Below are 56,666 nucleotides of genomic sequence, written 5' to 3' on the forward strand. Positions count from 1 at the left end.
TGGACGCCGGACGTCTACCAGGGCGCGCCGACGCCGGTGACCGGCTTCATGGCGGCGGCCACCAAGGTCGCCGCGTTCGGCGCGCTGCTGCGGCTGCTGTACGTGGTCCTGCCGGGGCTGCGCTGGGACTGGCGGCCGGTCATGTGGGGCGTCGCGATCGTCACCATGCTGGGCGGCGCGATCGTCGCGATCACCCAGACCGACATCAAGCGCCTGCTGGCGTACAGCTCCATCGCGCACGCCGGGTTCATCCTGGCCGGTGTGATCGCCGCCGACCAGGACGGCATCTCGTCCGTGCTGTTCTACCTGGCGGCGTACTCCTTCGTGACGCTCGGCGCGTTCGCGGTGGTCACGCTCGTGCGGGACGCGGGCGGCGAGGCGACGCACCTGTCGAAGTGGGCGGGGCTGGGCCGGCGCTCGCCGCTGACCGCGGCGGTCTTCGCGGTCTTCCTGCTGGCCTTCGCCGGCATCCCGCTGACCTCGGGCTTCGCCGGGAAGTTCGCGGTGTTCAAGGCGGCGGCGGAGAGCGGCGCCGGCTGGCTGGTCGTGGTCGGTGTGATCTCGTCCGCCATCGCCGCGTTCTTCTACATCCGGGTCATCGTGCTGATGTTCTTCGACGAGCCGAAGGCGGACGGTCCGACGGTGGCGGTGCCCAGCCCGCTGACCATGACGGCCATCGCGGTCGGTGTCGCGGTCACGCTGGTGCTGGGCCTGGCTCCGCAGTACTTCCTCGACCTGGCGGGTCAGGCGGGGGTGTTCGTGCGCTGAGCGGCGCCGCCGGCGTACGGCACACGCTCCACGGCCGCCGTCCGGTACCCCTTCGGGGGTGCCGGACGGCGGCCGTTGCGCCACTCGGGCGAAGGAGACCGGCGCGGCCTGGAGCAACGTGCGAGGAGGGCCGGCCGGAGTGTGAAAAGCGCAGCTCAGCGCGGGGCTGGGCCGGCTCAGCGGGAGAACAGCACCGAGCGGACCAGGACCCTCTTGGGAGCGTCCTTGCCGGGCGGGACGACGAAGAAGGTGTCGCTGCTGCAGTCGTCGTCGGCGAAGAGGGTGGCGGTGGCGTTGGTGTGGTTGCGCGCGGCGTAGGCGAAGTCGGCACCGTCCGGCAGGTCGAGGGTGACGCACTCCTTGCCCGGCGGGTTGAGCAGGGCCGCGCGCTGGTCCAGCTTGTTGCCGGTGTTGAAACCGTAGGAGAAGACGCCGACGGCGGCGTAGGCGGAGGTGGGGGTGGTCAGGGCGAGTACGGCCGCTCCGAAAGCGGCGGCGACGGAGGTGCGCAGGCGCATCTCGTGACTCCTCGTGGTTGTCGGTGACGAGCAACTACTCGGAGTGAATATTGGCTCAGCTTATGGTGTCTTTCCCGGCGCCGCCCCGGAAACACCCCTGGTGGCGTAGCGGCCCTCAGCCGTTCGCGGCGGCCCTGAGCCGTTCGCGCCGGTCAGGGCCCCGGCGTCGGCCGGGGCCTGATCGGCCGTCAGGAGTGCGGTACGCCCGCGGGCAGGCTCGGCATCCCGGGCAGCTTCAGCTTCCCCTCGGCCTTGGTGAACTCGTCGGTGGGCCCGTCCTTCCAGCGCACCTTCAGCGTCTTGCCGTCGGCACCCGGCGTGACGGTGCCCATGGTGCGGGTGGTGTGGCCGCCCATGCACTTCAGAGCGATCACCGTGGCGCCCATCGTCTCGACCTTGCCCTGGCAGGCCGTCCCGGTGTCCGCGCCGAGGCCCATCGACGCGATGCCCCGGTAGAGCACGAGGGTCAGGTGCGAGTCGCCGGTCGTGGCCGTCCAGGCACCGTCGAGGCTGCCGGCGCCGTCGGCGGGTGTGGCGTCGGCGGTCTGCGACGGGGTGGCGGCCGGGGTCTTGCCGGCCTCCGCGTCGCTCTTGCCGCCTCCGCCTCCGCCGCTGCCGCAGCCGCTGAGCAGCAGTGCGGCCACGGCGGCCGTCCCGGCGATCTGCGCTGCCTTGCGCACGTACGTCTCCTCCGTTGTGGGACAGGGAGACGAGAGGCTAGCAACGCGGGGCGCGGCCCGGCCCCGTAACGGGTGGGGCCGCCGGGATTGCGGCAGCGTCGGTACGAAGTCGGGGCACTGCCGTGACCTTCCGGCGGCCGGCGGGCCACCGCCGAGGCCGGCCACCGCTGCTCCGGGGCCCTCAGGCGCCTGCCGCGGCCTCGTCCTGGAAGACCGCCGCCGCCACCGCCCGGGCGATCCAGTTCTCCCGGACCAGCGCTTTCAGGTCACGCCGTACGGCGCGCCGGTCCCGGCCCAGCTCCAGCTTGCGGTCCAGGTGGGTGGCCGAGACGAGAGCGGCCAGCACCCGGTCGCGCGGGTCCGCGAAGCCGGTGGCCAGGGCGCCCTTGAAACGGGCGCGGGCCGGTCCGGCGAGGTCCGCCGGACCGGCCGCCAGCCGCTCGTAACGGAACACGCCCAGCGCGCGGCGGGACTCCCGGCGGATCGCGCCGCGCTGTTCCAGCCGCTGCCGGCACACCTCGTCGATGCCCCGCGCCGCGCTCCGCACCCACCGCCGGACCTTGACGTCAGCACCCGTGCCGGCGGCGGGCAGGGTGCCCAGCGCGGTGTCCAGCACCAGGTCACCGAGGGGCAGCGGGCTGCCGACGAGGATCCGGCCGCCGCGCCCCTCGGTGATCCGCCCGGTCCGCTCCAGCTCCGCGAGGGCGGCGCCGGCCAGGCCGTACCGCAGGTGGGACGCGTCGTTCAGCGGTTTGCCGCGCACCGGGTCCAGGGCGAGGAGCAGCAGTTCCTCGGGCAGCGTGGGCCCGAGGCCCGGGCCGTCCGCGCCGCCGCCGTACGGGCCGTCCGGCGCGCCGCCGCCCGCACCGCCGTGTCCGTTCCCCGCCCCGTGCCCGGTCATGACGTACGCGCGGGCCGGATACGTCCGGTGACCTCGCCCAGCCCGATCCGGGAGCCCTCCGGGCCCGGTGCCCAGGCGGTCAGCGTGACCTCGTCGCCGTCCTCCAGGAAGGGGCCCTTGCCCTGGGTCAGTTCGAGCAGGCAGCCGAGCTGGTCGGGCTCCGGCCCGGAGACCGTGCCGGAGGCGTAGAGGTCGCCGGTGCGCAGCGAGGCGCCGTTGACCGTCATGTGGGTGAGCTGCTGGGCGGCCGTCCAGTACATGGCGGAGAAGGGCGGGCGGGCGACCGTCTCGCCGTTGATGTCCACCTGGATGCGCAGGTCGATGCCGCCCGGCTCGGCGTCCGTGTCGTCCAGATAGGGGAGTACGGGCACGTCCCGGGCGGGCGGCGCCGTACGGGCGTGGTCCAGCGCGTCCAGCGGCGTGATCCACGCGGAGACGGAGGTCGCGAAGGACTTGCCGAGGAAGGGGCCGAGCGGCACGTACTCCCACGCCTGGATGTCGCGCGCCGACCAGTCGTTGACCAGGCAGACGCCGAAGACGTGGTCGCGGAAGCCGGCCAGACCGACCGGCTCGCCGAGCGCGGAGGGCGTGCCGACGACGAACCCGACCTCCGCCTCGATGTCCAGCCGCCGGGACGGCCCGAAGGTGGGCGCCGCGTCGGCCGGTGCCTTGCGCTGGCCGCTGGGCCGGACGACCGGGGTGCCGGAGACCACGACCGTGCCGGACCGGCCGTGGTAACCGATCGGCAGGTGCTTCCAGTTGGGGGTGAGCGCGTCGGCGTTCGGGCGGAAGATCCGGCCGACGTTGGTGGCGTGGTGCTCGCTGGCGTAGAAGTCGACGTAGTCCGCGACCTCGAACGGCAGGTGCAGCGTCACCGCGGTCAGCGGGGTCAGCAGCGCCGCGGTGGTGTCGCGGTGCGCGGGGTCGGTGACCGCCGCGCGCACGGCCTCGCGTACCGCCTGCCAGGTCTCACGGCCCGCGGCGAGCAGCGGGTTCAGCGTGGGCGCGGTGAGCAGGGCGGCGTGCGGCGACCCGGAGGTGGTGGCGAGCGCGTTCAGGTCCAGTACGTGGTCGCCGTAGCGCACGCCGATGCGGTGCCGGTCCGGCTCCGCCGCCGTACTGAAGACGCCGTAGGGGAGGGTGTGCGGCCCGAAGGGGTGGTCCTCGGGCAGGTCGAGCGGGTGGTGCTCGGGCATGTACGGCTCCTCGCGTGGTCTCTCGCGTGCGTCACCTGTGGCCGCGGACCCGGCCGGCGGGCCGGTGGGCCCGTCGATCAGATTACGGCCCAACGGGCCCTGTGGGGATGGCCGGCCGGAGAGTGCTGCCGCTGCCGGGGCCATGGGGCGGGGGTGGCGTGAAGCGGCGCGGTGACAGAAGAGAAACGGAACCGAGCGGAATGTGTTGGCAAAGCACCCTAAAAGAGTTCGCAATGTCCTGAAAGGCGGTGCCGGAGCGCTCAGTTCGGCTCTACCTTCCTTGCGGGGCGTGGCCGGGGCGGGACGCGCGCCGTTGGGGGGTCAGGTGGCTCGGAGCAGCACGGCATGCGCGGTGGACCGGACCGTTCCGGCGCTCATCGTGAAGATCGGGGACTATCCGCTGCACCACGGCGGGGTGGGCGCGATCCGCAGTCTCGGACGCCTCGGCGTCCCCATGTACGCGATCACCGAAGACCGGTTCACACCTGCCGCCACCTCGCGCTATCTGCACGGCCGCTGTGTCTGGCCGACCACCGGGCGGGAGGACCCGCAGCAGCTCGCCGAGGTGCTGGTGCGCATCGGCAAGCGCATCGGCCGGCCGGCGGTGCTGATACCGACCGACGAAGAGGCCGCCGTCCTGATCAGTGAATACGCCGATCTCCTGCGCGGCCATTTCCTGTTCCCGCGTACCGAAGCGGGTTTACCGCGCCGCCTGGCCAGCAAAAAGGGGCTGTACGAACTCTGCGTCGAGCACGGCGTACCGACCCCGGCAGCCGTCTTTCCGGAGTCGCTCGCCGACATCGAGCACTTCGCCGCGCAGGCGCGTTTCCCGATCGTGGCCAAGAACCGGGAGGCGTTCCAGCGGCGGCGGCACCCCACGGTCGCCGGCACCACCCGGATCACCGGCCCCGACCAGCTGACCGGCCTGGCCCGGGACTGGGGGCCGCGGCCGGACGTGATCCTCCAGGAGTACCTGCCGCGGGAGGAGGCCGAGGACTGGATCGTGCACGCGTACTTCGACGCGGACAGCGCCGCACTGAGCCTGTTCACCGGCGTCAAGGTGCGTTCCTGGCCGCCGCACGCGGGCATGACGGCCTGCGCTTACGTCGTGGACAACCCCGAACTGGCCGAGCTGACCGCCCAGTTCGTCAAGCGCATCGGCTTCAGCGGCATCGTGGACCTGGACTGGCGCTACGACCGGCGGGACGGTGACTACAAGCTGCTGGACTTCAACCCGCGGATGGGCGCCCAGTTCCGGCTGTTCGAGAACGAGGCGGGCGTCGATGTCGTACGGGCCCAGCACCTGGACCTGACCGGACGCGCGGTCCCGGAGGCGGAGCAGCGCGCCGGGCAGCGGTTCGTCGTGGAGAACATCGACCTGCCGGCCCTGGTCGCGTACCGGCGCAGCGGCTACACGACGCCGCACGCGCCGCGCCGCGCCACCGGCACCGAACTCGCGTGGCTGGCCACCGACGACCTCAAGCCGTTCTTCACGATGCTGGCCCGGTTCGTCGGGCCGGGGGCCCGGCACCTGGTCGAGCTGCGGCGCGCGAGCAGGCGCGCGCGGACGGCGGCGGTCGGCGGGGCGCTCGGAAAGGCCCGGCCGTAGCGGCGTGCGGCGCTGAGCAGCGGCGCAGCGGTCAGGGGAGCAGCGGGGGAGGAGCGGGGAGCACGGGGGAGCCGTGGGGTGCCGTGGGGCAGCCGTGCGGCAGTTCCCCGCCAGGGCAGTGGAAAGCACTGCCGGACAGCAACACCCTGGGGAGGGGAACGCACGTGAACACTCCGGTAGCGGTCATCGGAGCCGGTCCGTACGGCCTGTCGACGGCGGCACACCTGCGGGCGCGGGGCGTGCCCGTACGCGTCTTCGGCCGGCCGATGGTGAGCTGGCGCGAGCACATGCCCGCCGGAATGCTGCTCAAGTCGACACCGGCGGCGTCCAGCATCGACGCCCCGCAGCCCGGGCACACACTTCAGGACTTCTGCGGCGTGACCGGCGGGCGGCGCTACGAGTCCGACTGGGACATCATCCCCGTCGAGACCTTCGTGCGGTACGGCGAGTGGTTCCAGGAACGGCTGGTTCCCGACCTGGAGCAGGTACGGGTCGTCTCGGTCGACCGGCGGTCGGGCGGAACCGGGCGGAGTTCCGGCCACTTCGAGCTGAAACTGGACAGCGGCGAACAGTTCCGGGCGCGGGCCGTCGTCGTGGCCACCGGGCTGACCGGCTTCGCCCGGCTGCCGCGTGAACTGGCCGCTGCCGTGCCGGACGGGCCGTCCCCCACCGGGCCCGTCTCGCACAGCTGCCAGCACCGCGACCTGTCGGGCTTCGCGGGCCGCGACGTGGTGGTGGTCGGCGCCGGCCAGTCGGCGCTGGAGAGCGCGGTACTGCTCGCCGAGTCCGGCGCCCGGTCCGTGCGGGTCGTGGCCCGCGGTCGTACGGCGGTGGGCTTCGGCGCGCCACCGGACCAGCAGCCCCGGCTGCGCCCGGAGTCACCGTTCGGCAACGCGTGGTCGCTGTACGCGTTCACGTACTACGCGGGCGGTTTCCGCCACCTGCCCGCACCGGCCCGGCGCTACCTGGTGCGCCGGGTGCTGGGGCCGCTGGGCGCCTGGTGGCTGCGGGACCGCTTCGTGGGGCGCGTCCAGGTCACGGCCGGGCAGCGGATCGTACGGGCGCGGGTCGAGGACGGCCGCCCGGTCCTGACGCTGCGCGGACCCGACGGCCGGACCGGCGAACTCGCCGCCGACCACGTCCTGGCCGCCACCGGGTACCGGGTCGACCTGGCCGCGATGGACTTCCTCGGCCAGGGCCTGCGCACCGGCATCACGGTGAGCGGGGGCGGCCCCCGGCTGGACGCGGGCTTCGGCTCCTCGGTCCCCGGACTGCACTTCACGGGCCTGCCGGCGGCGGCGTCCTTCGGGCCCGTCATGCGCTTCGTCTGCGGTACGGAGTTCGCGTCCCGGCGGGTGGCGGGGGCGGTGGCCGGATCTCGCTGATCCGCGTGCCCTGGCCGGTGGCCGGAACGCACTGACATCGGATGCCCTGGCCGGGACGGCCGGGAGGAGCACCCTGCCGTCAACGGCGGGGTGCTCGCGCGCTCTTTCCGCTCTCATTCTGCTGCGACAAAACCGCATTATTGGTGGATCACGGGCATACCGGGCGGCCGGCTGCCGCGCTCGCGCGGGACACGGACGGCCCGCACACCGTTGAGTGCCCCGGAGGGGGCGGGCGCTCACGGTGATCCAACAGCGACCGGATACGCTGGCCAATGGTGGAGACAGCGACAGATCGACAATCCGTTTGATCGTCAGCAGACAGGAGTACCCCTCGTGACCGTCGTCGGGCCCTTCGGGCTGAGCGTGCGGGACCAGGCTCTTGAGGCCGATGTCCAGGCCGGGTTGGCGGCTGTCGAGGAAGGCCTGCTGGAGGCCACCAAAAGCGACGTGCCGTTCATCACCGAGGCCGCGCAGCACCTCGTCCGCGCAGGTGGCAAGCGGTTCCGGCCGCTGCTGGTGATGCTCGCCGCGCAGTTCGGCGACCCGCACACGCCGGGCGTCGTCCCCTCGGCCGTCGTCGTGGAGCTGACGCACCTGGCGACGCTGTACCACGACGACGTCATGGACGAGGCGGACGTACGCCGCGGCGTGGCCAGCGCCAACGCCCGCTGGGGCAACTCCGTGGCCGTACTGACCGGCGACTTCCTCTTCGCGCGTGCCTCGCACATACTGGCCGACCTCGGCCCGGAGGCCGTCCGCATCCAGGCCGAGGCGTTCGAGCGCCTGGTGACCGGCCAGATCCTGGAGACCGCGGGACCGCGGGACGGCCGCGACCCGATCGAGCACTACCTGGACGTCATCGCGGGCAAGACCGGCTCGCTGATCGCGGTCGCGGGCCGCTTCGGCGCGATGATGTCCGGCGCCGACGAGACCACCGTCAACATCCTGACCCAGTACGGCGAACGCCTCGGCACCGCCTTCCAGCTCGCCGACGACGTCCTGGACATCGCCAGCGACTCCCACGAGTCCGGCAAGACGCCCGGCACCGACCTGCGCGAGGGCATCCCGACCCTGCCGGTCCTGCACCTGCGCGCCCTGGCCGACGGCGAGCACGGCACCGACAAGGACCGTGAGCTGCGCGACCTGCTGGCCGGTGACCTGACCGACGACGCCCGGCACGCCGAGGCGCTGGCCGGCCTGCGCGCCCACCCGGCACTGGAGCAGGCCCGCCGCGACACGGTGCGCTACGCGGAGGAGGCACGGGCCACGCTGGCGCCGCTGCCGCAGTGCATGGCGAAGGCCGCCCTGGAGGGGCTGTGCGACTCGGTGGTGCACCGGGCAGGGTGACGGGCCGCACGCCGCGGGGCACCCCGGACAGGGTGACCTCCGGTAACCCTCAGGGCCCCGTCTGCCTTTGGTCATACTGGTTCCACCCCGCGGCCGTGCGAGGTCATCCCACCGGAGTACGAGGAGTTGACCCCCGGGGCTGACGCGCAGGGCTGGCCGGTTTGGTGGGATGGGGAGCACCACGCCACGGCGGAACGGGTCACAATGAGCCCGGGAGTGGGACGAGTGCGTCGCGTAGCAGGCCGCCGCTTACGACGGAGGTAAGGCACATGCCACGGAACCGACCGACACAGGTCACCGACGAATGGGACGGGGACGGGGGGCGCTCCGCGAAGCGCCGCAGGACGATGCGGTACGCGATCCCGGCCGCCGTCGTGGGCGTCACGGCGGCCTCGATCGGGCTGGTCCCGGCGTTCGCCGGCTCCGGCTCCCCCGACCTGCCGAAGATCTCCGCCCAGGACCTGATAGCCAAGGTCGCCGCCTCGGACGTGCAGCAGCTGTCCGGCACCGTCCGCACGAGCACCGACCTGGGGCTGCCGGCCCTGTCGGGCGCCTCCGCCGGTACCTTCGGCGGTGGCTCCTCGGGCCAGAGCGGCAAGGGCACGGGGGACAAGGACGGCGGCGCGAGCTCCTCCGCGAGCCCGCAGAACCAGCTGAAGGACCTGGCGTCCGGGTCGCACACGCTGCGCGTCGCCGCCGACGGGCCGGACAAGCAGCGGGTCTCGGTCGTCGGCAAGGCCGCCGAGTACAACCTGGTGCACAACGGCCGGGACATCTGGGGCTACGACAGCAAGAGCAACACCGCGTACCACAGCACGGTCCCGGCCGAGGCGGGCAAGGACCGGAAACACGGTACGGACGGCTCCGGCACCTCCGGTGACCTGAAGAACGCCACCCCGCAGGAGCTGGCCAAGAAGGCGCTCGACGCGGTCGGCGACAGCACCTCGGTGACCGTCGACGGCACCGCCAAGGTGGCCGGCCGGGACGCGTACCAGCTCTCGGTCAAGCCCAAGCAGGCCGGCTCCACGGTCGACTCGATCCGCATCTCGGTGGACGCCGAGACCGGCGTGCCGCTGAAGTTCACGCTCACGCCCAAGGGCGGCGGCGCCGCCGCGGTCGACGTGGGCTTCACCTCCGTCGACTTCGCCAAGCCCGCAGCCGGCACCTTCGACTTCAAGCCGCCGAAGGGCGCCAAGGTCGTGGACGGCGACAAGGCCCGCGCGCAGCAGCGTGCCGAGGGACGGCGGACGGCCGAGGACCTGAAGGGCATCCTGGGGCAGTACGGCCTGGACGGCAAGAACGCCGGCAAGGGCAAGGGCGTCGACGTCATCGGCTCCGGCTGGACCTCGATCGCCCACCTCAAGGGCGCCGGTTCCGGCATCTCCGCGGCCACCGGCAAGGGCGCGACCGGAGAGGCGGCCAAGCTGCTGGACAGCCTGGGCGAGCGGGTGAACGGGAAGTTCGGCTCCGGCCGCCTGTTCAGCACCCGCCTGGTCAACGCCCTGGTGACGGACGACGGCTCGGTCTTCGCCGGGGCCGTGGACAAGGAGTCCCTGATCAAGGCGGCCGAGTCCGCGCAGTGACGCCGAACGGCGCGGGGCGGGCCCACCGGCCGCCCCGCGCCTCCTGACCGCCGGCGCGTGCGGCCGCGGTCACAGGCGCGACCACATGGGGGAGCCGATGACGCAGCCGCCCGCCGGGGACCTGGTGATCGAGACCCGGGGCCTGACCAAGACCTACCGCGGCGGACAACTCGCCGTCGACCGTCTCGACCTCGCCGTACCGCGCGGCAGCGTCTTCGGCTTCCTCGGACCCAACGGTTCGGGCAAGACCACCACCATCCGGATGCTGCTCGGCCTGATCGAGCCGTCCGCCGGCGGGGCCCGGCTGCTCGGCGAGCCGATGCCGCGGGCGGCCCGCAGGGTGCTGCCCAGGGTCGGTGCCCTCATCGAGGGACCGGCCCTGTACGGCTTCCTCAGCGGGCGCGACAACCTCGTCCGGTACGACGCGGCCGACCCGGGCACCGATCCGCGTACGCGGGCGCGACGGGTGGACGGGGCGCTGGACCGGGTCGGTCTGGCCGCCGCCGCCCGCAAGAAGGCCCGCGCCTACTCGCTGGGCATGAAGCAGCGGCTGGGGCTGGCCGCGGCCCTGCTCCACCCCCGTGAGCTGCTGGTACTGGACGAGCCGACCAACGGCCTGGACCCGCAGGGGATGCGGGAGATCCGTACGCTCGTCCGGGAGCTGGCGGGCGACGGCACCACCGTCTTCCTCTCCTCGCACCTCCTCGACGAGATCGAGCAGGTCTGCACGCACGCCGCCGTGATGACCCGCGGCCGGCTCGTCACCCAGGGCACCGTCGCCGCGCTGGCCGCGGGCACCCGTGGGCGGCTGGTGGTCGGCACGCCCGACACCGCGGACGCCGTACGGGTGCTCAAGGAGCACGGGGTGACCGACCTGGTGGTGACGGAGGAGCGGGTGAGCGGGGACGTACCGGCGCCGGCCGGCGGGCCGCCCGACCTGGCGGAGCTGAACGCCGCGCTCGTAGGGGCCGGGGTACGCGTACGGGCCTTCGGCGCGGAACGGGCTTCCCTGGAGGACGTCTTCGTGCAGCTGACCGGGGAGGGCTTCGATGTCGCGGGGTGAGATGGCCGGGGGCACGGGCGTGGATCTCGCGGGGGACGGGGGTGCGGCCGTACGCCGTGCGCCGCGGCCGCTGTGGTCGCTCGGCCTGCTGCGGAACGAGATCGGTACCACCTTCCGGCGCTGGCGCACCCTCGCGCTGCTCGCCGTGCTCGCCGCCGTACCCGTCCTGATCGGTGTCGCCATCAAGATCGAGACCGGTGGTGACGGCGGCGGACGGGAGGCCTCCGGTGGCGCGGCGTTCGTCTCCCAGATCACCAACAACGGCCTCTTCCTGGTCTTCACCGCGCTGGCCGTCACCCTGCCGGTCTTCCTGCCGCTGGCGGTCGGCGTGGTCGCGGGGGACGCGATCGCCGGGGAGGCGCACGCCGGGACGCTGCGCTATCTGCTCGTCGCGCCCGCCGGGCGGACCCGGCTGCTGCTGGTCAAGTACGCGACGACGCTGACGTTCTGCCTGGTGGCCACGCTGGTCGTGGCGGTGTCGGCGCTGGTGACCGGCGCGCTGCTGTTCCCGGTCGGCGAGGTGACGCTGCTGTCCGGGACGACCGTGCCGTTCGGCGAGGGGCTGCTGCGGGCGCTGGCCGTCGCGTGCGTCGTGGCCCTGTCCCTGGTCGGGGTCGCGGCCATCGGCCTGTTCGTCTCGACGCTCACCAACAGCGGCATCGCGGCGATGGCCACCACCGTCGGCCTGCTGATCGTGGTGCAGATCCTGGACACCATCCCGCAGCTGCACGCGATCCAGCCGTACCTCTTCTCGCACCACTGGCTGTCCTTCGCCGACGTGCTGCGCGACCCGGTCTACTGGGACCAGCTCCAGAAGAACTTCGGTCTCCAGGCGCTGTACGCGGCGGTCTTCGGCTCGGCCGCCTGGGCGCGCTTCACGGCGCGGGACGTCACGGCGTGATGCCGCGACGCCCCGCGCCGGCCGCCCGGAGGCCGCGCGGCTGATCCATCAGCTGATGGATCAACCGATGGATCAGCCGGTTGATCAGCTGGGTGATCGCCAGTGGATCAGAAGGTGAGCTTCCAGCTGTCGATGTAGCCGGTGTCCTGCGGACCGAGGTCCTGCACCCGCAGCTGCCAGGTGCCGTCGGCCGTCTCGGCGGACGCGTCGACCGTGTACGTGGTGATCACGTTCGGCGCCGAGTCCGAGCCGCTGGAGTTCTTCAGCCGGTACGTCCGGCCGCTCGGCCCCACCAGGTCGATGACCAGGTCACCGCGGTAACTGTGCTTGATGTCCACCCCGACCGCCAGGGCGGCCGGCGCGTTGCCCGTACGGCCGGAGACCGTCACCGACGAGGTGACCGCGGCCCCCGCGTCCGGGATCCGGACGTCGTCGGTGTTCTCGAAGACGGTGCCGCCCGGCGGGGTGGTCGTGCCGACCCCCAGGGTCCACACCGCGTGCGCGACGGCGTCGCTGTTGCGGTCCAGGGCGGTGTCGTCGATGTTCGCCGACGTGTCGCAGGAGCGGTGGTAGCAGCGGTCGAAGGGCTGGCCGGCCGTACCGCCCCACTTCTGCGCCTGGGCGGCCGTCTTGGTGTAATCGGCGCCCGAGAACAGGCCGCCCACGCGGATGCCGACGTTCTTGAACGGCGCGTGGTCGCTGCGGCCGTCGCCCTCGGTCTCGATCTCCGTGGGGACGTTCAGCGAGGCGAAGTAGTCCTTGAAGACGCTCTCGATGGCACGGTCGTCGTCGTAGACGAAGTAGCCGGGGTTGGGCGAGCCGACCATGTCGAAGTTCAGGTACCCGCTGAACTTCGACCGTTCCGTCGCGGCCAGCCGGCTCACGTAATACTGCGAGCCGCGCATCCCCAGCTCCTCGGCGCCCCACCAGCCGAACCGCAGGTGCTTGGCGGGCTTGGCGCCCGAACGGGCGACGGCCAGCGCGGTCTCCAGGACGGCGGCCGAGCCGGAGCCGTTGTCGTTGATGCCGGGGCCCGCGCCGACGGAGTCCAGGTGCGCGCCGGCCATCAGGATCTGGTTCGGGTCGCCGCCGGGCCAGTCGGCGATCAGGTTGTAGCCGGTGGCGCCGCTCGCGCTGAACTGCTGCACGGTGGTCGTGAAGCCCGCGGCGTCCAGCTTGCTTTTGATGTAGTCCAGCGAGGCCCGGTAGCCGGGCCGGCCGTGGGCCCGGTTGCCGCCGTTGGCGGTGGCGATCGACTGGAGCTGGCTCAGGTGCGCTTTGACGTCGGCCACCGGTATGTCGGGGGCGGCGACGGTGCCGGTGGGGGCGGCGACGGGGGCGGTGGAGCGGGCGGCGGCGGGCGCGGCGGTGGCCGCACCGGCCGCCCCGGGTATCGCAACGATCAGGCCGAGTACGGCACCGGCGGCGGTGAGCCCGAGGCGGCCGGGACCGCTGCCGCCGCTCCGGTCAGATCTTCGAAAACGCCTGGTCGTGCCGGGTCTTGGGGCATTCCATGACATGAGGGGTCTCCGGATTCCGAACGATGAGTGAACGGACCGTGCATGGCGCGAAGCTGATGGTGGGCGCGTCATGGCCCGCTGACAAGGCGGAATCCGGACACCCCGACCCGCATATCGCTCGCGCGGCGGGCCGGAGCCTGGCGGTGCTCGTCAGGGGGCGGACTTCTGGGGCGCCTGGGGCTCCTGGCGTGCCGAGGCGGAGGCGGTAGCGGTGGCGGGTCGTGGCGTGGCTGAGGCGGGCCGCGTGGCGGGGGCGGCTTCCGGGGCGGCCTGGGGCACGGCCGCGGCCGTCTCCCCGACCGCCTTGCGGGCCGCCCTGCGGGCCGTGGCCAGCGCCGCGCGCCCGTTCCGGGCGGTGCGGATCGCGTCGTACGTCAGCACCGCCAGCGCCAGCCAGACGAGGCCGAAGCCCGCCCAGCGCTCCACCGGCATCTCCTCGTGGAAGACCAGCAGGCCCAGCGCGAACTGGAAGGTGGGCGCCAGGTACTGGAGCATGCCGAGCACGGTCAGCGGCAGCCGTACCGCCGACGCCCCGAAGGCGATCAGCGGCAGCGCGGTGGCCACGCCGCAGCCCATGAGCAGCAGCATCTGTCCCACCCCGCCGGACACGAAGCCCACCTCGCCGCGCGCGCCGAGGAGGACCAGGATGCCCAGCGCGGGCAGGAACTGCATCGCCGTCTCGGCGCTGAAGCCCTCGATGCCGTCCAGCTTCACGCCCTTCTTGACCAGTCCGTACGTGGCGAACGTGAACGCCAGCGTGAGGGAGATCCAGGGCACCTTGCCGTACGCCACGGCCATCACGGCCACGGCCGCCGTACCGACACCCACGGCCGTCCACTGCAACGGCCGCAGCCGCTCGCGCAGCACCAGGACGCCGAAGGCGATGCTGACCAGCGGGTTGATGAAGTAGCCCAGGCTCGCTTCGAGCACGTGCCCGGCGTTGACGGCCCAGATGTACAGGAACCAGTTGACGGAGATGACCGCGGCGCAGACCAGGATCAGGCCGAGCCGCCCGGGCTGCCGCAGTAGCTGCCCCACCCAGGACCAGCGGCGCATCGCCACCAGGATGACGAGGGCGACCGGCAGCGACCACGCCATCCGGTGGGCCAGGATCTCGGCGGGGGCCAGGTCGCCCAGCAGATGCCAGTACAGCGGGAGCAGGCCCCACACCACGTATGCGGCCGTGCCGTAGACGAGTCCAGTGCGCTGGTCGGACTGGGGTGGCAAGGGGACCTCCGGAAAAACGCTGCTCCATCTGCGCCGGCGGTGGTGCGGGTCGCGCTCCGAAGGTAACGCCGGACGGCCCAGCTGTCATGCCCGTACCGGGATACGGTCATGACAGGCGCGTCCGTAAATGAACGGTGCCCGTACGGCGCGTCCGAAGACGCTCCGTACGGGCACCGGAAGGCCCGCGGCCGGCTGCTAGCCGACCACCGTCCAGGTGTCGTTGCCGGCGAGCAGGGAGGCCAGGTCGCCCTTGCCCTTCTGCTCGATGGCGGTGTCCAGCTGGTCGCCCATGAGCGTGTCGTAGACCGGGCGGTCCACGTTGCGCAGCACACCGATGGGGGTGTGGTGCAGCGTGTCCGGGTCGGCCAGGCGGGACAGGGCGAAGGCGGTGGTGGGCGAGGAGGCGTGCGCGTCGTGGACGAGCACCGCGTCCGCGCCCTCGGCCGTCACGTCGATGACCTTGAGGTCGCCGGTGGCCGGATCCCGTACCACGCCCTTGGAGCCGAGGCCGTCCTCGGCGGGTGCGCCGAAGCGGATCGGCTGGCCGTGCTCCAGGCGGATGACGGCTTCCTCGGCCTGCTGCTTGTCCTTGAGGACCTCGAAGGCGCCGTCGTTGAAGATGTTGCAGTTCTGGTAGATCTCCACCAGCGCGGTGCCCGGGTGGGCGGCGGCCGCGCGCAGCACGCTGGTCAGGTGCTTGCGGTCGGAGTCGACGGTGCGGGCGACGAAGGACGCCTCGGCGCCGATGGCCAGCGAGACCGGGTTGAAGGGCGCGTCCAGGGAGCCCATCGGCGTCGACTTCGTGATCTTGCCGACCTCGGAGGTGGGGCTGTACTGGCCCTTGGTCAGGCCGTAGATCCGGTTGTTGAACAGCAGGATCTTGAGGTTGACGTTGCGGCGCAGCGCGTGGATGAGGTGATTGCCGCCGATGGACAGCGCGTCGCCGTCACCGGTGACCACCCATACCGACAGGTCACGGCGCGAGGAGGCCAGGCCGGAGGCGATGGCCGGGGCGCGGCCGTGGATGGAGTGCATCCCGTAGGTGTTCATGTAGTACGGGAAGCGGGACGAGCAGCCGATGCCCGAGACGAAGACGATGTTCTCCTTGGCCAGGCCGAGCTCGGGCATGAAGCCCTGCACGGCGGCGAGAACCGCGTAATCCCCGCAGCCGGGGCACCAGCGCACTTCCTGATCGGACTTGAAGTCCTTCATGGACTGCTTGGCCTCGGCCTTGGGCACCAGGGAAAGCGCCTCGATCGTCGAGGTCCCCTCCGCGATCGTCTCAGTCATTGATGGCCTCCTTAAAGACCTCCGCAAGCTGCTCGGCCTTGAACGGCATCCCGCTGACCTGGGTGTAGGAGCGGGCGTCGACGAGGTACTTCGCCCGCAGCAGGGTGGCGAGCTGGCCGAGGTTCATCTCCGGTACGACCACCTTGTCGTAACGCGCCAGCACCGCGCCGAGATTCCGCGGGAAGGGGTTGAGATGGCGCAGATGGGCCTGCGCGACACGCCCGCCCTCACGCCGGACCCGGCGGACGGCGGCGGTGATCGGCCCGTACGTCGAGCCCCAGCCCAGCACCAGGGTGTCGGCGCCCTGCGCGGCGGCCGCGCCCTGGCCGTCGCGGACGGCGGCGTCCACCGTCGGGTCGTCGACCTCCAGGTCCGGCACCTCGATGCCGTCGACCTTCGCCTGGCGGGTGCGGACCATGAAGTCGTGGTTGGCCGGGTCGTAGGAGATGTTGCCCGTGCCGTCCTGCTTCTCGATACCGCCGATGCGGTGCTCCAGGCCCGGCGTGCCGGGCACCGCCCACGGGCGGGCCAGGGTCTGCTCGTCGCGCTTGTAGGGCCAGAACACCTCGGTGCCGTCGGCCAGCGTGTGGTTGGGGCCGGAGGCGAACTGCACCCGCAGATCGGGCAGTTCGTCGACCTCCGGGATGCGCCACGGCTCGGAGCCGTTGGCCAGGTAACCGTCGGACAGCAGGAAGACCGGCGTCCGGTAGGTCAGCGCGATACGGGCCGCGTCCAGCGCCGCGTCGAAGCAGTCGGCCGGCGTCTTCGGCGCCACGATCGGCACCGGCGCCTCGCCGTTGCGCCCGTACATCGCCTGCAGCAGGTCGGCCTGCTCGGTCTTGGTGGGCAGCCCCGTCGACGGGCCGCCGCGCTGGATGTCCACGATCACCAGCGGCAGCTCCAGGGAGACCGCGAGGCCGATGGTCTCCGACTTCAGCGCCACACCGGGGCCCGAGGTGGTGGTCACCGCCAGCGCACCGCCGAAGGCGGCGCCCAGTGCCGCGCCGATACCGGCGATCTCGTCCTCGGCCTGGAAGGTGCGCACGCCGAAGTTCTTGTGCTTGCTCAGCTCGTGCAGGATGTCCGAGGCCGGCGTGATCGGGTACGAGCCCAGGTACAGCGGCAGGTCCGCCTGCTGCCCGGCGGCGATCAGGCCGTACGACAGCGCCAGGTTGCCGGAGATGTTGCGGTACGTCCCCGTCGGGAACGCCTGGGTGGCCGGCGCGACCTCGTAGGAGACCGCGAAGTCCTCGGTGGTCTCACCGAAGTTCCAGCCCGCGCGGAAGGCGGCGACGTTGGCCTCGGCGATGTCCGGCTTCTTGGCGAACTTCTGCCGCAGAAACGCTTCGGTGCCGTCGGTCGGCCGGTGGTACATCCACGACAGCAGCCCCAGCGCGAACATGTTCTTCGAGCGCTCGGCCTCCTTGCGGGAGAGCCCGAAGTCCTTGAGCGCCTCGATCGTCAGCGTCGTCAGCGGCACCGGATGCACGTTGTACGCCTGCAGCGACCCGTCCTCCAGCGGACTGACCTCATAGCCCACCTTGGCCATCGGGCGCTTGGTGAACTCGTCCGTGTTGACGATGATCTCCGCGCCGCGCGGCACATCCGCCAGGTTCGCCTTCAGCGCCGCCGGATTCATCGCCACCAGCACGTTCGGCGCGTCGCCGGGCGTGAGGATGTCGTGGTCCGCGAAGTGCAGCTGGAAACTGGAGACACCCGGCAGAGTGCCGGCGGGGGCCCGGATCTCGGCGGGGAAGTTCGGCAGCGTCGAGAGGTCGTTGCCGAACGTCGCCGTCTCGGAGGTGAACCGGTCACCCGTGAGCTGCATGCCGTCACCGGAGTCGCCCGCGAACCGGATGATCACCCGGTCCAGGCGACGTACCTCTTTACCGCCGTTCTTCCCGCCGTCGACTCCGGCGCCGGTCCCGGGAGCCTGCGGCTCCCCGGTGAGCGCTCCGTCGGCCTGCTCGGCTTGGCTGCTGACCTGGCTGGTCACTGCTTCGGACCTCCCTCGGGGCGGTGGCTCGGGACTCGTCGTGCCGACCGGTCGTCCCACGAACATCGTACGTGGGTAAGGGTCGCCTTCCCTGGGCCGATCACATGATGGACGTGGACGTGAGACAGCGTTCTGTCAGGAATTGTCATGGAACAACCGCCCCCCGGCCCCCTTCTCCAAGACGCGCGCGCCTCGGCCATTGGTTCTACGTCTCAGGTCCCGGACGGCCCCCGGGGCCGCCCGCAACCTGCGCGACTGACAGCGTGTCGGTTGCTCAGGAATTGAGATACGTGAGGACGGCAAGCACCCGGCGGTGATCCCCGTCACTCGGGGACAGGCCCAGCTTGAGGAAGATGTTGCTGACGTGCTTCTCCACCGCACCGTCGCTCACCACCAGCTGCCGCGCGATCGCGGAGTTCGTCCGCCCCTCGGCCATCAGCCCCAGGACCTCCCGCTCCCGTGGCGTGAGGTTCTCCAGCACGTCCTGCTTACGGCTGCGGCCCAGGAGCTGCGCGACCACTTCGGGGTCCAGCGCGGTGCCTCCCCCGGCGACCCGCACCACCGCGTCGACGAACTCCCGCACTTCGGCTACCCGGTCCTTGAGGAGATAGCCGACGCCGTGACTGGATCCCGCGAGCAATTCCGTCGCGTACTGCTCCTCCACGTACTGCGACAGCACCAGCACCCCCAGCCCCGGATGCTCACGCCGCAGCCGCACCGCGGCCCGCACCCCTTCGTCCGTGTGCGTCGGCGGCATCCGTACGTCCGCCACCACCACGTCCGGCAGCTCGCCGTCGGCGGCCAGCTCCCCGACGACCTTGATCAACGCCGCGGCGTCGCCCACCCCCGCCACGACGTCGTGCCCACGGTCGGTCAGCAACCGGGTCAGGCCCTCCCGAAGCAGCACCGAATCCTCGGCGATGACCACCCGCACCCTGTCCTCCACGGCTCTTCCAGCCCCCACGTTCCGTAATTTCCCACCCCTGCGCCCCCAGCATCCCAGCATCCGATCCCGCCCGCCCCCACCTGCCGCCAAACGACGGGGGACACTCCGGACAGGGTGGGGGTGGGGTGGCGTTCGGTTCGGTGGGGGTGGGTGGGCGTGGGGCGTGGGGCGGGGCGTTGCCGGACGGGTGTGTCAGCCGCGCCAGGGGAGGTCTGCCGTGATGACGGTCGGGCCGCCGGCCGGGGAGTCGATGACGAGGAGGCCGTCGACCGCGCTGAGCCGTTCGGCCAGGCCCGCGAGGCCGCTGCCCGTTTCCGTACGCGCGCCTCCCTGCCCGTCGTCCTCGACCAGCACCATGATCCGGTCCGCCACCCGCCACACGTCGACGCGGGCGCTGCTCGCCCGGGCGTGCTTGGAGACGTTCTGGAGCAGCTCCGAGACGGTGAAGTAGGCGATGCCCTCGATGGCCGCGGCCGGACGCTGGCCCAGGTCCACGGAGACCTTGACCGGCACCGTGCAGCGGGCGGCGAGCGCCGACAGGGCCGCGCCCAGCCCGCGGTCGGTGAGGATCGCCGGATGGATGCCGCGCGCCAGGTCCCGCAGCTCCTGCAAGGCCACCTTCACCTCGCCGTGCGCCTCGTCCACCATCTTCGCGGCGGCCGCCGGGTCCTCGGCCAGCTTCTCCTTCGCCAGGCCCAGATCCATGGCCAGCGACACCAGCCGGGCCTGCGCGCCGTCGTGCAGATCGCGCTCGATGCGCCGCAGGTCGGCGGCGGCGGTGTCCACGACCACCCCGCGGTCCGTCTCCAGCTCCGAGACGCGCGTGGCGAGCGGGGAGGGGCCCAGCAGCCCGTGCACCAGGAGCCGGTCCACGTGTGTCAGCCCGCGTATCACCCACGGCCCGGCCAGGACCGTCAGCAGGCCGATCAGGCTGGCTATCGCCATGCCGGGAGGGGAGTCCAGGTAGAGGCCGTCCCCCCGGCCGTTGCCCCACAGCTGGATGCCCGGCTGGTCGAGGTAGGCGGGGAACACCCACTGCCACAGCGGGTAGAACAGCAGGGACCAGCCCACCGTCCAGAACGTCACCGAGAAGACGAAGGCGAAGAGCGCCCAGGGGAAGTGGAGTATCGAGTACAGGAGGTGGCGCCAGGAGGCGCCGCTCTTGAGGACCGCGCCGACCCAGCTCATCATGCCCGGCTTGGCGGCACGCACCGGCTCGGGGCGGCCTACGTCCAGGTCCAGCAGAGCGCGCGCCCGCAGACGCTCCAGCGCCCCGAGCCCCCGGCAGCCGATGAGCCCGCCCGCGAGCACCGGTATGCCCAGGAACGTGATCAGCAGGCCGGCACCGAGGGAGAGCATGGTGACGGCGTAGCAGAACATCGCGCAGGACACCGGGAAGCTCACGATGAGGTAGAGGAACTCCCGCCACGTACGGCCCGAGAGCGGGGCGCGCAGCGCTGTCGGTACGCGAGAGGCCGGCGGGTGGGGGCGTCCGTAGGCGGTGTCCATGGTCTCGTCGTCCGTTCTGTCAGGTCCGGGTCGGCCGGCCGGAAGTGCGTCGCACACCTTCGGCGATGTCCAGCTGCTGCCGCCGTCAGACCCGCTGCGTCCGGCTCTGCCGACTGCATCCAGAATCCGCGCTCGGCGCCGCCCGCACCATGAGGGAAAGCGCAGTCTTCACCCTGGGGTTTTCCCCACCCCCCGGCACGCGTCCGCGACGGCCGCTCGCTGCCCTCCGCGTACGGCGGCAGTCGCCACCCCGCCTTCGCGTCCTGAGACGCCTGACGCCTGCCGGTCAGCCGCCGGTGCTCGTGTCCCTTACCGCCGAGACGCCCGTTCCCCCTTGTCCCGCCTGCGCGCCTTCCCGCCGGGCGCTGACGTACCCAGCCCCGGCCTGGTCGCCGTACCGGTCCCCGCACCCGCATCCGGCCCCGCGCCCTTCGCGGCTGTCTGGCGGCCGCCCGCTTCCCCCGACCGGTCCCGCCACGGCAGCTCGGCCGTGACCCGCGTCGGCCCGCCGGGCGGTGAGTCGAGGACGAACATCCCGTCCACCGATTCCAGCCGCTCCGCGAGCCCGGCCATCCCGCTGCCGCCCTCCAGCCGCGCGCCGCCGCGCCCGTCGTCCTGCACCTGGATCAGCAGCCGGTCCTGGGCGCGCCACAGTTCGACCCGTGCCGCCCGCGCGCCACTGTGCTTGGAGATGTTCTGCAGCAGCTCCGAGACGGTGAAGTACACGATGCTCTCGATCGCCGGCGCGGGCCGCTCCGCCACGTCCACCTGCACCGTGACCGGGACCGTGCACCGCCCCGCCAGGGAGGTGAGGGCCGGGCCCAGCCCGCGGTCGGTGAGGATCGCCGGGTGGATGCCGCGTGCGAGGTCGCGCAGCTCCTGGAGGGCGAGTTTCACCTCGCCGTGCGCCTCGTCGACCATCCGCGCCGCCGCGTCCGGGTCCTCCAGCAGCTTCTCCTTGGCCAGGCCGAGCCCCATCGCCAGCGCGACGAGGCGGGCCTGCGCCCCGTCGTGCAGATCGCGTTCGATGCGGCGCAGGTCGGCGGCGGCGGTGTCGGAGACCGTCGCGCGGTCCGTCTTCAGCTCGGCGATCCGCCGTTCGAGCTCGTCCGAGGGCGACAGCAGGCTGCGCACCATCATCCGGTCGGCGTTGGTCAGTACGCGCGTGATCCAGGGCAGGGCCGGCCAGAGGAGGAAGAACGAGGCGATCGTCAGCGGGAAGGTCAGGATCGACCACGGCAGCCGGATGAACGCGTACAGCGCGTGCCGCCACCCGACCGGGTCCTTCAGGCGCAGCCACAGCCAGGGGAAGAAGCCGCTCCCCGCCGTGTGCAGCGGGGTGGGTTCGTCCACCCGTACGCCCAGCAGGCGCCGCGCGCGGGCGCGTTCCAGCTTGCCGTACTGACGGCACACCAGGAGCCCCACCGCGAGCAGCGGCAGCCCGACGACGGTGACGGACAGCCCGATCCCCGTCAGCAGCCAGACGGTCACCACGGTGAAGGCCAGGACGCCCAGCGGCAGGTTGGTCAGCAGATGGACGGTCTCCCGCCAGGTCGCGGGGGCGAGCGCGGCCCGCGGCGGCGGCAGGGGCGCACCGTCGCCGTGGCCGGAGCCGGCGCCCGGCGCCGGTACGGCTCCTCCGGAGCGGTGCTCGTGGCGTCCGTCGTGAGCGGAACGTGCGGTCATAGGCCCTAGCTTGCCCGTCACCGCTGGTAGTGACCATGGGGGACGTCGGTGACCGGGGGTGGGGTTTTCCTCACCCCGCCGGCTCGCTCGCGCGGGCCGTGGCGGGCGCGGCTTGTGCGAAGGCGGACACGGCAGCTTGGATCTGCGACATGAGTGAGTACCAGCAGGGGCCGTACGGACAGCAGAATCCGTACGGAGAACAGAATCCGTACGGACAACAAGGACAACAAGGGGCGTACGGCCAGCAGCAGCCTCCGCACGGACAGCAGGCACCGTACGGGCAGCAGCCGCCCTACGGGGCGTACGGGACCGGACAGGCGCCCGGATACGGAATGCCGGGACAGCAGGGGTACTCCCCGTACGGGGCGCCGCAGGCGGGCGGCCCGCCCATAGCCATGCTGGCCAGTCAGGGCGCGCGGCTCGGGGCGCGGGCGCTGGACGTGCTCTTCCAGTTCGTCGCCGTCTTCATCGTCATCGCGGTGGTCGGCCTCGTCCAGGCCGTGCTGCCGCGCGGTCCCGGGGTGGGCATCCCGACGGCCCTCCTCGGGATCGCCCTGGTCATCGGGGTGCTGCTCTACGAGCCGTTCATGAACTGGAAGTACGGCGGCACGTTCGGCAAGCGGATCTGCGGAATGCGGATCGCCCGGCTGAACGACGGGACGGGGCTCTCCTTCGGGCAGGCGCTCGGCCGTTGGGCCGTGGTGTTCCCGATGGGCTTCGTGCCGTTCCTGGGGCTGCTCAACGTGCTGTGGTGCTGCTGGGACGAACCGTTCCGCCAGTGCTTGCACGACAAGGTGGCCGGCACCGTGGTGGTCAAGCGCGTGTAGGCGCCAGGTTCCGGGGCGGGAGGGGCGGGTCGTATCGTGTCGCGGTGCGGTGCGGTGGGGTGGGTTCCGGTTCTAGTACGGGGGCGTGGTCGGCGTAGTGAAGGCTGAGGCCGGGCAGCGGATGACGCTGCGGCGGGTGGTACTGGCGGGCGAACGGCGGCGGGTCGACCTGGTGTTGCCCGCGCACGAGCCGGTCGGCGCGCTGCTGCCCGAGATCCTGCGGGCGATCGGCGACCGGGCGGAGCACGCGCCGCTGACGTGCCGTCTGGTGACGGCGGGCGGAGCCGGGCTCGCGCTCAGCGAGACGCTTGCTTCTGCGAATGTGATGGACGGGTCCGTCCTGCGGCTGGTGCGGGAACGAGGTGCGCCGGAGGTCCCGACCGCCTACGGGAACGGTGACGACCGCAGCGGGTACGGCGATGACCGCAGCGGGTACGGCGCGGACTCCGGGTGGGGGGACGGGCGTACCGGGCTGCCCTGGCGGTGGGACGAGCGGAGCCGGACGTGGGCGGCGGTCGTCGCCGCCGTGCTGCTCGCCGCCGTCACCGGAGTGCTCGCCGGCGACCGGTACGGCCTCGACCGGGCCGGACTGTGGCTCGCCCTCGCCGCGCTGGTCGCGGCCGGAGCCGGTGCGGCAGCTGCTTCGCTGCTCGCCAGGAGGGCGCTGGGTACCGCGCTGCTCCTGGCAGGCGGAACGCTCGGCGTGTTCGCCTCCTGGGGCGTGGTGCCGGACGGCACCGCCCGTCCGGCCACTGCCGGGCTGACGGTGGCGGCCGTCCTCGCACTGCTCGGGCTCTGTACGGGCCTGGGGCGCGGCGGGCTCGTCGGGGCGGCGGCCGTCGCGGCCGCGGTCGGCGTGTGGGAAGCGGTGGCCGCGGTCGCCGACCCGGCGCGTACCGGTGTCGCGGTGGGCGTCGTCTCGGTCCTCGTCCTGGGCTACCTGCCACGGCTCGCCCTGGCGTCGGCCGGTCTGACGCGCCTGGACGACCGCCACCCCGGTGGTGCGCCGGTCGGCACGCAGCGTGCCGCGGCGGCGCTGGGCGCCACGCACCGCGGGCTCACCCTGGCCGCCGTCACGACGGCCGTGTCGGCCGGAGCGGCCGGTGTGCTGGCCGCCGGCGGCGCCGGGGACGCGTCCGGCGCGGCGGACGGCTGGTCGGTGGCGGCCGCGGTGCTGCTGTGCGTCGTGCTGTTCTCGCGGGCGCGGGCCTACCCGCTGGTCCTGGAGGTCGTGGCGCTGCTGCTGGCCGGCACGGCGGTCTGCGTACGGCTCGTCCTGCTGTGGGCCACCGACGGCGCGAATCCGGCGGGTGCGCTGGCCGCGCTGGGCCTGCTGGCCGTACTGCCGCTCGCGGCTCTCGCGGTACGGCCGCCTGAGCACGTACGGACGCGGGCGCGGCACCTGATGAACCTGGTCGAGTCGGTGAGCGTGGTGGCGCTGATTCCGGTCGCCGCCGGGGCGTTCGGCGCGTACGGCGGGCTGCTGGACATGTTCTGACCAGTCGGCCGGCCGGAAAGGGCCGGCCCAGTCGACGAAAATGATCGGCCGCGACGGTCGACCGGAGCGATCAGTTCGACCAGAAGGGGCGGCGGAAGGTTGATGTCGGGACAGGCGGGGCAGCCCGGGCGGACGGGACACCCCGGGCGATCGGGAAAGCCCGGACAGGAAGGGCAGTCGGGACAGGTGGGGGTGCCCGGGCAGGTGGGGCAGTCCGGGCAGACGGGGTGGCCAGAGCAGGTGGGGCAGTCCGAGCGGGTGGGGCAACCCGAGCGGGTGGGTGAGGCGGGGCGGGTGGTGGAGCCGGGGTCTCAGGCGGGTATGGGCTCGGTGGGGTCGGTGGGTCCGGTGGGGTCAGTGGGGCCGGTGGTGCCGCCGATGCCCGGGTACGCGCCGGGGGCGGGCGGTGGCGGTGGCGGTGCGGTGCCGATGACGCCTGGGACGATGCCGGTGGCCCCGCCCGTACCCACGCCGGTCCCGCCTCCGGTCATCCCGGCCGTATCGACCGGCCCGGCCGTATCGACGAGTCCGGCCGTATCGACCGGCCCGGCCGTACCGGTCATCCCGGCTGCACCGACCGGCCCGGCCGTACCGGTCATCCCAGCTGTACCGACCGACCCGGCTGCCGCCCCGACAGCGAATGCGCAACCGCAAACGCAGCAGCCGTACCGCCCGGCCTCCGCCCTCGCTCCCACCCCCGTCTCCGTCCCCGTCCTGCCGCCCGAGCTGGACGGTGTGCAGGCCAAGCCCCGGCACGGTGAGACCGTCGCCCGGCGGGCGGGGCGGGCGCTGCGGCGGGTGTTCGCCTCGTCCGCGGCGGCCGAGACCGAGGCCGTCACGCGTGCCGCGCACGCCATCCAGCAGCCCGTGACCACCGGCCGCCAGCTGGCCGTCTCCAGCATCCGCGGCGGCGCGGGCAAGTCCACGGTCGCCGCCCTGCTGGCCCTCACGTACGCGCACTACCGCTCTGACCCGGTGCTCGCGGTGGAGGCCGACCCGGCGCTGGGCACGCTGCCGCACCGGCTGGGCGCGCGCGAGGTGCGCTGGTCGAGCACCGACCTGGCGCAGATCGTCGACCCGTCCATGCTGATCACCGACCTGACCGGTTACCTCCTGCCGTTCACGGGCGGCGGCTGGCTGCTGCCCGGCAGCCAGGGCGCGATCGGCACCCGGCTGGACATCGACACGTACCGCATCGTCATGACCTCCCTGCGCCGCCACTTCGCGACCACGGTCGTGGACTGCGAGACGCTGCCGGCCGAGGTGGCGCGTACGGCGCTGGTCACCACGCAGGCACGGGTGCTGGTCACGCCCGCGACCGTCGAGGGCGTCCTGGCGACCAAGTCCGTACTGGAGTGGATGGGCGGGGTGCACCGCGGGCTGCTGCCCACCACCGTCGTCGTGCTCAACCACACCTCGCCCGACGGAGGCATCGACGTACGCAAGGCCGTCGAGCACCTGGGGACCGGCGGCGCCGCGGTGCTTCCGCTGCCGTACGACCGGCATCTGGCCGGCGGGGGTGCCGTCCGTACGGAGCTGCTGGGCGAACGGACGCGGGAGGCGGCGGCGCGGCTCGCCGCCGAGGTGATGGACCGCGCCGTCTCGCGCGGGCCGGGCCGGCAGCGCGAAGGCTGACGGCGCGGCTCCTCGAAGAAGGGGCCAGGTGGGGCGAAGACGGGCCATAGCTGCCCGCCATGTGACGCGACTGCTCACCTGGGGCGGGCCAGGGCCTAGACTCCCGTGCGTACAGATCGTCGAAGTCGTTGAACAAGAGCAGTCAGGGAGCGAGGGCGGACGTGCCGGACGCGACCGTACGCACCAGCCTTGCCGCGGACTATTTCCAGGGGTACTCGGTCGTCGGGCTCATCGCCGTGATCGGTGTGCTCTTCGTGGCCGTGGCCTTCGGTGCCGGGCGGCTGCTGCGGCCCGTGGTGCCCACCCCGGAGAAACTGCTCACCTATGAATGCGGCGTGGACCCCGTGGGCGAGGGCTGGGCACACACCCAGGTCCGCTACTACGTCTACGCCTTCCTGTACGTGATCTTCGCCGTCGACTCGATCTTCCTGTTCCCCTGGGCGACGGTCTTCGCCGCCCCCGGTTTCGGCGGCGCCACGCTGGTGGAGATGTTCATCTTCCTCGGCTTCCTCGCCGTCGGCCTGCTCTACGCATGGAAGAAGGGCGTCCTGGAATGGACGTGACGAACGCGAAGCCGGCCACCGCGACGGGCACCGAACTGCCTGTCGTGTCCGCCGGCGGCACCGTCGAACGACGCCGGCTCGGCCCGCTCGCCCGCCTGGCTCCCGAACCCATGAAGGTGGTCCTCAACTGGGGCCGCCGCTACAGCCTGTGGGTCTTCAACTTCGGGCTCGCCTGCTGCGCGATCGAGTTCATCGCCGCGTCGATGGCGCGGCACGACTTCATCCGGCTGGGCGTGATCCCCTTCGCGCCGGGCCCCCGGCAGGCGGACCTCATGATCGTCTCCGGCACGGTGACGGACAAGATGGCGCCCGCGGTCAAACGGCTCTACGAACAGATGCCGGAACCGAAGTACGTGATCTCCTTTGGCGCCTGCTCGAACTGCGGAGGCCCTTACTGGGACTCGTACGCGGTCACCAAGGGCGTCGACCAGATCATCCCGGTCGACGTGTACGTACCGGGCTGCCCGCCCCGGCCCGAGGCGCTGCTCCAGGGCATCCTCAAGCTCCAGGAGAAGATCGCCCGCGAGTCGCTGGGGGAGCGGTACGCGGATGCCGCGGACAGCGCGGTCAACGGCAACGGCGCCGCGCCCTCGGGGCCGTCGGCCGCCGCGCTGCGCAGCGGGCTGGTGACGCCGCCGGTGCCTGGGGCTCCGGGTGGAGGCGGGGCCGGTCCTGATGCCGCTGCGGCTGCCGGTACCAGCGCTGCTGCACATGCCAGCGCCGCTCCCGATACCAGCGCTGTTACTGACTCCGGTGGCGCTGCTGACGCGGGTGACGCAGGTGATGCCGGTGGCGCGGGTGAGGCTGCTGGCGTGGATGGCGCGGGTGGCGTGGGTGATGCTGCTGACGCGGGTGACGCGGGGAAGCCGAAGGGAGCGGGGGACCAGTGAGCGACGAACAGCCCCCGGCCCCGCAGGCCGAGCCGCCCGCCGAGAAGTCGCCGGCTGCCGCGCCCGCGGAAGCGCCTGCCGACGCGCCGCCCGCGCCCCCCGTCGGCTGGCTGCCCGGTCCCGCCACCGAGCTCTTCGGTCCCGGTGCGACCGCCGAAGAGGCGTACGACCTGCTGACCGTCGACGTACCCGCCGACGCCTGGATCCCGGCGCTGACCGCCGCCCGCGACGACCTCGGGTGCAGCTACTTCGACTGGCTGAGCGCCGTCGACGAGCCCGGTACCGGCTTCCGCGTCTGCGCCCACCTCGCCGACATCGCCCGGCCCGGGCGCGTACGGCGCCTGGTGCTGCGCACCACCGTCCCGCACGAGGCGGCCGTCCTCCCCACCGCCACCGGCGTGTACGCGGGCGCGGGCTGGCACGAGCGCGAGACGCACGAGATGTTCGGCGTGGACTTCACCGGCCACCCGTACCTGGAGCCCCTGCTGCTCCCGGAGAACTTCGAGGGCCACCCGCTGCGCAAGGACTTCGTGCTGGCCGCACGGGTCGCCAAGGCGTGGCCGGGGGCCAAGGAACCGGGCGAGTCCGAGCACGGCGGTCCCAAGCGCCGCCAGATGCTGCCGCCCGGTGTGCCCGACCCGAACGAGTGGGGCCCGCTGAAGGGCCAGCTGCCGCCTGCCCCGGCCCGGCCCGCCCGTGGCGCCCGTGCGGCCGGTGGGGCGGCCGGGGAGCGGCCTGCCCGCCGTACGCGTACGGCGAGCGCGGGCTCGGCGAGCCAGCAGAGCGCCGCGGACAGCACGCCGACGCCGGCCGCGGATGCGCAGGTCACGGACGCGCAGGCCAAGGAAGCGCGGGCCGCGGACGCGCCGGCCGTCAGCGAGGCCCCGGCCCCCCGGCCGGAACGTCCCGCCCGCCGGATGCGCAGCGCGAGCCAGGGCTCGGCGAGCCAGCAGCCGACCGGGCAGCCGTCCGGGGAGGCGAAGCCGTCCGGGGACGCGAAGCCGTCCGCCACGACCGGTTCCTCCGACGCCCCGTGGCACCACGCCCGCCCCGCCTTCGAGGACGCCCCGAAGCCGGAGCCCGAGCCGGAGGCCGCTCCCGAACCCGAGCCGGAGGCCGCCCCGAAGCCGGAGCCGAAGCCCGAGCCGCAACCCGCCCCCGAACCCGAACCCGACACCGACCAGACCCCGGCCCAGACCCCCGACCAACCCCCCGGCACCACAGCGGAAGAAGGCGGGACCAGACCAGAAGGCGGGACCAGACCATGAGCGACGCTCTCGACATCGCCCTGCGCCTGATCGCCGTCTTCGTCGCCTTCCTGGTCTTTCCGCTGGTCATCGGCCAGACCGAGCACAAGGTCATGGCCCATATGCAGGGCCGCCTCGGGCCGATGTACGCGGGTGGCTTCCACGGCTGGGCGCAGCTGGTCGCCGACGGGGTGAAGTTCGCGCAGAAGGAGGACGTCGTACCGGCCGGTGCCGACCGGCGGATCTTCCAGCTGGCGCCTGCCGTCGCGCTGCTGCCGTACCTGCTGGTGCTGGTCGCCATTCCGCTCGGCCCGGACAACGCGGTCGGGCAGTCGCTGGACGCGGGTGTCTTCTTCGTCCTCGCCGTCATGGGCGTCGGCGTGCTGGGCTCGCTGATGGCGGGCTGGGCCTCGGCCAACAAGTTCTCGCTGCTCGGCGGGTTGCGTACGGCTGCCCAGCTGCTCGCGTACGAGCTGCCGATGCTGCTCACCGCCGCTTCCGTCGCGATGGCCGCCGGGACGCTCTCGCTGCCCGGCATCCTGGACGCCTTCCACTGGTGGTGGGTGCCGTGGCAGATCGTCGGCGGCCTGGTCTTCTTCACGGCGGGGCTGGCCGAACTGCAGCGGCCGCCGTTCGACATGCCGGTCGCCGACTCCGAGATCATCTTCGGCGCCTACACCGAGTACACCGGGCTGCGCTTCGCGCTGTTCCTGCTCGCCGAGTACGCGGGCATCCTCGTCCTGTGCGCCCTGACCTCCGTCCTCTTCCTCGGCGGCTGGCACGGTCCGTTCGGCGCCGACGGGCTCGGCTGGCTGTGGACGCTGCTGAAGACCGCGGTCCTGGCCTTCGGTGTGATCTGGCTGCGCGTCAGCTATCCGCGGCTGCGTGAGGACCAGCTGCAGAAGCTGGCCTGGACGGTGCTGATCCCGCTGGCCCTCGCCCAGATCGCCCTCACCGGCGTCGTCAAGGTGGTGATCTCGTAATGGCCGCGGAGAACCCGGCGAAGAAGTCCGGCTGGCCCGGCAGCGGTCTGGCCAAGGGCCTGGCCGTGACCCTGCGCACGATGACGAAGCGTTCGGTCACCGAGCAGTACCCGGAGGTCCAGCCCGAACTGGCACCGCGTACCCGCGGCGTGATCGGGCTGTTCGAGGAGAACTGCACGGTCTGCATGCTGTGCGCGCGCGAGTGCCCGGACTGGTGCATCTACATCGACTCCCACAAGGAGACGGTGCCGCCCGCCGCCCCCGGCGGCCGCGAGCGCAGCCGGAACGTCCTGGACCGCTTCGCCATCGACTTCTCCCTGTGCATGTACTGCGGTATCTGCATCGAGGTGTGTCCGTTCGACGCGCTGTTCTGGTCGCCGGAGTTCGAGTACGCCGAGACCGACATCCACAACCTCACCCATGAGCGGGACAAACTCCGCGAATGGATGTGGACGGTGCCGGAACCGCCCGCCCTCGACCCCGCGGCCGAGGAGCCCAAGGAGATCGCCGCCGCCCGCAAGGCCGCCGACAAGCTCGCCGCGCAGGAAGCCGCCGAGCGGCAGGCAGCGCAGGAAGCCGCCGGGAACACCGCGCAGGAACAGCAGGGGGAAGCGTGACGCTCGCCGCCGCAAGCCATGGCTTCCTCTCCCCGACCGGGGTGGAGATCGCCTTCCTCCTGGTCGGCCTCGTCACCCTCGGCTCGGCCGTGGTCACCGTCACCACCAAACAGCTGGTGCACGCCGCCCTGTGGCTGGTGGTCGCCCTCGGCGGCATCGCCGTCGAGTACCTGCTGCTGACCGCGGAGTTCATCGCCTGGGTACAGGTCCTGATCTACGTCGGGTCCGTCGTCGTCCTCCTCCTGTTCGGGCTGATGCTCACCAAGGCGCCCATCGGCCGCTCCGAGAACGCCGACTCCGGCAACCGCTGGGCCGCGCTCACCGTGGCCGCCGCCTCCGCCGCCGCGCTCGTCTGGGTCGTCGCGGACGCGTTCCGTACGACCTGGATCGACCTGGACGGCGCGGTCCAGGGCTCCACCGAAGCCTCCGGGCGCAGCCTGTTCCAGTACTGGGTGCTGCCGTTCGAAGCGCTCTCCGTCCTCCTCCTCGCCGCCCTCGTCGGCGCGATCGTGCTCTCCCGCAAACACGGCGACCGCGCACAGGCCGACCGCGGCAACCAGCCTGGGCTGCGCAAACAGCCCGCCGACCGCGCACGTCTCAGAGAGGACCAAGGCTGATGCATCTCGCCTGTCCCGCCGTCCTCGCCGTCCTCCTGTTCTGCGTCGGCCTGTACGGCGTCCTCGCCCGCCGCAACGCGATCCTGGTCCTGATGTCCGTCGAGCTGATGCTCAACGCCGTCAACCTCAACCTCGTGGCGTTCGACGTCTGGCTGCGCGACAAGCTGCACGCCGGCCAGGCGCTCACCCTCTTCACCATCGCCGTGGCCGCCGCCGAGATCGGCATCGGCCTGGCGATCGTCCTGCTCGTCTACCGCAACCGCGGCAGCTCGGACGTGGACCGCCTCCGCGACCTCGCCGAAGACCCGGACGGCACGGACCCGAACGATGACCTCACCGGCGGCCCGGACGGCGCCGCCGGCCGGCCGCGGCCGGACCACCGGGCGGAGGCCGCCGCGTGACGACCACGACCACCGCCGTACTCGTACCCCTCCTCCCCTTCCTCGGCGCTCTCGCGGGCCTCTTCCTCGGCCGCCGTGCGCCCGGGTTCGTGCGCCCGCTGGCCATCCTGCCGACCCTCGCCGCGGCCGTCCTGGCCGTCGTCGTGGCCGTCTCCCAGGATGGCGGCGCCGGCGCGGGGAAGACCCCGGTGGACGCCGCGACCCGGCTCACCCCCACCGGCTCGGTCCCCGTCGACCTCGCCCTGCACATCGACGGCTTCGCCGCCCTCGTCGCCGTACTCGTGGCCGTCGTCGCCTGCTGCGTGCAGATCTACTCGACCGGCTACCTGCGCGACGACCCGCGCTACCCCTCCTACTCCGCCCTGGTCTCCCTCTTCACCGCCGCGATGCTGCTGGTCGTCTACTCCGGCGACCTGATGGTGCTGCTGGTGGGCTGGGAGATCATGGGCATCTGCTCGTACTTCCTGGTCGGCCACTACTGGGAGACCGAAGCCGCCCGCTCCGCCTCCCTCAAGGCGTTCCTCGTCACCAAGCTGGGCGACGTCCCCTTCCTCTTCGGCCTCTTCGCGCTGGCCGCGGACGCCGGTACGTTCCGCATCACCGGCATCCTCAAGACCGTCGCGGTCGGCGGCCTGGACCACCCCACGCTCATCGCGCTGCTGCTCCTGGCCGGTGTCGCGGGCAAGTCGGCCCAGTTCCCGCTGCACACCTGGCTGCCCGACGCGATGGCCGGCCCGACCCCGGTCTCGGCCCTCATCCACGCGGCCACCATGGTCGCCGCCGGTGTCTACTTCGTCGCCCGTCTCCTCCCCGTCTTCGCGGCCTCCGCCACCGCGATGATCGTGCTCGCCGTCATGGCCGCGGTCACCATGGTCGGCTCCGGACTCGCCGCCCTCGCCCAGGACGACATCAAGCGCGTCCTGGCCTATTCGACGGTCGGCCAGCTCGGCTACATGACCGGCGCGCTGGCCGTCGGCGACCGCGGCGCCGCCGTCTTCCACCTCCTGTCGCACGGCGCGTTCAAGGCCCTGCTCTTCCTCGCCGCCGGCGTGGTCATCCACGCCGCCGGCACCAACTCGCTCGCCGCCATGTCACGGATGCGCGGCCTGGCCCGGCGCATCCCCGACGCCTACTGGACGATGACGGTCGCGCTGCTCGCCCTGGCCGCCATCCCCCCGTTCGCCGGCTTCTTCTCCAAGGAAGCCGTCCTGGGCGCCGCCGAACACGCCGCCACCAGCCACGCGACGGCCTCCGGCACGCTCGCCGCCGTCCCCGCCGCGGCCGGCTGGACCGTGCTGATCGCCGGACTGCTCACCGCCCTCCTCACCGCCGGGTACGCGACCCGGCTGTGGCTGCTGGCCTTCCACGGCAAGGGCCCGGAAACCGCCCCCGACCACGGCAAGCAGCCGATCGTCATGAACGCCGTGCTGTGGGTGCTGTTCGTCCCCACCCTGACCCTCGGACTCGCCACCCCCGTCCTGCCCGACTGGTTCGACGGCCGCTCGCTGACCCCGACCCTGACCACCTCCGTCCTGGGCACCGGCGTCGCCCTCGTCGGCGCCCTGGTCACCTACGGCGCCTGGCGGCACACCACCGCCCTCGCCGCCCGCGTGCCGCTCGGCGCGGTCGCCGTGGAGCCGGCCGCCGCCCCCGCGGACTCCGAGGAGAGCGCCATCGCCACCCACGCCGCGGCCTACGGCGACAACGCCGGCGCCCCGGACCCCGCCGACCCCGGCCGGCTCCTGCTGGGGCCGCTGCACCGCCCCGCCGCCGTCGGCTTCCACCTCGACGCCGTCTACACCGCCCTGTTCGTCCGGCCGGTACGGGCCGGCGCCCGGCTCGTGCGCTTCCTCGACCGCGAGGTCGTCGACACGTACGTCCACGGCGCGGGCACCGCCTCCCGCTGGCTGGGAGCCGCCGTCCGCCGCGCCCAGACCGGCAATGTGCAGACCTACCTGGGCGCGCTGCTCGCGGGCTCGTTGGTCCTGGCCGTCGCCGTCGTCCTCGTCGCTACGGGCACGGGAGCCTGACCGTGAATCACACCGTTATGCAGCTTCTCCTCGCGGCTGTCGTCGCCCTGCCCCTGCTGGGCGCGGTCGCCGCACTCCTCCCGGCCCCGCCCGGCCTCAAGGGCCGCGACCCCGACCAGGCCGTACTGCGCCACGGTGTGACCGTCACCGGCGTCGTGCTGGCCGCGGCCGTCGCCCTGGCCGTGGGCTTCGACCACGACCACCCGGCCCGGATGCAGGCCACCACCGACATCAGCTGGATCCAGGCGCTCGGCATCCGGATCCATCTCGGCATCGACGGCATTTCCCTCCCCCTCCTCGTCCTGACCGCGCTGCTGACCTTCCTCTGCGCGCTCTACAGCTACTTCCACCTGCCCGCGGGCCCGTCCCCCAAGGCATTCGTGGCCCTGCTCCTGGTCCTGGAGGCCGGCACCCTCGCCACCTTCGCCGTCCTGGACCTCGTGCTGTTCTTCCTCGCCTTCGAGATGGTCCTCATCCCGATGTACTTCCTCATCGCCCGGTGGGGCGGCGCGCAACGGACTTACGCGGCATGGAAGTTCATCCTCTACACCCTCCTCGGCTCGGTCGTGATGCTGCTGGGCCTCCTGCTCGTCGGCCTGAAGTCCGGCACGTTCGACATGGTGGCACTCGCCACTGACAACGGCCCGAAATCCCAGCTCAGCCATACCGTCCAGCTCCTGGCGGTCCTCGCGATCGGCATCGGACTGGCCGTCAAGGCACCGATGTGGCCGCTGCACAGCTGGCTGCCCGACGCCCACACCGCCGCCCCCACCGTCGGCTCGGTGCTGCTGGCCGGCGTGCTGCTGAAGATGGGCACGTACGGGTTCGTGCGCATCGCACTGCCCATCGCGCCGGACGGCATGCACACCTTCGCCCCGTACCTCGCCGCCTTCGCCGCCGTCGGCATCGTCTACGGGTCGCTCGCCTGCCTGGCGCTCGCCCGGCGCGGCGCCAAGGGCGACCTCAAGCGCCTGATCGCGTACAGCTCGGTCGGCCACATGGGCTTCGTCCTGCTCGGCATCGCGACCATGACACCGACCGGCGTCAACGGCGCGCTGTTCGCCAACATCGCGCACGGCCTGATCACCGGCCTCCTCTTCTTCCTGGTCGGCGCCCTCAAGGACCGCTACGGCACCACCGACCTGGACCGGCTCGCGGGCCGCACCGGCGCCGCCCTGTACGGGCGCGCCCCGCGCTTCGGCGGCCTGCTGGCGTTCGGCGCCATCGCCTCCCTCGGGCTGCCCGGACTCGCCGGTTTCTGGGGCGAGATGCTGGCCATGTTCGGCGCGTTCGAGCCCGCCGCGGGCCTCAGCCGCCCCGCGTTCCTCACCTTCATGGCGCTGGCCGGGCTCGGCACGCTGCTCACCGCCGCGTACCTGCTGATCGTCGTACGGCGGGTGTGCATGGGGGGCAAGGAGACGGCTGCGGCCGGTACGACCGGCCTCCCGGCCTCCGAGGAACCCGGCGCCGACGCGGCAGCGGCTTCCGAGGAACCCGGCGCCGTCGCGATCGCGGCTTCCGAGGAACCCGGCGCCACCCGTACCGCCCCCGTCATCCCCGACCTGGCCCGCTACGAGTACGCGGCCTGGACGCCCCTCGCCATGCTCACCGTCCTCGCCGGCCTGTGGCCCGCGGCCCTCCTCGGCCTCACCGACCCGGCCGTCCAGCAGCTCCTCGGAGGCGGTAAGTGATGAGTTCCGTGACCTCCCTGGTCCAGTCCGTCGACTGGGTCGCCGTCGCACCGCCCACCCTCACCGCCGTCGTCGCCCTGGCCGTCCTGGTCGCCGACCTCTTCGTCCCCCAGGACCGCAAGCCGCTCCTCGGCTGGTGCGCGATCGGCGGCCTGGCCCTCGCCGCGCTGTCCCTGACCCCCCTCGTGGCAGGGGACCGCCGTACCTTCTGCCTGACCACGGACCCCGGCGTGTGCAGCTACACCGCCGACCACTTCGCCGTCGTCATCCAGTTCCTGGTGCTGGCCGGGGCCCTGCTCACCGCCCTGCTGTCGGTCACCGCCGTCGAGGACCAGCGCCTGCCCGCGGGCGAGTTCTGGTTCCTGCTGCTGTCCTCCGCGGCGGGCGCGGCCCTGCTGCCCGCCTCCCGGGACCTGGCGACCCTCGTCATCGCCCTCGAAGTGGCCTCCCTGCCCGCCTTCGCCCTCGTAGGACTGCGGCGCGCGAACCGCCTCTCCTCAGAGGCGGCCCTGAAGTTCTTCCTGTCCTCGGTGGCGGCCACCGCGGTCATGCTCCTGGGCGTCAGCTTCGTCTACGCGGCGACCGGCAGCCTGCACCTGAGCCGCGTCGCCACCGCCCTGGCGGACCTGCCCGACCCCCAGCTGGCCACCCTGGCCACGGCGGGCGTCGCGCTGACCCTCGTCGGTTTCGCCTTCAAGACCGCCGCCGTGCCGTTCCACTTCTGGGTGCCCGACACCTACGTGGGCGCGCCGCTGCCGATCGCCGCGTACCTCTCCGTCATCGGCAAGGCCGTCGGCTTCTCGGGCCTCATCCTGGTCACGGTCGAGGGCTTCCCCTCGTACGCGGACATCTGGGGCCCGGCCGTCGCCGTCCTGGCCGCCCTGACCATGACCGTCGGCAACGTCGCCGCGCTGCGCCAGGCGCCGGAGCGCGCGCACAGCGCGGTACGCCTGCTCGCCTGGTCCTCGGTGGGCCAGGCCGGCTACCTCCTGGTGCCGATCGCCGCCGCCGGGTACGCCGAGGACGCGGCACACGCCATCGGCTCGACCGTCGCGTACGCCCTGATGTACGCGGCCGTGAACCTGGGCGCCTTCGGGGTGGCCGCCCTCGTGGCCCGTACCAACCCCGCCAACCGCATCAGCGACTACCGCGGCCTCTACGCACAGCGCCCCCTGGCCGCGCTCGCCCTCGGCTTCTTCCTGCTCTGCCTCGCGGGCCTGCCGCCCGGCATCATCGGTCTGTTCGCCAAGGTCACGGTCTTCTCGGCGGCCGTCGACGCGGGCCTGGCCTGGCTCGCGGTGGTCATGGCCGTCAACGTTGTGATCGCGCTGTACTACTACCTCCAGTGGACGGCGGTGCTCTTCCGTACGGCGGGGGAGACGGCCGGGGCGGAGACCGGGGAAGGGGCCGTGGCCGGGGAAGCCGAGGCCGGGGAGAGGGCCGAGGCGAAGGTGCGGGCCACGGTCGGTGCCGCAGGGGGCGAGGAGGGCGCCACAGGGGCCGCGGGGCCCACGGGCCCCGAGGGGGCTCGTACGCGGGCTCCCGAGACCGCCGGCACGTCCCGGCTCCCCCAGGCGAAGGTCCCGGCTCCCGTCGCCGCCGCCGTCGCCCTCGCCGCCGTCCTCGGCATCGTCCTTTCCGGGGCGCCGCAGCTGGTCCTCCGGTTCGCGTCCGGCGCGCTCCTCTGAGCGGGCCGCGCCGGCGCGACCGGCTCGGCCCGCCTTCCGGCTGACCGCCGACCGCGATCTTCGGCCACCCCCTCCCGGGGCCGCGGCCGCCTTCTGGCCGGAACGCGCCGGGCCGGCACCCGCTGCCGGGGGAGCGCACGGGAACCACCCGCGCGCGGGCTCACTCGCACGGCCGTACGCCGTCCGCGGATGCACAAGGGAACCAGCACCCCTCATCTGGCGTTGACCAGACAGAAAGGGTCCACTGAAAAGTGGCGGAAACGTCAGCAAAGGGTTCCCCTGCCGCACCACCTGGAGGGCGTACCGTGCACCGCAGGCACAACGGGCTCAAGACCGCCGTACTCCTCGGGGGACTGTCCGCACTCATCATCGTCATCGGCGGATTCTTCGGCCGTACGGGCCTGGTCATCGCGGTCCTCGTGGCCCTGGGAACCAACGCCTACGCGTACTGGAACAGCGACAAGCTCGCGCTGCGGGCGATGCGCGCCCGCCCGGTCAGCGAGTTCCAGGCCCCCCAGCTCTACCGCATGGTCCGCGAACTCTCCACGGCCGCGCGCCAGCCCATGCCCCGGCTGTACATCTCACCCACCCAGGCCCCCAACGCCTTCGCCACCGGCCGCAACCCGCGCAACGCCGCCGTCTGCTGCACGGAAGGCATCCTGCACCTGCTGGACGAGCGCGAACTGCGCGGCGTCATCGGCCACGAACTCAGCCATGTCTACAACCGCGACATCCTCATCTCGTCCGTGGCCGGAGCCCTGGCCTCGGTGGTGATGTTCCTGGTCAACTTCGCCTGGCTGATTCCCATAGGCCGCTCCGACGACGAGGAGGGCCCGGGCATCCTGGGCATGCTCCTGATAATGATCCTCGGGCCGGTGGCGGCCTCCCTCATCCAGCTGGCCGTCAGCCGCTCCCGCGAGTACCAGGCCGACGCCTCCGGCGCCCAGCTCACCGGCGACCCGCTCGCGCTGGCCTCCGCGCTGCGCAAGCTGGAGGCGGGCACCCAGCAGCTCCCGCTGCCGGCCGAACCACGGCTGGAGACGGCGAGCCACATGATGATCGCCAACCCGTTCCGGCCCGGTGACGGGATGACCAAGCTCTTCTCGACCCACCCGCCGATGCGCGAGCGCATCACCCGCCTCGAACAGATGGCGGGCCGGCAGTCCTGAAGCCGGGCCCCGGCCGCAACTGTTTCCGACCGTCGCAGCGTCTACCTGGAGGAAAGACACCACCACCGCACCTCAGGTGCACGGAAGGCTGCCGACCATGAAGCTCGTCCTCAACGTCATCTGGCTGATCCTGAGCGGCTTGTGGATGGCCATCGGCTACGTCATCGCGGGCATCATCTGCTGCATCCTGATCGTCACGATCCCGTTCGGCATCGCCTCGTTCCGCATCGCGGGCTACGCGCTGTGGCCGTTCGGCCGGACGACGGTGGAGCGGCGCGACGCGGGCGCGGGTTCGGTCATCGGCAACGTCGTCTGGGTCATCTTCGCGGGCTGGTGGCTGGCGCTGGGCCACATCGTCACGGGCGCCCTGCAGTGCGTGACGATCATCGGCATCCCGTTCGGCATCGCGAACTTCAAGATGGTGCCGCTCTCCCTGCTCCCGCTCGGCCGCGAGATCGTCCCGACGGACCAGCCCTTCGCCGGGCGTCACTGAGGGCACTGGGCGCCCCCGCCGCCCACGCACCGGGCCGCGCCCACACCGTACGCACCGCATCGCCGTACGGCCCGGCCCCGTACGCACCGCATCGCCGTACGGCCCGGCCCTCGTACGGACCTCACCGCCGTACGACCCCCCGAGGCGTCACGTACCGCTTGAAGCCGAGCGGCGTGACGCCCGGGATGCCCGCGATGAGGTTCAGCACCGCGCTGCCCTGCTGCAGAGACGTGTCGATCATGTGCTGATGCGCTGCCTCGTCCGTCCACTCGCTGTAGTTGAAGACCCGGGTGCCGTCCTCACTGATGTGGAAGTTCGAGGAGATTCCGCCGGACCCGGTACGCGAGGTCTCTGCGGATCCCGGCTGCACGCCGCCCATCAGGTCCAGCAGACCGTCGACGAGCTGCCGTGCGGCCTCGTGCCCCGTCGTCTCGAAGGAGACGGCCACGACGCACCCCGGCTCCGGCTGCTCGCCCTGCGGCAGCAGGCTGCGGTAGTAGCGGTAGCGCCGCGCCCCGTCCGGCTCGACGGCCGTCTGGGGCGGTCCGGCCTGCCCGTCCTCCCACTGCCCGAAGCCGAGTACGGTCCGGCCGTCCGTACCGGTGAGGTAGACCTGCGAGACCAGGCCGTCCGGCAGCGGCGCGGCCCGCAGCGCCCGCGCGGCGCCCTCGGCCATGGCCTGCTGCCGCTCGGGGCTGCCCGCGTCCCACTCGCTGATCAGTACGGTGCCGACGCCGGCCCGCCGGGTGTCGGGGAGCGCGTCCACCAGAAACCGCACGTGCTCCGCCTGCTGAGTTTCCGTTTCCGAAGTCATAGGGACACTCTCGGACCTCGACCAAACTTGAGGTCAAGCGCCTGATTCCGGAGAGCGAACGGTGATCGGACGGTGTGCGAAGGTGTCCCTTCCGGGAGGGCCGGCATACGAAGCCGGCATACGGGACCGGTGGACGGGGGCGGTCGGCGGTCATGGTGCGAACGGGCAGATGGGTCACGGCACTTCTGGCGGCCGTCGCCGCGCTGGTCCTGCTCGGCCCAGGGGCTGACGGAGCCGACGGGCCGCACCAGGGCGGCAGGAAGCCGTCCTTCACGCTGCGTGCCCATGAGCCGTACGTCATCCCCAAGGACAGGCTCACCTATGACTCGTCGAGCAACGCCATGAAGGACATCCCCCGCCTCACACCCGCATTCGGGAACACCGGGACCGCCGCGGCGCCCCGGGGCGTGGTGCTGCGCGTGGATCTCGACGACGTACGGTTCCCGAACACACCAGGATTCCTGGGCCACGACAACTGCTACTACCAGGTGGGTGACAGCACGGTCTTCTGCGAATTCCCGGACGCCGTGCCCGTGGGGGCCGCGTACGAGACCGCCGAGCCTCTCTCTTGGGTCACCACCAGCGGCGGTCGCGACACGGTCGAGGGGGCGTACCGGTACTCCGTCTGGCCGCTGGGCGAGCCGCCGCCGGGTGCGGAGGGCTACAAAAAGGGAACCGCGCGCGGCTCGGGGCCCGCGCTGGGTCTCGTGCCGGTCGCCATCGACACCCTCAAGGGCGGCGGTGAAATGCGCTTCGCCACGACCTCGTCCGTAAGGAAGGACTGGAGGGTCAAAGGCATCACAATCCGCGGCAGGGTGGGGGAGTACAGCTCCGTGGCCATGGAGGGTGTCGGCAGCGCCGACAGGGTGCGGGTGGAGTTGCCGCCAGGGACGTCGTTCGCCCCGCTGTCGAGAAAGGAACGGGAGGGAACCCCGTCCGAGCTGTCCTTCTGTGCACGTGACGGCCTGGACGGACATCTCTACTGCAGCATGGAGCCCAACTACATCACGCTGCGCGTCCGGATCGACCGGCGGGTCGAAGGCGCGGAAGGGCGGCTCTCGGTGGGCGAATCCGCCCTGGGGGACGCCGACCCGGCGAACAACACCGCCCCGATCAAGCTGGAGATCACGGGTACCGCCCCGCCCGGCGAGACCGATCCACCCGGCGAGGCCGCCCCGCTCCGTGAGGCCGCCCCGCTCCACGAGGCCGGACCCGGCTCCGGAAGCGCGCTCGCCGTAGCCGCTACAGCCGCCGCACTCGCGCTGGTCACCGTTCTCCTCACGCGCCGCGGGCGCACCCAACGGTCGGGCACCGGTACGCGCACCGACGGCCCCGCGTAGGAAACGCGACGGGGCGCGGCACCGAGACCGTTCCCGGCGCCGCGCGCCCGACGTGATCTCCGCCGGGCTCACCGGCGGCACACCGGGGAATTACCGGTAGTTCACGAACTGCAGCGCGAAGTCCAGGTCCTTGCCCTTGAGCAGCTGCTGCACGGCCTGGAGGTCGTCCCGGCTCTTGGAGCTGACGCGCAGCTCGTCGCCCTGCACCTGCGCCTTGACGCCCTTCGGGCCCTCATCGCGGATGATCTTGGCGACCTTCTTGGCGTTCTCCTGCGAGATGCCTTCCTGGAGGGAGGCGAAGATCTTGTACTCCTTGCCGGAGGCCTGCGGTTCGCCCGCGTCCAGCGCCTTCAGTGAGATCCCGCGCTTGATCAGCTTGGACTGGAAGATGTCGAGGACAGCCTTCACCCGCTCCTCGGCGTTGGCGCGCATCTCGATCTTCTCGCCCGACCACTCGATCGACGCGCCCACGCCCTTGAAGTCGTAGCGCTGCGAGATCTCCTTGGCGGCCTGGTTGAGGGCGTTGTCGACCTCCTGCCGCTCGACCTTCGAGACGATGTCGAAACTGGAGTCGGCCATCTTGAGTTGGCTCCTCGTACGTAGATCCGTCAGGGGTACGGCCCATTCAGGACCGCTCCGCAAGCCTAGTCACCCCGGGCATGATCGGTCCGGGAAGAACCGGGTGGCGAACCACCCCCGGCCATCGGGTATGGTTTACGTCGTTGCCACGGAGCGACGCCACACCGGCGGATCTCCCGGCAGCGAAACCCATGGCGGTGTGCCCGAGCGGCCAAAGGGAGCAGACTGTAAATCTGCCGGTTCTACCTTCCCAGGTTCGAATCCTGGCGCCGCCACAGGTCCGAAAAGGCCCTGGTCCGTGAGAACGGATCGGGGCCTTTTCGCTTGTCCGGCTTCGCTCATCCGGCTTTGCTCATCCGGCTTCGCTTGTGCGGCTTCGCTCATCCGGCTTCGTTGGTCCGGCTTCGTTTTCCCGACCGGGCCGTTTCGCCTGTACGGACCAGGGCCACTCCGCACGGCACGGACGGCATGTCACGGCATGGACGGCACGGCAAGGCCCCCACCCCACCGGAGCAGGGGCCTCCGCCCGGCCCGCAGCCGCCCCGTTCAGCCCGTGACCGCGCGGACGGCCTCCGCGATCGGTGCGTCGCCGCCGATCAGCTCCAGCGTGCGGCCGACCGTGCCCGGCTCGTCCAGGAGGGCGACGATGACGGCCGCCACGTCGTCCCGGGAGACCGCGTCGCGGCCGGTGGACTCGGCCAGGTGGACCAGACCGGTGCCCGGCTCGTCCGTCAGGCGGCCCGGCCGCAGGATCGTCCAGTCCAGGCCGGGCCGGGCCCGTACGTCGGCGTCCGCGGCGCCCTTGGCGCGCAGGTACGCGGCGAACACCTCGTCGGTGCCCGCCGGCGGCTCCTTGTCGGCGCCCATCGACGAGACGACGACGAAGCGCCGTACGCCGGCCGCCTCCGCCGCGTCCGCGAAGAGGGACGCGGCGTCGCGGTCCACCGTCTCCTTGCGTTCGATGCCGCTGCCCGGCCCGGCGCCCGCCGCGAAGACCGCCGCGTCCGCGCCTTCGAGGTGCCGGGCGACGTCGCCGACGGTGGCCGTCTCCAGGTCGCAGACGACCGGCTCGGCCCCGGCGGCCAGCAGGTCCCCGGCCTGTTCGGGCCGGCGGACGATGCCCGCCACCTCGTCTCCGCGCCCGGCGAGCAGCCGCTCCAGCCGCAGCGCGATCTGACCATGTCCACCTGCGATGACAATGCGCATGATCCCGACCGTACGCCTGTCACCCGGCCCGGTGCGGCAGCCAGGGCGCCCGTGGCTCCATCGGGCACTCCGGTCCGCTCACCGCTGCGACTGCCGCGGCAGCTCCAGCGCGACCGCAGCCGCCGAGTCGCAGTACTCGCGCACCGCGCTCGTCCGCGCCACCACGCGCCCCTTGTGCACCACGATCCGGCTGTACGCGAGCGAGAGCACCCCGGCGAGGCTGTCGCCGCGTACGGCCAGCAACTCCGCGGGGAAGCCCGCTTCGACACGGACCTCCGGGAGGCCCAGCGTCGCGCGGGCGGCCGTGCTGACCGTCCCGTAGGCGGCCTCGGGCCCTGCCTCGCCCAGGGAGGCCAGCAGGTACGCGGCCTCCAGGGGGTCACCGCGCCCCACCGGGTTCGCCGCGTCGCGCAGGGCGCCGCTGCCGGCCGCCACCCGCACCCCGGCCGCGCGCAGCAGCCGTACGGGCGCGGAACGGGTCACCCGGCCGCCCGCGGCCCCGCCCCGGCCCGGGAGGCCCGCACCGTGCCGTTCCAGGGCCGCACAGCCGCCCTGCGGCAGGCAGACGACCGTCACGCCGGCCGCCGCGAGCTGCTCGGCGGTGCGCGCCGCGGCCTCCGGCGGCAGCGCCGCCAGGCCCGCGCACGGTCCGACGGCCACGCCGGGCCGCAGCCCGCCCGCCATCGCGGCGAACCGGGCGAGGCGCGCGGGGTCGTCACCGTCCGTGTGGAGGTCCACCGCGCAGCCGTGCTCGTTCGCCAGCTCCAGGACGGTCTCGACGTACCCGGCGGGGTCGGGGTCCAGGTCCGGGCAGCCGCCGACGACCGCGGCGCCCATCTTCACGGCGTCCCGCAGCATCGCCAGGCCGTCCGCGCCGGCCGCCCCGGTGAGCATCCGCGGCACCGCGACCGCGGTCATCTCGGCCAGCCCGCGCAGCGACCGGGCCGCCTGGAGGACGGCCTCCAGCGACCGCAGTCCCTGGACGTCGCCGATCCGTACGTGGGTGCGCAGCGCGGTCGCGCCGTGCCCGAGTTGCAGGAGGGCCGCTTCGGTGGTGCGGCGCTGGACGTCTTCGAGGGTGTCGGGAACGGGGCCGGCGGCGTCGGCGGTCAGCGCGGTGTCGCAGTGCGCGTGCGGTTCGGCGGGGGCCGGGAGCAGCAGGTAGCCGCCGAGGTCGACGCGGGAGCCGTGCGGGGCGAGGCTGCCTGCCGTACCGACCGCCTCGATGTGTCCGCCGCTGAGCCGTACGTCCACCACGCGGCCGTCGGCGAGGCGGGCGTCGCAGAGCACCAGGGTGCCCGCCGCGGCGCCCGTGCCGTCGCTGCCCGTGGCCTTCTCGGGCCCCGGCTGCGGCTGACTGCTGTCGGACATCGCGCTCCTCGAAGGACCGGGCGTGCAAGATCACGCAGCGTGGTCCGAGCCTAGGGCGCGCCCCGGGGACCTTCGCGGAGGCGCGAAATAGTCGTACCGGTGTGGTGCGTGGGGCGGCGGAGGCGGTGCTCCGGATACGGATTTCACCTTTGGCGGCAGGCCGTGTAATGTCTTCATCGCTCGCCCCAATAGCTCAGTCGGCAGAGCGTCTCCATGGTAAGGAGAAGGTCTACGGTTCGATTCCGTATTGGGGCTCTGATGTGTGAGGTATCCCGCCTTCGGGCGGGGTCCACTCGCATCACAGCGGTGTAGCTCAGTCGGTAGAGCAAGCGGCTCATAATCGCTGTGTCACCGGTTCAAGTCCGGTCACCGCTACTGACAGTAGCCGATTGTGGGGTCGGTCTCCCGATCGGCTACTCTTCTATGCGTTCACCCGTCCATCCGTCCGTCAAGGAGCACTCACGTGGCTGCCACCGACGTCCGCCCGAAGATCACGCTGGCCTGCGTGGAGTGCAAGGAGCGGAACTACATCACCAAGAAGAACCGGCGTAACGACCCGGACCGTCTTGAGATGAAGAAGCACTGCCCGCGCTGCAACTCGCACACCGCACACCGCGAGACGCGATAACACCAGGCTCGTCCGCGAGGCCGTCCCCAGTCCCTGGGGGCGGCCTCGCGGCGTTGTGGTGCGATGTGGGGGGCACGCCGCGCGTGGCGGCGGGCCGGCTGCCGGTGTACCGGTATGACAAGGTCAGGGTCCTTTGCAGGGACCAGTTCAGGGAGGTTGCGAGCCCATGGCGCTCGACCAGTCCTTTGTCGGGCGGAGCTACCCGGCCACCGCTCCTTACGAGGTCGGCCGGGAGAAGATCCGCGAATTCGCCGAGGCGATCGGGGACCTGGCGCCGGCGTACACCGACGCCGAAGCCGCCAGGGCGCTCGGTCACCCCGATGTGATCGCCCCGCCGACCTTTGTGTTCTCCATCACCTTCCGGGCCGCCGGGCAGGTCGTCGAAGACCCGCAGCTGGGCCTCGATTACAGCCGGGTGGTACACGGCGACCAGAAATTCGCCTACACCCGCCCGGTGCGCGCCGGTGACCGGCTGACGGTCACCTCGACCATCGAGGCGATCAAATCCATGGCGGGGAACGACATTCTCGATATCCGCGGTGAGGTGCACGACGCAGCGGGCGAGCACGTGGTGACCGCTTTCACCAAGCTGGTGGCGCGCGCCGCCGGGCAGGAGGGCTGACGCGATGACGGCGAAGATCTCTTACGACGACGTCGAGGCCGGCACCGAACTCCCGGCGCAGACTTTTTCTGTGACGCGCGACACGCTCGTGCGGTACGCGGGCGCCTCCGGCGACTTCAACCCGATCCACTGGAACGAGAAGTTCGCCAAAGAGGTCGGCCTGCCCGACGTGATCGCGCACGGCATGTTCACCATGGCCGAGGCCGTCCGCGTGGTCACCGACTGGACCGGTGACCCGGGCGCGGTCGTCGAGTACGGCGTGCGCTTCACCAAGCCCGTCGTGGTGCCCAACGACGACCAGGGCGCGGTCATCGAGGTCAGCGCCAAGGTCGCGGCCAAGCTGGACGACCAGGCCCGTACGGTCCGCGTCGACCTGACCGCGACCAGCGCCGGGCAGAAGGTGCTCGGAATGTCGCGCGCGGTGGTGCGCCTCGCCTGAGGCGAGTGATCGTCACTGCACGGGGCGGCCCGGCCCGAGCGGCGGGGCCGCCCCCGTACTCTTGAGCCCGTGCAGGAACTCACCGATGCTCCCCTCGCCCCGCTGACCACCTTCCGCCTCGGCGGACCGGCCACCCGGCTGCGCACCGCCACCACGGACGACGAGGTGATCGCGGCCGTCCGCGAGGCCGACGCGGCCGGCACCCCGCTGCTGGTCATCGGCGGCGGCAGCAACCTGGTCATCGGCGACAAGGGCTTCGAGGGCACCGCGCTGCGCATCGCCACCCGCGGCTTCACCCTGGACGGCACCGACCTGACGCTGGCCGCGGGCGAGAACTGGTCGGACGCGGTGGCCCGCACGGTCGAGGCCGGGCTCGCGGGCATCGAGTGCCTGGCCGGCATTCCCGGTTCGGCGGGTGCCACACCCATCCAGAACGTGGGCGCGTACGGACAGGAAGTGTCCTCCACGATCACCGAAGTGGTCGCGTACGACCGCATAGCGGGCGAGAGCGTGACCCTCTCGAACGCCGAGTGCGCGTTCTCGTACCGCCACAGCCGCTTCAAGGAGCACCCCGACCGGTTCGTCGTGCTGCGGGTGCGCTTCGCCCTGGAGGACGCGGGCGGCCTGTCCGCGCCGATCAAGTACGCGGAGACCGCCCGCACCCTCGGCGTCGAGGCCGGCGACCGGGTGCCGGCCGCCGACGCCCGCGAGACCGTGCTCAAGCTGCGGGCCGGCAAGGGCATGGTCCTGGACCCGGACGACCACGACACCTGGTCCGCGGGCTCCTTCTTCACCAACCCGGTCCTCACCGAGGCGGCGTACGCGGACTTCCTCGCCCGCGTCCACGAGCGCCTCGGCGCGGACGTCACCCCGCCCGCCTTCCCGGCGGGGGAGGGCCGCGTGAAGACCTCGGCCGCCTGGCTCATCGACCGCGCCGGCTTCACCAAGGGCTACGGCGACGGCCCGGCCCGCATCTCCACCAAGCACACCCTCGCCCTGACCAACCGCGGCGAGGCCACCACCGAGGACCTGCTCGCCCTGGCCCGCGAGGTCCGCGACGGTGTCCGCGCCGCTTTCGGCGTCACGCTGGTCAATGAGCCGGTGACGGTCGGCGTCACCCTTTAGGGGCGGGGGAGGCGCGCGGCCCGCTCCGCGCGCTCACTCCCCCCGCAGCCACGCCTCCACCCCCGCCAGCAGCTCCCTCCGCACCCCCTCCGGAGCCCGCGAACCCTGGACCGACTGGCGGGCCAGCTCGGCCAGCTCCGCGTCCGAGAAGCCGTGCGCCGTCCGCGCGATCTCGTACTGGTCCGCCAGCCGGGCCCCGAACAGCAGCGGGTCGTCGGCGCCCAGCGCCATCGGGACACCGGCGTCGTACAGGGTCCGCAGCGGTACGTCCTCGGGCTTCTCGTAGACCCCCAGGGCCACGTTGGACGCCGGGCAGACCTCGCAGGTCACCCCGCGCTCGGCCAGCCGGCGCAGCAGCGCCGGGTCCTCCGCCGCCCGCACCCCGTGGCCCACCCGGGACGCGTGCAGGTCGTCCAGGCAGTCCCGCACGCTCGCCGGCCCCGCCAGCTCGCCGCCGTGCGGCGCCGCCAGCAGCCCGCCGTCCCGCGCGATGGCGAAGGCCCGGTCGAAGTCGCGTGCGAACCCCCGCCGCTCGTCGTTGGAGAGCCCGAAACCGATCACGCCGCGGTCGGCGTAGCGGACCGCGAGACGGGCCAGCGTACGGGCGTCCAGGGGGTGTTTCATCCGGTTGGCGGCCACCAGGACCCGTATCCCGAGGCCGGTGTCGCGGGACGCGGCGCGCACCGCGTCCAGGATGATCTCCAGCGCCGGGATCAGCCCGCCCAGCCGGGGCGCGTACGAGGTCGGGTCGACCTGGATCTCCAGCCAGCCGGAGCCGTCCCGCACGTCCTCCTCGGCCGCCTCGCGGACCAGCCGCTGGATGTCCTCGGGGGAGCGCAGACAGGAGCGTGCGATGTCGTACAGCCGCTGGAAGCGGAACCAGCCGCGCTCGTCCGTGGCGCGCAGCTTCGGCGGCTCGCCGCCCTTCAGGGCCTCCGGCAGGTGCACGCCGTACTTGTCGGCGAGCTCCAGCAGGGTGCCGGGCCGCATCGACCCGGTGAAGTGCAGGTGCAGATGGGCCTTCGGCAGGGCCCGGACATCGCGTACACGTTCCATCCCAGGATCTTGCCGTACGAGGCCGACGCGCCGGTAGGCCCTTTCCCGAACGAGCGCCCGCCCGAAAGCAGATGCGGGCCCCGGGACAGTCCCGGGGCCCGCATCCGCACGAACCGGTGCTACTTGGCCTCGGCCAGCAGCTTCTGGACACGCGAGATGCCCTCGACCAGGTCCTCGTCGCCCAGCGCGTACGACAGGCGCAGGTAGCCCGGCGTGCCGAACGCCTCGCCCGGGACGACCGCGACCTCGGCCTCCTCCAGGATCAGCTCGGCCAGCTCCACGCTGGTCCGCGGACGCTTGCCCCGGATCTCCTTGCCGAGCAGGCCCTTGACCGTCGGGTACGCGTAGAACGCGCCCTCCGGCTCGGGGCACAGCACGCCCTCGATCTCGTTGAGCATCCGCACCATCGTCTTGCGGCGCCGGTCGAAGGCGACCTTCATCTCCTCGACGGCCGTCAGGTCGCCGGAGACCGCGGCGATGGCCGCGGCCTGCGCGACGTTGGAGACGTTGGAGGTGGCGTGCGACTGGAGGTTCGCCGCGGCCTTGATCACGTCCTTGGGGCCGATGGCCCAGCCCACCCGCCAGCCGGTCATCGCGTACGTCTTCGCCACACCGTTGACGATGATGCACTTCTCGCGCAGCTCCGGCACCACCACCGGCAGCGAGGAGAATTCCGCGTCCCCGTAGACCAGGTGCTCGTAGATCTCGTCCGTCAGGACCCACAGGCCGTGCTCGGCGGCCCAGCGGCCCACCGCCTCGACCTGCTCGCGGGTGTAGACCGCGCCGGTCGGGTTGGACGGCGAGACGAACAGCAGCACCTTCGTACGGTCCGTACGGGCCGCCTCCAGCTGCTCCACGGACACCCGGTAACCGGTGGTCTCGTCGGCCACCACCTCCACCGGCACGCCGCCCGCCAGCCGGATCGACTCCGGGTAGGTGGTCCAGTACGGGGCCGGCACGATGACCTCGTCGCCCGGGTCCAGGACCGCCGCGAACGCCTCGTAGATCGCCTGCTTGCCGCCGTTGGTGACCAGCACGTTCGCCGCCTCGACCTCGTAGCCGGAGTCGCGCAGCGTCTTCGCGGCGATCGCGGCCTTCAGCTCGGGCAGACCGCCCGCCGGGGTGTAGCGGTGGAACTTCGGGTCACGGCAGGCCTCGACGGCGGCCTCGACGATGTAGTCCGGGGTGGGGAAGTCGGGCTCACCGGCGCCGAAGCCGATCACCGGGCGCCCGGCGGCCTTGAGGGCCTTGGCCTTGGCGTCCACGGCGAGGGTCGCGGACTCGGAGATCGCCCCGACGCGGGCCGACACCCGACGGTCGGTGGGGGACTGTGCGGGAGGAGTAGCGCTCATGTACTGAATGTTCCCAGACCGCCGCCGGGGCGGGCGCACGGGTTTGGAGGCACCACCTCGAAGGTTTCTGTTCGACGCCCGGCCGCGAACCACGTACACTCGCTGACCGTTGGCTCCCGACAGGGCGCGAGCGACCACGCACCTGGTGCAGTGGTCGGGATGCGGTAGGTTGGGGAACACACAAAGGGTCGTAGCTCAATTGGTAGAGCACTGGTCTCCAAAACCAGCGGTTGGGGGTTCAAGTCCCTCCGGCCCTGCTACACGCACTCTTCACCGAGTCGCGTGCACGCGTACGTACTGAAATGCACCGCCGTGCGGCTCTACCGGGCGCGGCACGGCCAACGACCCGGATTCAGGTGAGGACGAGTGACGGACGCCCTGGGCTCCATCGACATGCCTGAGCGCGGTCGTTCCGAAGACGAGGGCTCGGACGCGAAGAAGCCCCGCCGCGGCGGCAAGCGCGGCAAGAAGGGCCCGTTCGCCCGCCTCGCACTCTTCTACCGGCAGATCATCGCCGAGCTCCGCAAGGTCGTCTGGCCCACGCGGGGCCAGCTCTCCACGTACACCACCGTGGTGATCGTCTTCGTCGTCATCGTCATCGGTCTCGTAACCGTGATTGACTTGGGATTCAACGAGGCCGTCAAGTACGTCTTCGGCTGATCCCGCGAAGGGCGCCTTTGCGGGCGCCCCTTTGCATGTTCAACCCCTTGAAGCCAGGAAGAAGCAGCCACCGTGTCTGACCCGAACCTGAACGACGCCGCCGACTCCGTCGAGACGGCAGCGGCCGACGTTGACGCGGCTGCCTCGGCCGAGGTCGAGGGCGACGCTGCGGCGAGCGCCGACGAAGAGGCCGCTCACGAGATCGTCGAGGGCGCCGACGCGGCCGACGAGCTCGACACCGAGGACGCCGAGGCGGGCGAGCCCGCCGAGGAGGCCGCGGTGAGCGTCGAGGACGAGGACGCCGACGGCGACGCCGAAGAGGCGGAGACCGCCGAGGACGCGGCGGCGCAGGACGAGGACGCCGAGCCGGCCGACCCGATCGCCGCGCTCCGCGAGGAGCTGCGCACCCTGCCGGGCGAGTGGTACGTCATCCACACCTACGCGGGCTACGAGAAGCGCGTGAAGGCCAACCTGGAGCAGCGCGCCGTCTCGCTCAACGTCGAGGACTTCATCTACCAGGCCGAGGTCCCCGAGGAAGAGATCGTCCAGATCAAGAACGGCGAGCGCAAGAACGTCCGCCAGAACAAGCTCCCGGGCTACGTGCTCGTGCGCATGGACCTGACGAACGAGTCCTGGGGCGTCGTGCGCAACACGCCGGGCGTCACCGGCTTCGTGGGCAACGCCTACGACCCGTACCCGCTGACCCTCGACGAGATCGTCAAGATGCTCGCCCCGGAGGCCGAGGAGAAGGCCGCCAAGGAGGCCGCCGAGGCCGAGGGCAAGCCGGCCCCGTCCCGCAAGGTCGAGGTCCAGGTGCTGGACTTCGAGGTGGGCGACTCGGTCACCGTCACCGACGGCCCGTTCGCCACGCTGCAGGCCACGATCAACGAGATCAACGCCGACTCGAAGAAGGTCAAGGGCCTCGTCGAGATCTTCGGCCGCGAGACCCCGGTCGAACTGAGCTTCGACCAGATCCAGAAGAACTGACACCTTCTGGAACCAGAGCTTCCGAACAGGTCAGGCGAGCCCCTCGGGGACCGTCTGACCTGCTCGGTTTTTGGCCGCACCTCTATACCCGTTATCGTTGTGCGGTATGCCTCCATCCGGATGACCGGATGGTCTGGCGAAAACCTCTCACTAGGACCCGGAGAGAGCATGCCTCCCAAGAAGAAGAAGGTCACGGGGCTCATCAAGCTCCAGATCCAGGCCGGTGCCGCGAACCCGGCCCCGCCGGTCGGCCCCGCGCTGGGTCAGCACGGCGTCAACATCATGGAGTTCTGCAAGGCCTACAACGCCGCGACCGAGTCGCAGCGCGGTTGGGTCATCCCGGTGGAGATCACGGTCTACGAGGACCGTTCCTTCACCTTCATCACCAAGACCCCGCCGGCCTCGAAGATGATCCTGAAGGCCGCGGGCGTGGACAAGGGCTCCGGCGAGCCGCACAAGACCAAGGTCGCCAAGATCACGGCCGACCAGGTCCGCGAGATCGCCACCACCAAGATGCCCGACCTGAACGCCAACGACCTGGACGCCGCGTCGAAGATCATCGCCGGCACCGCCCGTTCCATGGGCATCACGGTCGAGGGCTGACAGCCACCCCGCACCTGCCCCGCGGCACCCGCCGCACCCAGGGGCACGTGGTAGGGCCAGGCGCTGGCCCGCACCACGACTCCACCGTCACCATTCAGGAGCAGCAGTGAAGCGCAGCAAGAATCTTCGCAACGCGGACGCGAAGATCGACCGGGAGCGTCTGTACGCCCCGCTCGAGGCCGTCCGTCTGGCCAAGGAGACCTCCCCGGCCAAGTTCGACGCGACCGTCGAGGTCGCCATGCGTCTGGGTGTCGACCCGCGCAAGGCCGACCAGATGGTCCGTGGCACCGTGAACCTTCCGCACGGCACCGGTAAGACCGCCCGGGTCCTGGTCTTCGCGACCGGCGACCGTGCTGCGGCCGCGGAAGCCGCGGGCGCCGACATCGTCGGCTCCGACGAACTGATCGACGAGGTCTCCAAGGGCCGTCTGGACTTCGACGCCGTCGTCGCCACGCCGGACCTCATGGGCAAGGTCGGCCGCCTCGGCCGCGTGCTCGGTCCCCGTGGTCTGATGCCGAACCCGAAGACCGGCACCGTCACCCCGGACGTCGCCAAGGCTGTCACCGACATCAAGGGCGGCAAGATCGAGTTCCGCGTGGACAAGCACGCGAACCTCCACTTCATCATCGGCAAGGTGTCCTTCGACGACGCCAAGCTGGTGGAGAACTACGCCGCGGCGCTGGAGGAGATCAACCGCCTCAAGCCGTCCGCCGCCAAGGGCCGCTACATCAAGAAGGCCACCATCACCACCACGATGGGCCCCGGCGTCCCGGTCGACTCCAACCGCACCCGCAACCTCCTCGTCGAGGAGGACGTGCTCGCCGTCTGAGTCTGACGGCAGGCACGCGCGTACGCGTGCGCCGGGCCCCGTACCTCACCGAGGTGCGGGGCCCGGCGTGTTTCCGGGCGCCGTACGGGCTCTCCGGCCGCCACCGGGTCCGTACGGGGGCGAGGCGGGGCGTTCGGGACGCCGTGGGGCCCGGGGAGGGGCGCTGTCAGCCCCCTGCACTACGCTCACCCGCAGTCTTGGAACTGATCTACAACGGGGAGAGAACACGTGCGTACTGCGCGGATCACCGCGGCCGCGGCCGCCGGCGTCGTCATGCTGGCCGGACTGACCGCCTGCGGCGGCAAGGACGGCGGCGACAAGGCGGGCGGCGGCGACGCGGGCGGCGGCTCGCCGGTCCAGGCGGCCACGGCGGCGCTGCGGACGGCGTCCGAGAAGACCGGCGCGGAGAAGTCGGCCAAGGTCGAGATGACGCGCAGGACGGGTCAGTCCACACAGTCCATGAAGGGCGGGATGGACTGGTCCCAGGGCATGCGGATGAACGTCGAGACGACCGGGCAGGGCGGTCTGGGCGGTGGCAAGCCCATGCAGAGCATCTACACGCCGGAGGTGATGTACCTCAAGCTCGGGCTCGGCGCCAAGCCCTGGATGAAGTACGACTACAACGCGATGGCCAAGAAGAGCCCGGTCTTCGCGATGCTCAAGGACCAGATGCAGAACAACAACCCGTCGCGGTCCGTGGGCCTGGTCCTCGCGACGGGCAAGGCCGAGAAGGTCGGTACGGAGGACGTACGCGGCGTCAAGGCGACCCACTACACCGCCACCTTCGAGGTGGCCGCGCTGGCCCGGATGCAGGCGTCCAAGGACTTCAGCGAGAAGGACATGAAGTCGCTGGAGGAGTCGCTCAAGCAGAACGGCACGAAGAACGAGACCATCGACCTCTGGATCGGCCCGGACGACCTGCTCGTCAAGAAGGTCGAGAAGTTCCAGAGCAACCTGGGCAGCACGGAGAACACGGCCTACTACTCCGACTACGGCACCAAGGTCTCCGTCGTGGAGCCCCCGGCCTCGCAGGTCAACGACGCGGCCAAGCTCGGTACCGGCATCGGCGCCGGCCTGGCGGGCTGACCCCGCCGGCACCCGTCGTCCCCGGGCCCGGCGCGCCCCGCGCCGCCGGGCCCGGGGACGGATTTGCCTGCGCGACGGCCGTTCGCGTACCGTAGCGAAGAAGCCAAAGACCGCTGGTTGTCTCTGTGCGCCTTCCCGGGCGTACGGAACCGAAGGATCCGCTAGCTGCGGACGGCCTGCGCAGGTGGACGAGGAAGAACTCCCGGACGGACTCCGTTCCGCCCGGTCGAGCCATGCCCCGTGCGCTTGCGCCGGGGCGTTTGTTTTGCCCAGCCCCTTCTGCGCGGTCCTCATCACCCGGAAGGAGGCCGAGGCTCATGGCGAGGCCCGACAAGGTCGCAGCCGTCGAGGAGATCACGGAGAAGCTCCGTAACTCCAACGCCGCTGTTGTGACCGCGTACACCGGACTGTCCGTCGCTCAGCTCAAGCAGCTGCGCCGTTCGCTCGGTGACAACGCTCAGTACCGTGTGGTGAAGAACACGCTGACCAAGATTGCGGCCAATGAGGCCGGGATCACGCTGGACGAGCACCTCAAGGGCTCGACGGCTGTCGCCTTCGTGACCGGTGACCCGGTCGAGGCGGCGAAGGGTCTTCGTGACTTCGCCAAGGAGAACCCCTCTCTCGTCATCAAGGGCGGTGTCCTTGAAGGCAAGGCGCTGTCCGCCGACGAGATCAAGAAGCTTGCGGACCTCGAGTCCCGCGAGGTTCTGCTCGCCAAGCTGGCGGGTGGCATGAAGGCGTCCATGGCCAAGGCCGCGGCGACCTTCCAGGCCCCGCTCACGAAGATGGTCCGCACCGCGGAAGCTCTTCGCAGCAAGGTCGAGCAGGGCGGTGCCGGTGAGCCGGCTCCCGCCGAGGCCGCGGAGTAACCACTCCGTAGTCCTGCGGGCACGTCTGCTCAGCACGCCCGCCGCAATGTACATCCGGCACCAGCCGAATTAGTGGAAGGACCGCCACCATGGCGAAGCTCACCCAGGACGAACTGCTCGCCCAGTTCGAGGAGATGACCCTCATCGAGCTCTCCGACTTCGTGAAGAAGTTCGAGGAGAAGTTCGACGTCGAGGCTGCCGCCCCGGCCGCCGTCGTCGCCGCCGGCCCGGCCCAGGGTGGTGGCGACGCCGCCGCCGCCGAGGAGCAGGACGAGTTCGACGTCATCCTCACCGGTGCGGGCGACAAGAAGATCCAGGTCATCAAGGTCGTGCGTGAGCTGACCTCCCTGGGTCTGAAGGAGGCCAAGGACCTCGTCGACGGCACCCCGAAGCCGGTCCTCGAGAAGGTCGCCAAGGACGCCGCGGAGAAGGCCGCCGAGGCCCTCAAGGGCGCCGGCGCCTCCGTCGAGGTCAAGTGACCTGACGAGTCTGCCGACTCTTCACCAACCTGAAGGCGATCACCCATGCGGGTGGTCGCCTTCGGGCGTTCGGGCCGCGGCTGCGCCGCCCCGCCCTTCCGTGCGAGTATGGTGATCTTCGTTGCCCGGCCGTGCACCCCGTGACGATCTTCCAGTGGGTGGGGGGCCTTGACGAACCGCACGCAGCGCGCAATTCTCAGGACGCGACGTCAGAAGCGATCCGGGTTCGAGGCATGGATCGCCGGCGAAGAGGGAAGCATCGGGATGCGCCTCTTGGCGCACGGCTCGTGGCAGGCATAAGACGTTGGGCGTTAAGACGAACAAAGAGGGGTACCTCCGTCACGGAGGGTGCCGCCTCCCGGAGGGAGAAGATCGGTATCACGGTGCTGAACCGGTCTCCGGAAACTCGCTCTGGACATCAGTGTGCCGAGTGGCTACACTGACCCTTTGCGCTGCCTGTTAGCTGCTCCCTGCCCGTCACCAGGGGCATACCCGAGCCCGAGCAATGCCGACTGATCCGCCCTGACCTGGGCCTTTCCTCCGGCTGTGTTCGGTCCGGGACCGGTACGCGCGTAGTGAGTCCGAGCCCTCGGAAGGACCCCCTCTTGGCCGCCTCGCGCAACGCCTCGACTGCCAATACGAACAACGGCGACAGCACCGCCCCGCTGCGCATCTCTTTTGCGAAGATCAAGGAGCCCCTCGGGGTTCCGAACCTCCTTGCGCTGCAGACCGAAAGCTTCGACTGGCTGCTCGGCAATGCCGCATGGAAGGGTCGCGTCGAGGCTGCGCTGGAAAGTGGTCAGGACGTCCCCACCAAGTCCGGTCTGGAGGAGATCTTCGAAGAGATCTCCCCGATCGAGGACTTCTCCGGGTCGATGTCGCTGACGTTCCGCGACCACCGATTCGAGCCCCCGAAGAACTCCATCGACGAGTGCAAGGAGCGCGACTTCACGTACGCGGCTCCGCTCTTCGTCACGGCTGAGTTCACCAACAACGAGACCGGCGAGATCAAGTCCCAGACGGTCTTCATGGGCGACTTCCCGCTCATGACCAACAAGGGCACCTTCTGCATCAACGGCACCGAGCGTGTCGTCGTCTCGCAGCTGGTCCGCTCGCCGGGCGTCTACTTCGACAGCCAGATCGACAAGACGTCCGACAAGGACATCTTCACCGCCAAGATCATCCCGTCCCGGGGTGCCTGGCTGGAGATGGAGATCGACAAGCGCGACATGGTCGGCGTGCGCATCGACCGTAAGCGCAAGCAGTCCGTGACCGTCCTCCTCAAGGCCCTCGGCTGGACGACCGAGCAGATCCTCGAAGAGTTCGGCGAGTACGAGTCGATGCGCGCCACCCTGGAGAAGGACCACACCCAGGGCCAGGACGACGCGCTGCTCGACATCTACCGCAAGCTGCGTCCGGGCGAGCCGCCGACGCGCGAGGCCGCGCAGACGCTGCTGGAGAACCTCTACTTCAACCCCAAGCGCTACGACCTCGCGAAGGTCGGCCGCTACAAGGTCAACAAGAAGCTCGGCGGCGACGAGCCGCTGGACGCCGGTGTGCTGACCACCGACGACGTCATCGCCACGATCAAGTACCTGGTCAAGCTGCACGCCGGCGAGACCGAGACGATCGGCGAGAACGGCACGGAGATCGTCGTCGAGACCGACGACATCGACCACTTCGGCAACCGCCGCCTGCGCAACGTCGGCGAGCTGATCCAGAACCAGGTCCGTACGGGTCTCGCCCGTATGGAGCGCGTCGTGCGCGAGCGCATGACCACCCAGGACGTCGAGGCGATCACGCCGCAGACCCTGATCAACATCCGGCCGGTCGTCGCCTCCATCAAGGAGTTCTTCGGCACCAGCCAGCTGTCCCAGTTCATGGACCAGACCAACCCGCTGTCGGGCCTGACCCACAAGCGCCGGCTGTCCGCGCTGGGCCCCGGTGGTCTGTCCCGTGAGCGGGCCGGCCTGGACGTCCGTGACGTGCACCCCTCGCACTACGGCCGCATGTGCCCGATCGAGACGCCCGAAGGCCCGAACATCGGTCTGATCGGTTCGCTCGCCTCGTACGGCCGGGTCAACGTCTTCGGCTTCATCGAGACGCCGTACCGCAAGGTCGTCGACGGCCGGGTCACCGAGCAGGTG

Annotated in this window: 53 protein-coding genes and 4 tRNA genes (2 of these 57 cut by a window edge); 39 read left to right on the plus strand and 18 right to left on the minus strand. The window is 71.7% G+C overall.

The features are described 5' to 3' along the window. Positions 1-768, plus strand: the final stretch of a protein-coding gene (nuoN, locus tag AB0L45_RS13425) for an NADH-quinone oxidoreductase subunit NuoN (RefSeq protein WP_365839224.1). Its footprint begins 885 nt before the window's first position; the window shows 768 of its 1,653 coding nt (coding positions 886-1,653); its start codon lies beyond the left edge, outside the window; the stop codon is at positions 766-768. A gap of 176 nt (positions 769-944) precedes the next feature. Here nuoN and AB0L45_RS13430 read toward each other — a convergent pair whose 3' ends face one another. The 4 genes from AB0L45_RS13430 to fahA form a co-directional block, all read right to left on the minus strand. Further along, the gene (locus AB0L45_RS13430; protein ID WP_365839226.1) at positions 945-1,286 is read right to left on the minus strand and encodes a hypothetical protein; all 342 of its coding nucleotides are present in this window, start codon (positions 1,284-1,286) and stop codon (positions 945-947) included. 188 nt (positions 1,287-1,474) lie between these two features. Continuing rightward, positions 1,475-1,966, minus strand: coding sequence for a hypothetical protein (locus AB0L45_RS13435; RefSeq protein WP_365839228.1), 492 nt, complete (start codon positions 1,964-1,966; stop codon positions 1,475-1,477). Positions 1,967-2,147: 181 nt separating this feature from the next. After that, on the minus strand, positions 2,148-2,867 hold the full coding sequence (locus AB0L45_RS13440) for a GPP34 family phosphoprotein (protein WP_365839230.1): 720 nt from the start codon (positions 2,865-2,867) through the stop codon (positions 2,148-2,150). Beyond that, entirely contained in the window at positions 2,864-4,063 is a 1,200-nt protein-coding gene (gene fahA, locus AB0L45_RS13445; RefSeq protein ID WP_365839232.1) for a fumarylacetoacetase, read from the minus strand. The genes AB0L45_RS13440 and fahA overlap by 4 nt, the downstream gene beginning before the upstream one ends. Before the next feature lie 352 nt (positions 4,064-4,415). On the opposite strand from fahA, the gene AB0L45_RS13450 reads away from it, so the two are divergent. From AB0L45_RS13450 to AB0L45_RS13475, 6 genes are all read left to right on the plus strand, one after another. Next, entirely contained in the window at positions 4,416-5,672 is a 1,257-nt protein-coding gene (locus AB0L45_RS13450; protein WP_365839234.1) for an ATP-grasp domain-containing protein, read from the plus strand. 164 nt (positions 5,673-5,836) lie between these two features. After that, positions 5,837-7,057 carry an FAD-dependent oxidoreductase gene (locus AB0L45_RS13455; protein WP_365839236.1) on the plus strand — a complete coding sequence of 407 codons (1,221 nt, stop codon included), beginning with the start codon at positions 5,837-5,839 and terminating at the stop codon, positions 7,055-7,057. A 333-nt stretch (positions 7,058-7,390) separates the two neighbouring features. Continuing rightward, positions 7,391-8,404: a polyprenyl synthetase family protein gene (locus AB0L45_RS13460; RefSeq protein ID WP_365839238.1), complete on the plus strand. Its 1,014-nt coding sequence runs from the start codon at positions 7,391-7,393 to the stop codon at positions 8,402-8,404. 269 nt (positions 8,405-8,673) lie between these two features. Then, entirely contained in the window at positions 8,674-9,987 is a 1,314-nt protein-coding gene (locus AB0L45_RS13465; protein WP_365839240.1) for a DUF2092 domain-containing protein, read from the plus strand. 97 nt (positions 9,988-10,084) lie between these two features. Continuing rightward, on the plus strand, positions 10,085-11,050 hold the full coding sequence (locus tag AB0L45_RS13470; protein WP_365839242.1) for an ABC transporter ATP-binding protein: 966 nt from the start codon (positions 10,085-10,087) through the stop codon (positions 11,048-11,050). Position 11,051: 1 nt separating this feature from the next. Next, positions 11,052-11,951 (plus strand): ABC transporter permease, encoded by a 900-nt coding sequence (locus tag AB0L45_RS13475; RefSeq protein ID WP_365839522.1) that lies wholly within the window; start codon positions 11,052-11,054, stop codon positions 11,949-11,951. Between the two features lie 107 nt (positions 11,952-12,058). Here AB0L45_RS13475 and AB0L45_RS13480 read toward each other — a convergent pair whose 3' ends face one another. From AB0L45_RS13480 to AB0L45_RS13510, 7 genes are all read right to left on the minus strand, one after another. Next, on the minus strand, positions 12,059-13,471 hold the full coding sequence (locus tag AB0L45_RS13480) for a M28 family metallopeptidase (protein WP_365839244.1): 1,413 nt from the start codon (positions 13,469-13,471) through the stop codon (positions 12,059-12,061). A gap of 150 nt (positions 13,472-13,621) precedes the next feature. Beyond that, on the minus strand, positions 13,622-14,698 hold the full coding sequence (rarD, locus tag AB0L45_RS13485) for an EamA family transporter RarD (protein WP_365839246.1): 1,077 nt from the start codon (positions 14,696-14,698) through the stop codon (positions 13,622-13,624). 195 nt (positions 14,699-14,893) lie between these two features. Further along, a complete protein-coding gene (locus tag AB0L45_RS13490; RefSeq protein WP_365839248.1) occupies positions 14,894-15,988 on the minus strand; it encodes a 2-oxoacid:ferredoxin oxidoreductase subunit beta in 1,095 nt (364 codons plus the stop codon). Next, positions 15,981-17,984, minus strand: coding sequence for a 2-oxoacid:acceptor oxidoreductase subunit alpha (locus AB0L45_RS13495; RefSeq protein ID WP_365839250.1), 2,004 nt, complete (start codon positions 17,982-17,984; stop codon positions 15,981-15,983). The genes AB0L45_RS13490 and AB0L45_RS13495 overlap by 8 nt, the downstream gene beginning before the upstream one ends. Positions 17,985-18,258: 274 nt before the next feature. Next, entirely contained in the window at positions 18,259-18,918 is a 660-nt protein-coding gene (locus AB0L45_RS13500; protein WP_365839524.1) for a response regulator transcription factor, read from the minus strand. 204 nt (positions 18,919-19,122) lie between these two features. Further along, positions 19,123-20,439 carry a sensor domain-containing protein gene (locus AB0L45_RS13505; protein ID WP_365839252.1) on the minus strand — a complete coding sequence of 439 codons (1,317 nt, stop codon included), beginning with the start codon at positions 20,437-20,439 and terminating at the stop codon, positions 19,123-19,125. Between the two features lie 309 nt (positions 20,440-20,748). Further along, positions 20,749-22,125, minus strand: coding sequence for a sensor histidine kinase (locus AB0L45_RS13510; protein WP_365839254.1), 1,377 nt, complete (start codon positions 22,123-22,125; stop codon positions 20,749-20,751). 149 nt (positions 22,126-22,274) lie between these two features. On the opposite strand from AB0L45_RS13510, the gene AB0L45_RS13515 reads away from it, so the two are divergent. Together AB0L45_RS13515 and AB0L45_RS13520 are read left to right on the plus strand one after the other, a co-directional pair. Then, entirely contained in the window at positions 22,275-22,952 is a 678-nt protein-coding gene (locus AB0L45_RS13515; protein ID WP_365839256.1) for an RDD family protein, read from the plus strand. A gap of 85 nt (positions 22,953-23,037) precedes the next feature. Beyond that, on the plus strand, positions 23,038-24,450 hold the full coding sequence (locus AB0L45_RS13520) for an EsaB/YukD family protein (RefSeq protein WP_365839258.1): 1,413 nt from the start codon (positions 23,038-23,040) through the stop codon (positions 24,448-24,450). A gap of 311 nt (positions 24,451-24,761) precedes the next feature. Here the strand turns inward: AB0L45_RS13520 and AB0L45_RS13525 are convergent, their stop codons facing one another. Next, positions 24,762-25,013 (minus strand): hypothetical protein, encoded by a 252-nt coding sequence (locus tag AB0L45_RS13525; protein WP_365839260.1) that lies wholly within the window; start codon positions 25,011-25,013, stop codon positions 24,762-24,764. Between the two features lie 172 nt (positions 25,014-25,185). On the opposite strand from AB0L45_RS13525, the gene AB0L45_RS13530 reads away from it, so the two are divergent. The 13 genes from AB0L45_RS13530 to AB0L45_RS13590 all read left to right on the plus strand — a co-directional run bounded on the left by AB0L45_RS13530 (position 25,186) and on the right by AB0L45_RS13590 (position 38,474). Then, complete coding sequence (locus AB0L45_RS13530; protein ID WP_365839262.1) at positions 25,186-26,085, plus strand: hypothetical protein; 900 nt, start codon at positions 25,186-25,188, stop codon at positions 26,083-26,085. Positions 26,086-26,246: 161 nt separating this feature from the next. Further along, positions 26,247-26,648: an NADH-quinone oxidoreductase subunit A gene (locus AB0L45_RS13535; protein ID WP_365839264.1), complete on the plus strand. Its 402-nt coding sequence runs from the start codon at positions 26,247-26,249 to the stop codon at positions 26,646-26,648. After that, positions 26,639-27,538, plus strand: a complete 900-nt coding sequence (locus AB0L45_RS13540; RefSeq protein ID WP_365839266.1) for an NADH-quinone oxidoreductase subunit B family protein — start codon at positions 26,639-26,641, stop codon at positions 27,536-27,538. Before AB0L45_RS13535 ends, AB0L45_RS13540 begins: the two co-directional genes overlap by 10 nt. Positions 27,539-27,648: 110 nt before the next feature. After that, complete coding sequence (locus tag AB0L45_RS13545; RefSeq protein ID WP_365839526.1) at positions 27,649-28,806, plus strand: NADH-quinone oxidoreductase subunit C; 1,158 nt, start codon at positions 27,649-27,651, stop codon at positions 28,804-28,806. Continuing rightward, positions 28,803-29,768, plus strand: a complete 966-nt coding sequence (locus AB0L45_RS13550; RefSeq protein ID WP_365839268.1) for a complex I subunit 1 family protein — start codon at positions 28,803-28,805, stop codon at positions 29,766-29,768. Before AB0L45_RS13545 ends, AB0L45_RS13550 begins: the two co-directional genes overlap by 4 nt. Beyond that, the gene (locus AB0L45_RS13555) at positions 29,768-30,385 is read left to right on the plus strand and encodes an NADH-quinone oxidoreductase subunit I (protein WP_365839270.1); all 618 of its coding nucleotides are present in this window, start codon (positions 29,768-29,770) and stop codon (positions 30,383-30,385) included. The genes AB0L45_RS13550 and AB0L45_RS13555 overlap by 1 nt, the downstream gene beginning before the upstream one ends. After that, positions 30,382-31,002 (plus strand): NADH-quinone oxidoreductase subunit J, encoded by a 621-nt coding sequence (locus AB0L45_RS13560; protein WP_365839272.1) that lies wholly within the window; start codon positions 30,382-30,384, stop codon positions 31,000-31,002. The genes AB0L45_RS13555 and AB0L45_RS13560 overlap by 4 nt, the downstream gene beginning before the upstream one ends. Continuing rightward, entirely contained in the window at positions 31,002-31,403 is a 402-nt protein-coding gene (nuoK, locus tag AB0L45_RS13565; protein WP_365839274.1) for an NADH-quinone oxidoreductase subunit NuoK, read from the plus strand. Before AB0L45_RS13560 ends, nuoK begins: the two co-directional genes overlap by 1 nt. Then, positions 31,400-33,433 carry an NADH-quinone oxidoreductase subunit L gene (locus AB0L45_RS13570; protein ID WP_365839276.1) on the plus strand — a complete coding sequence of 678 codons (2,034 nt, stop codon included), beginning with the start codon at positions 31,400-31,402 and terminating at the stop codon, positions 33,431-33,433. Before nuoK ends, AB0L45_RS13570 begins: the two co-directional genes overlap by 4 nt. Positions 33,434-33,450: 17 nt before the next feature. Then, a complete protein-coding gene (locus tag AB0L45_RS13575; RefSeq protein ID WP_365839528.1) occupies positions 33,451-35,124 on the plus strand; it encodes an NADH-quinone oxidoreductase subunit M in 1,674 nt (557 codons plus the stop codon). Beyond that, positions 35,124-36,812: an NADH-quinone oxidoreductase subunit N gene (locus AB0L45_RS13580; RefSeq protein ID WP_365839278.1), complete on the plus strand. Its 1,689-nt coding sequence runs from the start codon at positions 35,124-35,126 to the stop codon at positions 36,810-36,812. Before AB0L45_RS13575 ends, AB0L45_RS13580 begins: the two co-directional genes overlap by 1 nt. Before the next feature lie 305 nt (positions 36,813-37,117). Continuing rightward, positions 37,118-37,981 carry a zinc metalloprotease HtpX gene (gene htpX / locus AB0L45_RS13585; RefSeq protein ID WP_365839280.1) on the plus strand — a complete coding sequence of 288 codons (864 nt, stop codon included), beginning with the start codon at positions 37,118-37,120 and terminating at the stop codon, positions 37,979-37,981. 97 nt (positions 37,982-38,078) lie between these two features. Beyond that, positions 38,079-38,474: a YccF domain-containing protein gene (locus tag AB0L45_RS13590; RefSeq protein ID WP_365839282.1), complete on the plus strand. Its 396-nt coding sequence runs from the start codon at positions 38,079-38,081 to the stop codon at positions 38,472-38,474. Between the two features lie 121 nt (positions 38,475-38,595). Here the strand turns inward: AB0L45_RS13590 and AB0L45_RS13595 are convergent, their stop codons facing one another. Beyond that, positions 38,596-39,288: a hypothetical protein gene (locus tag AB0L45_RS13595; protein WP_365839284.1), complete on the minus strand. Its 693-nt coding sequence runs from the start codon at positions 39,286-39,288 to the stop codon at positions 38,596-38,598. 152 nt (positions 39,289-39,440) lie between these two features. Between AB0L45_RS13595 and AB0L45_RS13600 the strand changes: the two genes are divergently transcribed. Further along, positions 39,441-40,628: a hypothetical protein gene (locus AB0L45_RS13600; RefSeq protein WP_365839286.1), complete on the plus strand. Its 1,188-nt coding sequence runs from the start codon at positions 39,441-39,443 to the stop codon at positions 40,626-40,628. Positions 40,629-40,718: 90 nt separating this feature from the next. Here the strand turns inward: AB0L45_RS13600 and AB0L45_RS13605 are convergent, their stop codons facing one another. After that, the gene (locus AB0L45_RS13605; protein ID WP_031002987.1) at positions 40,719-41,207 is read right to left on the minus strand and encodes a YajQ family cyclic di-GMP-binding protein; all 489 of its coding nucleotides are present in this window, start codon (positions 41,205-41,207) and stop codon (positions 40,719-40,721) included. Between the two features lie 193 nt (positions 41,208-41,400). Here AB0L45_RS13605 and AB0L45_RS13610 point away from each other — a divergent pair. Beyond that, positions 41,401-41,482, plus strand: a tRNA-Tyr gene (locus tag AB0L45_RS13610). 271 nt (positions 41,483-41,753) lie between these two features. On the opposite strand, the gene AB0L45_RS13615 is transcribed toward AB0L45_RS13610, so the two are convergent. Both AB0L45_RS13615 and AB0L45_RS13620 read right to left on the minus strand, forming a co-directional pair. Further along, entirely contained in the window at positions 41,754-42,413 is a 660-nt protein-coding gene (locus AB0L45_RS13615; RefSeq protein WP_365839288.1) for an SDR family oxidoreductase, read from the minus strand. Between the two features lie 78 nt (positions 42,414-42,491). Beyond that, positions 42,492-43,784, minus strand: a complete 1,293-nt coding sequence (locus AB0L45_RS13620) for an amidohydrolase family protein (RefSeq protein ID WP_365839290.1) — start codon at positions 43,782-43,784, stop codon at positions 42,492-42,494. Positions 43,785-43,966: 182 nt separating this feature from the next. Between AB0L45_RS13620 and AB0L45_RS13625 the strand changes: the two genes are divergently transcribed. From AB0L45_RS13625 to AB0L45_RS13650, 6 genes are all read left to right on the plus strand, one after another. After that, positions 43,967-44,039 (plus strand) — tRNA-Thr (locus AB0L45_RS13625). 47 nt (positions 44,040-44,086) lie between these two features. Then, a tRNA-Met gene (locus AB0L45_RS13630) sits at positions 44,087-44,159 on the plus strand. 88 nt (positions 44,160-44,247) lie between these two features. Next, positions 44,248-44,412, plus strand: a complete 165-nt coding sequence (gene rpmG / locus AB0L45_RS13635; RefSeq protein WP_006604855.1) for a 50S ribosomal protein L33 — start codon at positions 44,248-44,250, stop codon at positions 44,410-44,412. Positions 44,413-44,578: 166 nt separating this feature from the next. After that, positions 44,579-45,034 carry a MaoC family dehydratase N-terminal domain-containing protein gene (locus AB0L45_RS13640; protein ID WP_365839293.1) on the plus strand — a complete coding sequence of 152 codons (456 nt, stop codon included), beginning with the start codon at positions 44,579-44,581 and terminating at the stop codon, positions 45,032-45,034. A gap of 4 nt (positions 45,035-45,038) precedes the next feature. Further along, entirely contained in the window at positions 45,039-45,473 is a 435-nt protein-coding gene (locus AB0L45_RS13645; protein WP_365839295.1) for a MaoC family dehydratase, read from the plus strand. A 69-nt stretch (positions 45,474-45,542) separates the two neighbouring features. Then, positions 45,543-46,598, plus strand: coding sequence for a UDP-N-acetylmuramate dehydrogenase (locus tag AB0L45_RS13650; RefSeq protein ID WP_365839297.1), 1,056 nt, complete (start codon positions 45,543-45,545; stop codon positions 46,596-46,598). A gap of 33 nt (positions 46,599-46,631) precedes the next feature. On the opposite strand, the gene AB0L45_RS13655 is transcribed toward AB0L45_RS13650, so the two are convergent. Both AB0L45_RS13655 and AB0L45_RS13660 read right to left on the minus strand, forming a co-directional pair. Next, on the minus strand, positions 46,632-47,654 hold the full coding sequence (locus AB0L45_RS13655; RefSeq protein ID WP_365839299.1) for an adenosine deaminase: 1,023 nt from the start codon (positions 47,652-47,654) through the stop codon (positions 46,632-46,634). Between the two features lie 119 nt (positions 47,655-47,773). Beyond that, positions 47,774-49,006: a pyridoxal phosphate-dependent aminotransferase gene (locus AB0L45_RS13660; protein ID WP_365839301.1), complete on the minus strand. Its 1,233-nt coding sequence runs from the start codon at positions 49,004-49,006 to the stop codon at positions 47,774-47,776. 184 nt (positions 49,007-49,190) lie between these two features. Between AB0L45_RS13660 and AB0L45_RS13665 the strand changes: the two genes are divergently transcribed. The 9 genes from AB0L45_RS13665 to rpoB form a co-directional block, all read left to right on the plus strand. Then, a tRNA-Trp gene (locus tag AB0L45_RS13665) sits at positions 49,191-49,263 on the plus strand. A 109-nt stretch (positions 49,264-49,372) separates the two neighbouring features. Beyond that, the gene (secE, locus tag AB0L45_RS13670; RefSeq protein WP_030017011.1) at positions 49,373-49,666 is read left to right on the plus strand and encodes a preprotein translocase subunit SecE; all 294 of its coding nucleotides are present in this window, start codon (positions 49,373-49,375) and stop codon (positions 49,664-49,666) included. 72 nt (positions 49,667-49,738) lie between these two features. After that, the gene (gene nusG, locus AB0L45_RS13675) at positions 49,739-50,653 is read left to right on the plus strand and encodes a transcription termination/antitermination protein NusG (protein ID WP_365839303.1); all 915 of its coding nucleotides are present in this window, start codon (positions 49,739-49,741) and stop codon (positions 50,651-50,653) included. Between the two features lie 168 nt (positions 50,654-50,821). Further along, on the plus strand, positions 50,822-51,256 hold the full coding sequence (rplK, locus tag AB0L45_RS13680) for a 50S ribosomal protein L11 (RefSeq protein WP_363259758.1): 435 nt from the start codon (positions 50,822-50,824) through the stop codon (positions 51,254-51,256). A gap of 106 nt (positions 51,257-51,362) precedes the next feature. After that, entirely contained in the window at positions 51,363-52,085 is a 723-nt protein-coding gene (rplA, locus tag AB0L45_RS13685) for a 50S ribosomal protein L1 (protein WP_365839305.1), read from the plus strand. A gap of 228 nt (positions 52,086-52,313) precedes the next feature. Next, on the plus strand, positions 52,314-53,171 hold the full coding sequence (locus AB0L45_RS13690) for a hypothetical protein (protein ID WP_365839307.1): 858 nt from the start codon (positions 52,314-52,316) through the stop codon (positions 53,169-53,171). Between the two features lie 317 nt (positions 53,172-53,488). Beyond that, on the plus strand, positions 53,489-54,040 hold the full coding sequence (gene rplJ, locus AB0L45_RS13695; protein ID WP_365839309.1) for a 50S ribosomal protein L10: 552 nt from the start codon (positions 53,489-53,491) through the stop codon (positions 54,038-54,040). A gap of 89 nt (positions 54,041-54,129) precedes the next feature. Beyond that, on the plus strand, positions 54,130-54,519 hold the full coding sequence (gene rplL / locus AB0L45_RS13700; protein ID WP_365839311.1) for a 50S ribosomal protein L7/L12: 390 nt from the start codon (positions 54,130-54,132) through the stop codon (positions 54,517-54,519). A 605-nt stretch (positions 54,520-55,124) separates the two neighbouring features. Then, a protein-coding gene (gene rpoB, locus AB0L45_RS13705; protein WP_365839313.1) for a DNA-directed RNA polymerase subunit beta crosses the window boundary here: on the plus strand, positions 55,125-56,666 show its beginning. It continues 1,941 nt past the right edge of the window; 1,542 of the gene's 3,483 nt are visible here — the first part of the coding sequence; it begins with the start codon at positions 55,125-55,127; its stop codon lies off the right edge, out of view.

Source organism: Streptomyces sp. NPDC052496, from assembly GCF_040679095.1.
GTDB lineage: Bacteria > Actinomycetota > Actinomycetes > Streptomycetales > Streptomycetaceae > Streptomyces.

Coding starts and splice junctions, on each gene's coding strand:
- rplJ (WP_365839309.1), top strand. CDS start 53,489: ATGGCGAGGCCCGACAAGGTCGCAGCCGTCGAGGAGATCACGGAGAAG.
- AB0L45_RS13600 (WP_365839286.1), top strand. CDS start 39,441: ATGGTGCGAACGGGCAGATGGGTCACGGCACTTCTGGCGGCCGTCGCC.
- AB0L45_RS13525 (WP_365839260.1), bottom strand. CDS start 25,013: ATGACCGGTACGGCCGGGCCGGTCGATACGGCCGGACTCGTCGATACG.
- AB0L45_RS13645 (WP_365839295.1), top strand. CDS start 45,039: ATGACGGCGAAGATCTCTTACGACGACGTCGAGGCCGGCACCGAACTC.
- AB0L45_RS13440 (WP_365839230.1), bottom strand. CDS start 2,867: ATGACCGGGCACGGGGCGGGGAACGGACACGGCGGTGCGGGCGGCGGC.
- rplK (WP_363259758.1), top strand. CDS start 50,822: ATGCCTCCCAAGAAGAAGAAGGTCACGGGGCTCATCAAGCTCCAGATC.
- AB0L45_RS13580 (WP_365839278.1), top strand. CDS start 35,124: ATGAGTTCCGTGACCTCCCTGGTCCAGTCCGTCGACTGGGTCGCCGTC.
- AB0L45_RS13465 (WP_365839240.1), top strand. CDS start 8,674: ATGCCACGGAACCGACCGACACAGGTCACCGACGAATGGGACGGGGAC.
- AB0L45_RS13550 (WP_365839268.1), top strand. CDS start 28,803: ATGAGCGACGCTCTCGACATCGCCCTGCGCCTGATCGCCGTCTTCGTC.
- fahA (WP_365839232.1), bottom strand. CDS start 4,063: ATGCCCGAGCACCACCCGCTCGACCTGCCCGAGGACCACCCCTTCGGG.
- AB0L45_RS13505 (WP_365839252.1), bottom strand. CDS start 20,439: ATGGACACCGCCTACGGACGCCCCCACCCGCCGGCCTCTCGCGTACCG.
- AB0L45_RS13515 (WP_365839256.1), top strand. CDS start 22,275: ATGAGTGAGTACCAGCAGGGGCCGTACGGACAGCAGAATCCGTACGGA.
- nuoK (WP_365839274.1), top strand. CDS start 31,002: ATGCATCTCGCCTGTCCCGCCGTCCTCGCCGTCCTCCTGTTCTGCGTC.
- AB0L45_RS13605 (WP_031002987.1), bottom strand. CDS start 41,207: ATGGCCGACTCCAGTTTCGACATCGTCTCGAAGGTCGAGCGGCAGGAG.
- AB0L45_RS13615 (WP_365839288.1), bottom strand. CDS start 42,413: ATGCGCATTGTCATCGCAGGTGGACATGGTCAGATCGCGCTGCGGCTG.
- AB0L45_RS13575 (WP_365839528.1), top strand. CDS start 33,451: ATGCAGCTTCTCCTCGCGGCTGTCGTCGCCCTGCCCCTGCTGGGCGCG.
- AB0L45_RS13470 (WP_365839242.1), top strand. CDS start 10,085: ATGACGCAGCCGCCCGCCGGGGACCTGGTGATCGAGACCCGGGGCCTG.
- AB0L45_RS13475 (WP_365839522.1), top strand. CDS start 11,052: ATGGCCGGGGGCACGGGCGTGGATCTCGCGGGGGACGGGGGTGCGGCC.
- AB0L45_RS13510 (WP_365839254.1), bottom strand. CDS start 22,125: ATGACCGCACGTTCCGCTCACGACGGACGCCACGAGCACCGCTCCGGA.
- AB0L45_RS13490 (WP_365839248.1), bottom strand. CDS start 15,988: ATGACTGAGACGATCGCGGAGGGGACCTCGACGATCGAGGCGCTTTCC.
- AB0L45_RS13555 (WP_365839270.1), top strand. CDS start 29,768: ATGGCCGCGGAGAACCCGGCGAAGAAGTCCGGCTGGCCCGGCAGCGGT.
- AB0L45_RS13655 (WP_365839299.1), bottom strand. CDS start 47,654: ATGGAACGTGTACGCGATGTCCGGGCCCTGCCGAAGGCCCATCTGCAC.
- AB0L45_RS13595 (WP_365839284.1), bottom strand. CDS start 39,288: ATGACTTCGGAAACGGAAACTCAGCAGGCGGAGCACGTGCGGTTTCTG.
- AB0L45_RS13540 (WP_365839266.1), top strand. CDS start 26,639: ATGGACGTGACGAACGCGAAGCCGGCCACCGCGACGGGCACCGAACTG.
- AB0L45_RS13430 (WP_365839226.1), bottom strand. CDS start 1,286: ATGCGCCTGCGCACCTCCGTCGCCGCCGCTTTCGGAGCGGCCGTACTC.
- rplL (WP_365839311.1), top strand. CDS start 54,130: ATGGCGAAGCTCACCCAGGACGAACTGCTCGCCCAGTTCGAGGAGATG.
- AB0L45_RS13620 (WP_365839290.1), bottom strand. CDS start 43,784: ATGTCCGACAGCAGTCAGCCGCAGCCGGGGCCCGAGAAGGCCACGGGC.
- AB0L45_RS13590 (WP_365839282.1), top strand. CDS start 38,079: ATGAAGCTCGTCCTCAACGTCATCTGGCTGATCCTGAGCGGCTTGTGG.
- AB0L45_RS13660 (WP_365839301.1), bottom strand. CDS start 49,006: ATGAGCGCTACTCCTCCCGCACAGTCCCCCACCGACCGTCGGGTGTCG.
- AB0L45_RS13640 (WP_365839293.1), top strand. CDS start 44,579: ATGGCGCTCGACCAGTCCTTTGTCGGGCGGAGCTACCCGGCCACCGCT.
- AB0L45_RS13480 (WP_365839244.1), bottom strand. CDS start 13,471: ATGTCATGGAATGCCCCAAGACCCGGCACGACCAGGCGTTTTCGAAGA.